The 52,415-nt window shown below is 70.7% G+C and carries 62 protein-coding genes, 1 tRNA gene, 1 pseudogene and 1 riboswitch (1 of these 65 running past the window's edge); of the genes and pseudogenes, 37 read left to right on the top strand and 27 right to left on the bottom strand.

The window, feature by feature from the left end:
* A protein-coding gene (locus ACGF0J_RS27395) for a VanW family protein (RefSeq protein WP_393150087.1) crosses the window boundary here: on the bottom strand, positions 1–1,432 show its 5' portion. It extends 248 nt beyond the left edge of the window; only the first 1,432 of its 1,680 coding nucleotides appear in the window; the start codon lies at positions 1,430–1,432; its stop codon lies off the left edge, out of view.
* Positions 1,433–1,760: 328 nt separating this feature from the next.
* A riboswitch (cyclic di-AMP (ydaO/yuaA leader) is annotated at positions 1,761–1,912 on the top strand.
* A 12-nt stretch (positions 1,913–1,924) separates the two neighbouring features.
* Here ACGF0J_RS27395 and ACGF0J_RS27390 point away from each other — a divergent pair.
* Positions 1,925–2,617: a CHAP domain-containing protein gene (locus ACGF0J_RS27390; protein WP_393150085.1), complete on the top strand. Its 693-nt coding sequence runs from the start codon at positions 1,925–1,927 to the stop codon at positions 2,615–2,617.
* 178 nt (positions 2,618–2,795) lie between these two features.
* Complete coding sequence (locus ACGF0J_RS27385) at positions 2,796–3,335, top strand: hypothetical protein (RefSeq protein ID WP_393150083.1); 540 nt, start codon at positions 2,796–2,798, stop codon at positions 3,333–3,335.
* Here ACGF0J_RS27385 and ACGF0J_RS27380 read toward each other — a convergent pair.
* Positions 3,302–4,651, bottom strand: coding sequence for a TrkH family potassium uptake protein (locus ACGF0J_RS27380; RefSeq protein ID WP_393150081.1), 1,350 nt, complete (start codon positions 4,649–4,651; stop codon positions 3,302–3,304). The genes ACGF0J_RS27385 and ACGF0J_RS27380 overlap by 34 nt on opposite strands.
* A 194-nt stretch (positions 4,652–4,845) precedes the next feature.
* On the opposite strand from ACGF0J_RS27380, the gene ACGF0J_RS27375 reads away from it, so the two are divergent.
* Genes ACGF0J_RS27375 through ACGF0J_RS27360 form a run of 4 tightly spaced genes read left to right on the top strand, consistent with a single transcriptional unit; the run spans position 4,846 to position 8,014 of the window.
* On the top strand, positions 4,846–5,271 hold the full coding sequence (locus tag ACGF0J_RS27375) for a fluoride efflux transporter FluC (RefSeq protein WP_393150079.1): 426 nt from the start codon (positions 4,846–4,848) through the stop codon (positions 5,269–5,271).
* Complete coding sequence (locus ACGF0J_RS27370; protein ID WP_393150077.1) at positions 5,268–5,630, top strand: fluoride efflux transporter FluC; 363 nt, start codon at positions 5,268–5,270, stop codon at positions 5,628–5,630. The genes ACGF0J_RS27375 and ACGF0J_RS27370 overlap by 4 nt, the downstream gene beginning before the upstream one ends.
* A 41-nt stretch (positions 5,631–5,671) precedes the next feature.
* Positions 5,672–6,388 carry a YqjF family protein gene (locus ACGF0J_RS27365; RefSeq protein WP_393150075.1) on the top strand — a complete coding sequence of 239 codons (717 nt, stop codon included), beginning with the start codon at positions 5,672–5,674 and terminating at the stop codon, positions 6,386–6,388.
* The gene (locus ACGF0J_RS27360) at positions 6,389–8,014 is read left to right on the top strand and encodes a RecQ family ATP-dependent DNA helicase (protein WP_393150073.1); all 1,626 of its coding nucleotides are present in this window, start codon (positions 6,389–6,391) and stop codon (positions 8,012–8,014) included.
* A 52-nt stretch (positions 8,015–8,066) separates the two neighbouring features.
* Here the strand turns inward: ACGF0J_RS27360 and ACGF0J_RS27355 are convergent, their stop codons facing one another.
* From ACGF0J_RS27355 to ACGF0J_RS27345, 3 genes are read right to left on the bottom strand one after another with little or no spacing between them, the layout of a single operon-like run.
* The gene (locus ACGF0J_RS27355; RefSeq protein WP_393150071.1) at positions 8,067–9,980 is read right to left on the bottom strand and encodes a S9 family peptidase; all 1,914 of its coding nucleotides are present in this window, start codon (positions 9,978–9,980) and stop codon (positions 8,067–8,069) included.
* Positions 9,980–11,767 (bottom strand): N-acetylglutaminylglutamine amidotransferase, encoded by a 1,788-nt coding sequence (locus ACGF0J_RS27350; RefSeq protein WP_393150069.1) that lies wholly within the window; start codon positions 11,765–11,767, stop codon positions 9,980–9,982. Before ACGF0J_RS27350 ends, ACGF0J_RS27355 begins: the two co-directional genes overlap by 1 nt.
* Before the next feature lie 30 nt (positions 11,768–11,797).
* Positions 11,798–12,928 carry a glutamate--cysteine ligase gene (locus ACGF0J_RS27345; protein ID WP_393150067.1) on the bottom strand — a complete coding sequence of 377 codons (1,131 nt, stop codon included), beginning with the start codon at positions 12,926–12,928 and terminating at the stop codon, positions 11,798–11,800.
* A gap of 171 nt (positions 12,929–13,099) precedes the next feature.
* Here ACGF0J_RS27345 and ACGF0J_RS27340 point away from each other — a divergent pair, with 171 nt between their 5' ends.
* On the top strand, positions 13,100–13,477 hold the full coding sequence (locus ACGF0J_RS27340) for an STAS domain-containing protein (RefSeq protein WP_393150065.1): 378 nt from the start codon (positions 13,100–13,102) through the stop codon (positions 13,475–13,477).
* Here ACGF0J_RS27340 and ACGF0J_RS27335 read toward each other — a convergent pair.
* Both ACGF0J_RS27335 and ACGF0J_RS27330 read right to left on the bottom strand, forming a co-directional pair.
* The gene (locus tag ACGF0J_RS27335; protein WP_393150063.1) at positions 13,474–15,600 is read right to left on the bottom strand and encodes a carbon starvation CstA family protein; all 2,127 of its coding nucleotides are present in this window, start codon (positions 15,598–15,600) and stop codon (positions 13,474–13,476) included. The two genes, ACGF0J_RS27340 and ACGF0J_RS27335, sit on opposite strands and share 4 nt — an antisense overlap.
* A gap of 3 nt (positions 15,601–15,603) precedes the next feature.
* A complete protein-coding gene (locus ACGF0J_RS27330) occupies positions 15,604–15,942 on the bottom strand; it encodes a hypothetical protein (RefSeq protein WP_393150061.1) in 339 nt (112 codons plus the stop codon).
* 206 nt (positions 15,943–16,148) lie between these two features.
* Between ACGF0J_RS27330 and ACGF0J_RS27325 the strand changes: the two genes are divergently transcribed.
* A complete protein-coding gene (locus tag ACGF0J_RS27325) occupies positions 16,149–16,523 on the top strand; it encodes a hypothetical protein (RefSeq protein WP_393150059.1) in 375 nt (124 codons plus the stop codon).
* Positions 16,524–16,526: 3 nt separating this feature from the next.
* On the opposite strand, the gene ACGF0J_RS27320 is transcribed toward ACGF0J_RS27325, so the two are convergent.
* Positions 16,527–16,889: a MerR family transcriptional regulator gene (locus ACGF0J_RS27320; protein ID WP_393150057.1), complete on the bottom strand. Its 363-nt coding sequence runs from the start codon at positions 16,887–16,889 to the stop codon at positions 16,527–16,529.
* A gap of 65 nt (positions 16,890–16,954) precedes the next feature.
* Here ACGF0J_RS27320 and ACGF0J_RS27315 point away from each other — a divergent pair, with 65 nt between their 5' ends.
* From ACGF0J_RS27315 to ACGF0J_RS27305, 3 genes are read left to right on the top strand one after another with little or no spacing between them, the layout of a single operon-like run.
* Entirely contained in the window at positions 16,955–18,160 is a 1,206-nt protein-coding gene (locus tag ACGF0J_RS27315) for an MFS transporter (RefSeq protein ID WP_393150055.1), read from the top strand.
* 35 nt (positions 18,161–18,195) lie between these two features.
* The gene (locus tag ACGF0J_RS27310) at positions 18,196–18,648 is read left to right on the top strand and encodes a hypothetical protein (RefSeq protein WP_393150053.1); all 453 of its coding nucleotides are present in this window, start codon (positions 18,196–18,198) and stop codon (positions 18,646–18,648) included.
* Between the two features lie 57 nt (positions 18,649–18,705).
* On the top strand, positions 18,706–19,038 hold the full coding sequence (locus ACGF0J_RS27305; protein ID WP_393150051.1) for a YnfA family protein: 333 nt from the start codon (positions 18,706–18,708) through the stop codon (positions 19,036–19,038).
* A gap of 78 nt (positions 19,039–19,116) precedes the next feature.
* On the opposite strand, the gene ACGF0J_RS27300 is transcribed toward ACGF0J_RS27305, so the two are convergent.
* On the bottom strand, positions 19,117–19,689 hold the full coding sequence (locus ACGF0J_RS27300; RefSeq protein WP_393150049.1) for a shikimate kinase: 573 nt from the start codon (positions 19,687–19,689) through the stop codon (positions 19,117–19,119).
* A gap of 49 nt (positions 19,690–19,738) precedes the next feature.
* On the opposite strand from ACGF0J_RS27300, the gene ACGF0J_RS27295 reads away from it, so the two are divergent.
* Positions 19,739–20,164, top strand: coding sequence for a MerR family transcriptional regulator (locus tag ACGF0J_RS27295; protein ID WP_393150047.1), 426 nt, complete (start codon positions 19,739–19,741; stop codon positions 20,162–20,164).
* Between the two features lie 15 nt (positions 20,165–20,179).
* Here ACGF0J_RS27295 and ACGF0J_RS27290 read toward each other — a convergent pair whose 3' ends face one another.
* Positions 20,180–20,437, bottom strand: a complete 258-nt coding sequence (locus ACGF0J_RS27290) for a hypothetical protein (protein ID WP_393150045.1) — start codon at positions 20,435–20,437, stop codon at positions 20,180–20,182.
* 181 nt (positions 20,438–20,618) lie between these two features.
* On the opposite strand from ACGF0J_RS27290, the gene ACGF0J_RS27285 reads away from it, so the two are divergent.
* On the top strand, positions 20,619–21,164 hold the full coding sequence (locus ACGF0J_RS27285; protein WP_393150043.1) for a dihydrofolate reductase family protein: 546 nt from the start codon (positions 20,619–20,621) through the stop codon (positions 21,162–21,164).
* Here ACGF0J_RS27285 and ACGF0J_RS27280 read toward each other — a convergent pair.
* The 3 genes from ACGF0J_RS27280 to ACGF0J_RS27270 all read right to left on the bottom strand — a co-directional run bounded on the left by ACGF0J_RS27280 (position 21,143) and on the right by ACGF0J_RS27270 (position 23,487).
* Positions 21,143–21,592, bottom strand: a complete 450-nt coding sequence (locus ACGF0J_RS27280) for a DNA-binding protein (protein ID WP_393150041.1) — start codon at positions 21,590–21,592, stop codon at positions 21,143–21,145. The two genes, ACGF0J_RS27285 and ACGF0J_RS27280, sit on opposite strands and share 22 nt — an antisense overlap.
* 199 nt (positions 21,593–21,791) lie before the next feature.
* Positions 21,792–22,019, bottom strand: a complete 228-nt coding sequence (locus tag ACGF0J_RS27275) for a hypothetical protein (RefSeq protein ID WP_393150039.1) — start codon at positions 22,017–22,019, stop codon at positions 21,792–21,794.
* A 58-nt stretch (positions 22,020–22,077) separates the two neighbouring features.
* Positions 22,078–23,487 carry an APC family permease gene (locus tag ACGF0J_RS27270; RefSeq protein ID WP_393150037.1) on the bottom strand — a complete coding sequence of 470 codons (1,410 nt, stop codon included), beginning with the start codon at positions 23,485–23,487 and terminating at the stop codon, positions 22,078–22,080.
* 163 nt (positions 23,488–23,650) lie between these two features.
* Here ACGF0J_RS27270 and ACGF0J_RS27265 point away from each other — a divergent pair, with 163 nt between their 5' ends.
* Together ACGF0J_RS27265 and ACGF0J_RS27260 are read left to right on the top strand one after the other, a co-directional pair.
* A complete protein-coding gene (locus ACGF0J_RS27265) occupies positions 23,651–24,193 on the top strand; it encodes a GNAT family N-acetyltransferase (RefSeq protein ID WP_393150035.1) in 543 nt (180 codons plus the stop codon).
* A gap of 112 nt (positions 24,194–24,305) precedes the next feature.
* Positions 24,306–24,929 carry a hypothetical protein gene (locus ACGF0J_RS27260; RefSeq protein ID WP_393150033.1) on the top strand — a complete coding sequence of 208 codons (624 nt, stop codon included), beginning with the start codon at positions 24,306–24,308 and terminating at the stop codon, positions 24,927–24,929.
* A gap of 42 nt (positions 24,930–24,971) precedes the next feature.
* Here the strand turns inward: ACGF0J_RS27260 and ACGF0J_RS27255 are convergent, their stop codons facing one another.
* On the bottom strand, positions 24,972–25,646 hold the full coding sequence (locus tag ACGF0J_RS27255; protein WP_393150031.1) for a hypothetical protein: 675 nt from the start codon (positions 25,644–25,646) through the stop codon (positions 24,972–24,974).
* Positions 25,647–26,019: 373 nt separating this feature from the next.
* Between ACGF0J_RS27255 and ACGF0J_RS27250 the strand changes: the two genes are divergently transcribed.
* The 4 genes from ACGF0J_RS27250 (at position 26,020) to ACGF0J_RS27235 (ending at position 27,815) form a co-directional block, all read left to right on the top strand.
* The gene (locus ACGF0J_RS27250) at positions 26,020–26,421 is read left to right on the top strand and encodes a hypothetical protein (RefSeq protein WP_393150029.1); all 402 of its coding nucleotides are present in this window, start codon (positions 26,020–26,022) and stop codon (positions 26,419–26,421) included.
* 178 nt (positions 26,422–26,599) lie between these two features.
* Positions 26,600–26,956, top strand: coding sequence for a DUF418 domain-containing protein (locus ACGF0J_RS27245; RefSeq protein ID WP_393150027.1), 357 nt, complete (start codon positions 26,600–26,602; stop codon positions 26,954–26,956).
* A gap of 188 nt (positions 26,957–27,144) precedes the next feature.
* A complete protein-coding gene (locus ACGF0J_RS27240; protein WP_393150025.1) occupies positions 27,145–27,405 on the top strand; it encodes a CopG family transcriptional regulator in 261 nt (86 codons plus the stop codon).
* Positions 27,402–27,815: a type II toxin-antitoxin system VapC family toxin gene (locus ACGF0J_RS27235; RefSeq protein WP_393150023.1), complete on the top strand. Its 414-nt coding sequence runs from the start codon at positions 27,402–27,404 to the stop codon at positions 27,813–27,815. Before ACGF0J_RS27240 ends, ACGF0J_RS27235 begins: the two co-directional genes overlap by 4 nt.
* A 398-nt stretch (positions 27,816–28,213) precedes the next feature.
* On the opposite strand, the gene ACGF0J_RS27230 is transcribed toward ACGF0J_RS27235, so the two are convergent.
* The 3 genes from ACGF0J_RS27230 to ACGF0J_RS27220 are packed head-to-tail and all read right to left on the bottom strand — an operon-like array spanning position 28,214 to position 28,892.
* Complete coding sequence (locus tag ACGF0J_RS27230; protein WP_393150021.1) at positions 28,214–28,543, bottom strand: helix-turn-helix domain-containing protein; 330 nt, start codon at positions 28,541–28,543, stop codon at positions 28,214–28,216.
* Positions 28,540–28,740 (bottom strand): type II toxin-antitoxin system RelE/ParE family toxin, encoded by a 201-nt coding sequence (locus tag ACGF0J_RS27225; RefSeq protein WP_393150019.1) that lies wholly within the window; start codon positions 28,738–28,740, stop codon positions 28,540–28,542. Before ACGF0J_RS27225 ends, ACGF0J_RS27230 begins: the two co-directional genes overlap by 4 nt.
* Positions 28,737–28,892, bottom strand: coding sequence for a hypothetical protein (locus tag ACGF0J_RS27220; protein WP_393150017.1), 156 nt, complete (start codon positions 28,890–28,892; stop codon positions 28,737–28,739). The genes ACGF0J_RS27225 and ACGF0J_RS27220 overlap by 4 nt, the downstream gene beginning before the upstream one ends.
* A 634-nt stretch (positions 28,893–29,526) precedes the next feature.
* On the opposite strand from ACGF0J_RS27220, the gene ACGF0J_RS27215 reads away from it, so the two are divergent.
* The gene (locus ACGF0J_RS27215) at positions 29,527–29,766 is read left to right on the top strand and encodes a hypothetical protein (protein ID WP_393150015.1); all 240 of its coding nucleotides are present in this window, start codon (positions 29,527–29,529) and stop codon (positions 29,764–29,766) included.
* A 402-nt stretch (positions 29,767–30,168) separates the two neighbouring features.
* On the opposite strand, the gene ACGF0J_RS27210 is transcribed toward ACGF0J_RS27215, so the two are convergent.
* The 3 genes from ACGF0J_RS27210 to ACGF0J_RS27200 all read right to left on the bottom strand — a co-directional run bounded on the left by ACGF0J_RS27210 (position 30,169) and on the right by ACGF0J_RS27200 (position 31,161).
* Entirely contained in the window at positions 30,169–30,501 is a 333-nt protein-coding gene (locus ACGF0J_RS27210) for a helix-turn-helix domain-containing protein (protein WP_393150013.1), read from the bottom strand.
* 4 nt (positions 30,502–30,505) lie between these two features.
* Positions 30,506–30,880 carry a type II toxin-antitoxin system RelE/ParE family toxin gene (locus ACGF0J_RS27205; protein ID WP_393150011.1) on the bottom strand — a complete coding sequence of 125 codons (375 nt, stop codon included), beginning with the start codon at positions 30,878–30,880 and terminating at the stop codon, positions 30,506–30,508.
* A gap of 207 nt (positions 30,881–31,087) precedes the next feature.
* Positions 31,088–31,161: transfer RNA gene (locus tag ACGF0J_RS27200), tRNA-Gly, on the bottom strand.
* 143 nt (positions 31,162–31,304) lie between these two features.
* Between ACGF0J_RS27200 and dcd the strand changes: the two genes are divergently transcribed.
* From dcd to ACGF0J_RS27185, 3 genes are all read left to right on the top strand, one after another.
* Positions 31,305–31,880 (top strand): dCTP deaminase, encoded by a 576-nt coding sequence (gene dcd, locus ACGF0J_RS27195; RefSeq protein ID WP_393150009.1) that lies wholly within the window; start codon positions 31,305–31,307, stop codon positions 31,878–31,880.
* Positions 31,881–32,051: 171 nt separating this feature from the next.
* Complete coding sequence (locus tag ACGF0J_RS27190) at positions 32,052–32,669, top strand: DUF47 domain-containing protein (protein ID WP_101785785.1); 618 nt, start codon at positions 32,052–32,054, stop codon at positions 32,667–32,669.
* A gap of 5 nt (positions 32,670–32,674) precedes the next feature.
* Positions 32,675–33,682, top strand: coding sequence for an anion permease (locus ACGF0J_RS27185; protein WP_393150007.1), 1,008 nt, complete (start codon positions 32,675–32,677; stop codon positions 33,680–33,682).
* Here ACGF0J_RS27185 and mshD read toward each other — a convergent pair.
* Positions 33,679–34,599 carry a mycothiol synthase gene (gene mshD / locus ACGF0J_RS27180; RefSeq protein WP_393150005.1) on the bottom strand — a complete coding sequence of 307 codons (921 nt, stop codon included), beginning with the start codon at positions 34,597–34,599 and terminating at the stop codon, positions 33,679–33,681. The two genes, ACGF0J_RS27185 and mshD, sit on opposite strands and share 4 nt — an antisense overlap.
* A gap of 108 nt (positions 34,600–34,707) precedes the next feature.
* On the opposite strand from mshD, the gene ACGF0J_RS27175 reads away from it, so the two are divergent.
* A complete protein-coding gene (locus ACGF0J_RS27175) occupies positions 34,708–36,489 on the top strand; it encodes a bifunctional metallophosphatase/5'-nucleotidase (RefSeq protein WP_393150003.1) in 1,782 nt (593 codons plus the stop codon).
* Positions 36,490–36,551: 62 nt separating this feature from the next.
* Here the strand turns inward: ACGF0J_RS27175 and ACGF0J_RS27170 are convergent, their stop codons facing one another.
* Positions 36,552–37,244: a winged-helix domain-containing protein gene (locus ACGF0J_RS27170; RefSeq protein WP_393150001.1), complete on the bottom strand. Its 693-nt coding sequence runs from the start codon at positions 37,242–37,244 to the stop codon at positions 36,552–36,554.
* A gap of 173 nt (positions 37,245–37,417) precedes the next feature.
* Here ACGF0J_RS27170 and ACGF0J_RS27165 point away from each other — a divergent pair, with 173 nt between their 5' ends.
* From ACGF0J_RS27165 to ACGF0J_RS27120, 10 genes and pseudogenes are all read left to right on the top strand, one after another.
* A complete protein-coding gene (locus ACGF0J_RS27165; protein ID WP_393150516.1) occupies positions 37,418–37,669 on the top strand; it encodes a MoaD/ThiS family protein in 252 nt (83 codons plus the stop codon).
* A 72-nt stretch (positions 37,670–37,741) separates the two neighbouring features.
* Positions 37,742–38,407 (top strand): DUF2993 domain-containing protein, encoded by a 666-nt coding sequence (locus ACGF0J_RS27160; protein ID WP_393149999.1) that lies wholly within the window; start codon positions 37,742–37,744, stop codon positions 38,405–38,407.
* A gap of 37 nt (positions 38,408–38,444) precedes the next feature.
* On the top strand, positions 38,445–38,957 hold the full coding sequence (locus ACGF0J_RS27155; RefSeq protein WP_185088056.1) for a sigma-70 family RNA polymerase sigma factor: 513 nt from the start codon (positions 38,445–38,447) through the stop codon (positions 38,955–38,957).
* Positions 38,954–39,826: an anti-sigma factor family protein gene (locus tag ACGF0J_RS27150; protein WP_393149997.1), complete on the top strand. Its 873-nt coding sequence runs from the start codon at positions 38,954–38,956 to the stop codon at positions 39,824–39,826. Before ACGF0J_RS27155 ends, ACGF0J_RS27150 begins: the two co-directional genes overlap by 4 nt.
* A gap of 147 nt (positions 39,827–39,973) precedes the next feature.
* Positions 39,974–40,294: pseudogene (locus ACGF0J_RS27145) on the top strand (thioredoxin family protein); the annotation flags it as partial.
* A 270-nt stretch (positions 40,295–40,564) separates the two neighbouring features.
* Positions 40,565–40,978 (top strand): DUF4395 domain-containing protein, encoded by a 414-nt coding sequence (locus ACGF0J_RS27140; protein WP_393149995.1) that lies wholly within the window; start codon positions 40,565–40,567, stop codon positions 40,976–40,978.
* The gene (locus ACGF0J_RS27135; protein ID WP_393149993.1) at positions 40,975–41,814 is read left to right on the top strand and encodes a sulfurtransferase; all 840 of its coding nucleotides are present in this window, start codon (positions 40,975–40,977) and stop codon (positions 41,812–41,814) included. Before ACGF0J_RS27140 ends, ACGF0J_RS27135 begins: the two co-directional genes overlap by 4 nt.
* Positions 41,814–42,113, top strand: coding sequence for a DUF1416 domain-containing protein (locus ACGF0J_RS27130; RefSeq protein ID WP_393149991.1), 300 nt, complete (start codon positions 41,814–41,816; stop codon positions 42,111–42,113). Before ACGF0J_RS27135 ends, ACGF0J_RS27130 begins: the two co-directional genes overlap by 1 nt.
* 122 nt (positions 42,114–42,235) lie before the next feature.
* The gene (locus tag ACGF0J_RS27125) at positions 42,236–42,796 is read left to right on the top strand and encodes an RNA polymerase sigma factor (RefSeq protein ID WP_393149989.1); all 561 of its coding nucleotides are present in this window, start codon (positions 42,236–42,238) and stop codon (positions 42,794–42,796) included.
* Positions 42,793–43,575 (top strand): methylated-DNA--[protein]-cysteine S-methyltransferase, encoded by a 783-nt coding sequence (locus tag ACGF0J_RS27120; RefSeq protein ID WP_393149987.1) that lies wholly within the window; start codon positions 42,793–42,795, stop codon positions 43,573–43,575. The genes ACGF0J_RS27125 and ACGF0J_RS27120 overlap by 4 nt, the downstream gene beginning before the upstream one ends.
* A gap of 49 nt (positions 43,576–43,624) precedes the next feature.
* Here ACGF0J_RS27120 and ACGF0J_RS27115 read toward each other — a convergent pair whose 3' ends face one another.
* Positions 43,625–44,173, bottom strand: a complete 549-nt coding sequence (locus ACGF0J_RS27115) for a helix-turn-helix domain-containing protein (protein ID WP_393149985.1) — start codon at positions 44,171–44,173, stop codon at positions 43,625–43,627.
* 207 nt (positions 44,174–44,380) lie between these two features.
* On the opposite strand from ACGF0J_RS27115, the gene ACGF0J_RS27110 reads away from it, so the two are divergent.
* Positions 44,381–45,259 carry an NAD(P)H-binding protein gene (locus ACGF0J_RS27110; protein ID WP_393149983.1) on the top strand — a complete coding sequence of 293 codons (879 nt, stop codon included), beginning with the start codon at positions 44,381–44,383 and terminating at the stop codon, positions 45,257–45,259.
* A 203-nt stretch (positions 45,260–45,462) separates the two neighbouring features.
* Here ACGF0J_RS27110 and ACGF0J_RS27105 read toward each other — a convergent pair whose 3' ends face one another.
* On the bottom strand, positions 45,463–45,720 hold the full coding sequence (locus ACGF0J_RS27105) for a GntR family transcriptional regulator (RefSeq protein ID WP_393149981.1): 258 nt from the start codon (positions 45,718–45,720) through the stop codon (positions 45,463–45,465).
* A 173-nt stretch (positions 45,721–45,893) separates the two neighbouring features.
* On the opposite strand from ACGF0J_RS27105, the gene ACGF0J_RS27100 reads away from it, so the two are divergent.
* Positions 45,894–46,073 (top strand): hypothetical protein, encoded by a 180-nt coding sequence (locus tag ACGF0J_RS27100; protein ID WP_393149979.1) that lies wholly within the window; start codon positions 45,894–45,896, stop codon positions 46,071–46,073.
* A 362-nt stretch (positions 46,074–46,435) separates the two neighbouring features.
* Here the strand turns inward: ACGF0J_RS27100 and ACGF0J_RS27095 are convergent, their stop codons facing one another.
* From ACGF0J_RS27095 to ACGF0J_RS27085, 3 genes are read right to left on the bottom strand one after another with little or no spacing between them, the layout of a single operon-like run.
* Complete coding sequence (locus ACGF0J_RS27095; RefSeq protein ID WP_393149977.1) at positions 46,436–47,020, bottom strand: hypothetical protein; 585 nt, start codon at positions 47,018–47,020, stop codon at positions 46,436–46,438.
* Complete coding sequence (locus ACGF0J_RS27090) at positions 47,013–49,106, bottom strand: hypothetical protein (protein WP_393149975.1); 2,094 nt, start codon at positions 49,104–49,106, stop codon at positions 47,013–47,015. Before ACGF0J_RS27090 ends, ACGF0J_RS27095 begins: the two co-directional genes overlap by 8 nt.
* The gene (locus tag ACGF0J_RS27085) at positions 49,103–49,354 is read right to left on the bottom strand and encodes a hypothetical protein (RefSeq protein ID WP_393149973.1); all 252 of its coding nucleotides are present in this window, start codon (positions 49,352–49,354) and stop codon (positions 49,103–49,105) included. The genes ACGF0J_RS27090 and ACGF0J_RS27085 overlap by 4 nt, the downstream gene beginning before the upstream one ends.
* Positions 49,355–49,778: 424 nt before the next feature.
* Here ACGF0J_RS27085 and ACGF0J_RS27080 point away from each other — a divergent pair, with 424 nt between their 5' ends.
* Positions 49,779–52,211, top strand: a complete 2,433-nt coding sequence (locus ACGF0J_RS27080; RefSeq protein ID WP_393149971.1) for an SCO7613 C-terminal domain-containing membrane protein — start codon at positions 49,779–49,781, stop codon at positions 52,209–52,211.
* Positions 52,212–52,415 lie beyond the last annotated feature (204 nt).

Below are 52,415 nucleotides of genomic sequence, written 5' to 3'. Positions count from 1 at the left end.
ACGTGTCGGTGTACGACGTCTTGATCAGCACTCCGTGCCGGGAGTCGTTGCGCCAGCGGAAGTCCGGCTGCGGGAAGGAGACCGTCGACTCGCGGCCCGCCGGGTAGCGGGAGATGTAGTACTGGTGCGGCGTGTGCTGCACGTCCTCGAACCCGCCGAAGAACACCGCGTTGAACATCGTGGTGGCGAACTGCGACACGCCGCCGCCGACGTCGTTGACGAACCGGCCGTTCATGATCATCGGTGCTTCGACGAAGCCGCGCGCCCGGTCGCGCCGGCCGACCAGCCCGTTCAGGGAGAAGGTCTCGCCCGGCATGACCAGGTGGCCGTCCACGATGTCGGCGATCCGGTGGATGTTGGTGACGCGCGGCGCGCAGCACGGGTGGTGGGTGGTGTAGGAGCCGACCTTCTGCCGCACGCCGAGCCGCTTGGCCTTGGCGGTGGTGAGGTCGGGCTGGGCCTGGACGACCGGCACCGTCACCGCGCGCTCGCCGCTCCCGAGGGCGGTGGCGACGGCCTTGGCCAGCCCGTCGGGGTCGATGTCGCGGCCGGCGCGGCTCGGCACCACCTGCGGCTTGCCCTGGGCGATCCGGAACGCGGCGTTCCTGGGGCGCTGCTCCTCGGCGACGAGGTCATCGCGCAGGTCGTCCGCCAGCGTGGAGGCGTCGAACGCGGGCCGCATCCCGCCCCGCCCGTCGGGGACGAACCGCAGGCGGGACGCGAGCTGGGTGCGTGACAGGCTGGCCCGCTCGTCGCCGGCCGTCAGCGTCAGCGGCGCGGCCACCGCGGTCCGTGCGGTGGCAGCGGCGATCTCGCGCACCTTCGCGGCGGGCACCGACGGCGGCGTCGTGCGGACCGGCAGCGTGACCTTGTCGCGGCGGGCGAGGAACGCCTCGCGGATCGCCTGCGCGGCCGCCGCCCGGTCGAGGGCGCGGCCGGCCCTCGGCAGCGTCACCTGCGGCTCCAGCCCGCGGTAGGCGATGGCGCCCTCTCTCGGCTCGCGGTCGATCTTCTTGGCGAGGGCGGCGATCCGCCTGCCCAGCAGGTCGCCGTCCACCTCGACCGCGGGCGGGACCGTGCGGGTACCGAACAGCGAGCGGGCGATCCCGGCCGGGGTGGTGTGGCCGTCCATGGCCCGGGCCACCGTCGCGCCCGCGTCGAGGGTCATGCCGAGGTCCTTGGGCTTCATGGTGACGGTGCGGCCGGCGGCCTCGACCTTCAGCGGCCCCGGCCGGCCGAACTCCTCCTCCAGCCTGGCGCGGGCGGCCTCGGGGGAGAGCCCGCTGATGTCGACGCCGCCCGCGTCGGTGCCGGGCGGCACCTCGCCGGCCAGGGCCAGCGTGGGCATGCCGTACGCCAGCAGGAGGACGGCGAGGATCGCGGCGGCCGCCGCGGCGACGCGGCCTCGGTTGGTGCTGAGGATGCGCTTCATCGTGGGGGCGACCTCGTTCGGGGAGTCGGACGTCCGGCCAGTGTGCCACGGTGCCGATCGGCTCCCGGGCGTCTTTACCCAACGGGGGGAACTGCACCTTCAAACCACTTTCGCCAGGGGAAGTAGGTAAAAACTTCCGCGCTGAACCGCAGGTGGAGCGGGGGGTTCCGAGGTGTGCACCCGGACTTCGCTTGCACCGCTCTATACGCTTCGCTTACGTTTGGGGACACCGAGGCACACGTCCGGCACGTCAGTACCTCCGCCGGGTGATGCCTCGTTCAAACGCCGAGACCGCGTACGCACCGCCTGCATGACAGATCCGCAGGGGGCGGCGCGGCCGCCGAATCCGCGACAGATCGCGGAACCGGGGACCCAATCTCTCATGGGGTGAATCGGCACGCCCGCCACGAGCGGCGTGCCGTAGGGCACTTCCAGGCCCGAATCCGTCAGCTAACCCGGTAGGCGGCATGGAAGCAAGGAGTAAACCCCAGTATGACCATGCGTGACCTCTCCCGTGCCATCGTGCCCACGGACCTCCCGCGGCTGGCCGTCGGCCTCACGATCGCGGCCGGTGCCGTGTTCGGCGCCGTCCCGGCCATGGCCGGCCAGCCGGCCGTCGCGGAGTCGGGCCAGCCGGCCGCCCCGCAGGCGCAGGAGCAGCCGAAGACGGTCGCCGCGGCCTACCACCGGCCGCTGACCGCCGATGCCCTGCTGAAGGTGGCGGAGTCGCAGGTCGGTGTCACGGAGAACGCCGCCGGCGGTGGCACCCCCTTCCACAGCTGGTACATGTCCTCGCCGCGGGCCGCCGAGACCGTCGCCCGTGACGGTGGCAACATCGGCGCCTACGCCAACGCGCCGTGGTGCGCGATGTTCGTCTCGTGGGTCGGCGAGAAGGCCGGCGCCCGCCCCTCGGTCGGCTGGGACGCCTACACGGTGACCTACGCCAAGTGGTTCAAGGCCAACAACCGCTGGGGCTCCACGCCCAAGCCGGGCGCGGTCGTCTTCTTCGACTGGGACGGCAGCAGGAGCATCACCGCGATCGACCACGTCGGCCTGGTCAAGAAGGACAACGGCGACGGCACGATCAGCACCATCGAGGGCAACACCGGCAACGGCAAGGTCGAGCGCCGGGTGCGGCCCACCTCGCAGGTGGCCGGGTACGGCTACCCCGTCCTGCAGGGCTGACAGCCCCCTCCCACCCCCCACCCCTCACGGACGAGGCCCCCGGGCCGAGCAGAGACGTGGACGGGCCGGCGCGTCCGGCCCGCGCGTCCGGCCCGCGCGTAAGGCCATGGTTGACATCTCCTTCAGATAGCTGCACTATCTAGTAACTAGATAGCTCAACTATCCATTAAGGAGCGTCATGCAGTTCCCCCTCGTCCTCCTGGTCGCCCTGCTCACCTTCCGCGGCCTCGGGGCGCTCGGCGTCACAAGGTTCGCCTCGTGGCCGGCCAGCGCCGCCCACGCGCTCGCCGTCATGCTCCTCATGACCGCGTCCGCGCACTTCGTCCCCGAGAGCGTCACGGTCATGCCCAACCACGCCGACCTCGTCCGGATGGTGCCGCCGTTCGTGCCCTTCCCCGGCGTCATGGTCTACCTGACCGGAGTGTTCGAACTGCTCGGCGCCGTCGGACTGGTCGTCGCGGGCACCCGCCGCCTCGCCGCGTTGGCCCTGGTGGCGCTGTTCGTCATGCTGCTCCCCGCCAACGTCTACGCGGCCCTCGCCGACGTGCCGTTCGCCGGCGGCGAGGTGACCCCGCTGTGGCTGCGCGTCCCCGAGCAGATCCTCTACATCGCCTTCGCCCTCTGGAGCGCCACCCGCGCCGCCGCCAAGGGGCGGCCCGCCCGTGACGCCGCGGGGCCCGCCCGTCAGCCGACGATGATCCGCTCCTCGGGAAGCTGATAGCGGCGCGTCCGGTCCTTCAACGCCAGCGCCGACCCCAACGTCAGCGGGCCGGTCCTGCCGATGAACATGAGCACCACGAGCAGCACGTGACCGGCCGGCCCCACACTGGCGGTGATGCCGGTCGACAGTCCCACCGTGCCGAACGCCGACACCACCTCGAACAGCACCTGGTCCAGCCCGTGCGGCGTGAGGACCATCAGCAGGTAGGTGGCGACCGCCACCATGGCCACGCTCAGCAGCGCGATGGCGATGGCCTGACGCTGCACGCCCTGCGGCAGGCGGCGGTGCCCGATGTTCACGTCCGACTCGCCGCGCATCTCCGCCCAGATGACGAACGCCAGCAGCCCGAACGTGGTGATCTTGATGCCGCCGGCGGTGCCCGCGCTGCCGCCGCCGACGAACATCAGCAGGTCGGTCACCAGCCAGCTCGACGGATACATGTCGGCGATGTTCAGGCTGTTGAATCCGCCCGAGCGCGGCATCACGGCGGTGACGAACGCCGCCAGCAGCTTGCCCGAGTCGTCCAGCGCCCCCAGCGTCTTCGGATTACGCCACTCCGTCAGCAGGAACACCAGCGTGCCCGCCACCAGCAGCAGCGCCGTCACGCCCAGCGTGATCCTGGTCAGCACCGACCAGTGGCTCGGCCGCCGCCACGACCTGAACAACTCGAACACCACCGGGAAGCCCAGCCCACCGACGATCACAGCCCCCGCGATCGGCAGGCAGACCCACGGGTCGGTGACGAACCCCATGAGGTTGTCGGACCACAGCACGAATCCGGCGTTGTTGAACGCCGACACCGCGTGGAAGGCGCCCAGGTACAGCGCCCGGCCGAACGGCTCGCCGTAGCCGACCAGGAAGCGCCCGGTGAGCAGGACCGCCGTGATCACCTCACACACCAGCGAGAAGAGCGCGACGTTGCGCACCACCCGGCGCAGGTCGCTGAGCGCCAGCGTCTTGGTCTCCGCCTGGGCGAACATCCTGGCGCGCAGCCCGAGCCGGCCCGACAGCAGGACCGTGAACAGCGTCGCCAGCGTCATGATTCCGAGCCCGCCGACCTGCGCCAGCGCCACGATCACCAGCTCGCCGAAGACCGACCAGTGGGTCTCGGTGTCCACCACCACCAGGCCGGTCACGCAGACGGCCGACGTGGCGGTGAACAGGGCGTTCACCCACCCCGCCGACTCACCCGACACCGTGGCGACGGGCAGGGTGAGCAAGGCCGTGCCGACCAGCGCCACGAACCCGAAACCGGTGACGATCACCTGCGCTGGGTGCTGGAAACGCTGGAGCAACGATGACGCGAACGTCACGGACTTCTCCTGATCGCGGAGACGGAGCGAGGAAGACGGGGTGACCGGCCGGGCGTCCCGGCGGACCGCGGGCCCTACCGTAACAGGAGCCCTGACACCTCCCGCGCGTGCGGGCCGCCCGGCCCGCACGGCAGCGGCCGTAACCTGGGCGTCAGGACCCGCCGCAGGCCAGGAGCGGCAGCCAGGAGGACTCCATGTCGCATCGATCCGACCTCCGTCCCGTCCCGCTCACGACGCTCGGGGTGATCTCGCTCGGCGGGGCCGCCGGAGCGCTCGCCCGCCACGGGCTCGGCGTCGCCTTCCCGCAGCCGCCCGCCGCGTTCCCGTGGACGACGCTCGGCGTCAACGCCGCCGGCTGCCTGCTGATCGGGGTGCTCATGGTGACCATCACCGAGCTGCGGGACGCGCCCGGCTGGGTACGGCCGCTGCTCGGGGTGGGAGTGCTGGGCGGGTTCACCACCTTCTCGACGTACGTCGTGGACACCGGCCGGCTGTTGCTGTCGGGCGCGACCCCGGCCGCGCTGGCGTACCTGGTCGCCACGCCGGTCGTGGCGCTCGCCGCCGTATGGGCGGGCGGCGCGCTCACCCGGGCCGCGGCCGGGGCGGGGAGGCCGCGGTGACCGTGCTGCTCGTCGCCCTCGGCGCCGCGATCGGCGCGCCCCTGCGCTACCTCGCCGACCGGCTCGTCCGGTCCCTTCACGACGGCGTCTTCCCCTGGGGCACCTTCGTGGTCAACGTCGCCGGGTCGGCACTGCTCGGCCTGCTGGCCGGGCTGCCCGCCGGTCCGGGCATGATGGCGTTCGCGGGCATCGGCTTCTGCGGGGCGCTGACGACGTACTCGACCTTCGGTTACGAGACGCTCGTGCTGCTCCAGGACGGGGCTCGGGGCGCCGCCCTGGCCAACGTGATCGCGAGCGTGGCGGCCGGGCTGGCCGCGGGCGGCTGCGGCCTGGCCCTGGCCCGCGCGATCACCGGCTGACGCCGCACGCATACCGCCCCGCACCGGGGTAGGGGCGGGCCATGCGTGTACGCCCCGCCCCGAAGGTCGCCGTGCCGGTCATGCACCACCGCTGGGCCCACATCACCTTCCTGCACTGGCGCTACCCCGCCGAGACGCTGCGCGCCATGCTGCCCGGCGGCCTGGAGGTGGAGACGTTCGACGGCGCGGCCTGGGTGGGCATGACCCCGTTCCGCATGGACGACGTCCGGCCGCCGGGCGTGCCCGCGCTGCCCTGGCTGTCGCGCTTCCCCGAGACGAACGTGCGCACCTACGTCCGCGATGGCCGGGGCCGCAGCGGCATCTGGTTCTTCTCCCTGGACGCGGGGCGGCTGGCGGCGGCGCTGGGCGGCCGGGCCGGCTACTGGCTGCCGTACTTCTGGTCGGACATGTCGGTGCACGTCGACGGCACCCGGTGGTGGTACCGGAGCCGCCGCCGGCTGCCCGGCCGGCCGGGGGCGCGCGGCGATGTCCGGATCGAGGTGGGGGCGGAGCTGACCGGGCCCGATCGGGACGACCTGGCGAGCTTCCTGACGGACCGCTACCGGCTGTTCACCGTGGTCGCCGGCCGGCTGGCCGCCGCCGAGGTGGAACACGCCCCCTGGCCCCTGCACGAGGCGCGGCTCTGCGGGCTCGACCAGACGCTGCTGCACGCCGCCGGCCTGCCCGGGCCCGGAGCGGACCCCGTCGTGCACGCCTCGCCGGGCGTGGACGTGCGGGTCGGAATGTGGAGCTGGTAGGTGACGGGCGAGAGCACCGCCGAGCGCTGCGAGCGGGTGGCCCGCCGCGCCCTCGGCCTGACGGAGTTGCGGCCGGGGCAACTGGAGGCGATGACGGCGCTGGCCGACGGCCGCGACACGCTGGCGGTCATGCCGACCGGCAGCGGCAAGTCGGCCGTCTACCAGGTGCCGGCCCTGCTCCGGCCGGGGCCGACGCTCGTGGTGTCGCCGCTGATCGCGCTGCAACGCGACCAGGTGGAGGCGCTGCACCGCAACGGTGAGGCCGCGGCCAGCGTGGACGCCGGCACCTCGGCGCGGGCGCGCGGGGAGACGTTCGAGTCGCTGCGCACCGGCGAGACGGAGTTCCTGTTCTGCGCGCCCGAGCAGCTCGCCCGCACCGACGTGGTGAGCGAGCTGGCGGCGGCCGGCATCTCGCTCATGGTGGTGGACGAGGCGCACTGCGTGTCGGCCTGGGGCCACGACTTCCGCCCCGACTACCTGCGACTGGGCGCGGTGGCGGAGGCACTGGGCCGCCCGGTGATCGCCGCGCTGACCGCGACGGCGGCGCCGCCGGTGCGGGAGGAGATCGTCTCCCGGCTGCACCTGCGGGACCCGGCGCAGGTGGTGCGGGGGTTCGACCGGCCCAACATCGCCCTGTCGGTGCGGCGGATGCTCGACGACCCCGCCGAGGCGCTGGTCGCCGCCGTCCGCGAGCAGCCGCTGCCCGGCATCGTCTACACCGCCACCCGCCGCAGGACCGCCGAGCTGGCCGGGCTGCTGGCCGGCGAAGGGCTGCGGGCGGCCGCCTACCACGGCGGCCTGCGACGGGCCGACCGGGACGCGGTGCACGGCGCCTTCATGGCGGGCGAGCTGGACGTCGTCGTCTCCACGAACGCGTTCGGCATGGGGATCGACAAGCCGGACGTCCGGTTCGTCCACCACGCCGAGATCCCCGGCTCCCTCGACTCCTACTACCAGGAGGTCGGCCGGGCCGGGCGGGACGGCGAGCCGGCCGAGGCGACCCTCTTCTACCGGCCCGAGGACCTGGGGCTGCAGCGCTACTTCACCGGGGCGGCCCCCGACGAGGAAACGCTGACGCGGGTGGCCGAGGCGGTCGCGGACGGCGGCGACGGCGGTCTCGACCGCCGGGGGCTGCGTGAGCGCACGGAGCTGTCGCCGCGCCGCCTCACCACCCTGCTCGACCTGCTGCGCCGGGCCGGAGCCGTCCGGCTGGGCCCGCGCCGGATCGCCCCGGTGCCGGGCGGGCCGGACCCGGAGCAGGCCGCCGCCACGGCGCGGGAGCTGGCCGAGCGCCACCGCGAGATCGAGCGCACCAGGCTGGAGATGATGCGCCGCTACGCCGAGACCGGCGACTGCCGGCGGCGCTTCCTGCTGGGCTACTTCGGCGAGGACCTGGGCGAGCCCTGCGGCAACTGCGACACGTGCCGGGCCGGCACCGCCCTGGCGCCGGTCGAGGCCGGCGGCCCCTTCGCGGTGCACGCCCGGGTGGAGCACGACAAGTGGGGTCCGGGGCAGGTGATCCGGCGCGACGAGGACCGGCTGACGGTGCTGTTCGAGGAGGCCGGCTACCGCGAGCTGCTGCTCGACGCGGTGCTCGGCCGGCGGATCCTGCGCGAGCGCGGCTGAGGAGCCGGGCCGGCGGCGGAGGTCCCGCCCCTCGCCCCTGCCCCGGCCCCGGTCAGGCCGCGGCCGGGGTGAGGAGGTGGCGGCCCAGCCAGCCGACGACCTTGTCCACGAAGGCCACCCGGTTGGCCAGCCGCCGGACCTCGTGCCCCTCGTCGGGGAAGAGCAGGTAGTCGCACGGCACCCCCAGCGCCCGCGCCGCCTCGACGGCCTGCTCGGCCTGGTGGACGGGCACGTTGGTGTCCTGGGCGCCGTGCACCACCAGCAGCGGGACGCTCAGCCGGTCGAAGCGCCGCAGTGGCGACAGCGCCCGCAGCAGGTCGCGGTCGGTCTCGGGGTGGCCGTACTCGCCGACGGCCGCCGCGGCGATCCACGGCTCGGTACGCGCATAGAAGCTCTCGAAATCGGATATGCCGCACACATCGATACCTGTGCGGAAAAGTCCGGGATGGTGGACGAGGGAGGCGAGGGTCAGGTAGCCCCCGTAGGACCACCCCATGCAGGCGAGCCGCCCCGGGTCCGCCACGCCCAGCCGTACCAGCTCGGCGGCGCAGTCCGCCACGTCCTCGACCGCCCGGAACCGCAGCCCGCGATCGTCCGCCTCCCGGAAGGCGCGGCCGAAGCCGCCCGAGCCGCGCACGTTGGGCGCGAGCACCCCGATCCCGGCGGCCAGCAGACTCTGGTAGAGCGGGTTGAACGTGGGCCGCTCCTGGTCCTCCGGCCCACCGTGCAGGTACACCAGGTAGGGGGCCGGCGCGACAGCGCCCGGCGGGCGGTAGAGCCAGGCCGACAGCTCCAGCCCGTCGCGGGCCCGCAGGCGCACCGGCTCCGCCCGTGCCGCGCCCGGCAGCGGCTCCATGCCCGCGACCCGCTCGTAGCGGCCGCTGCCGAGGTCGCACAGCAGGACGTGCGACGGGTGGGCGGGCGACTCGGCCGCGAGGGCGGCGACGCTGCCGTCCAGGCTCACCCGGATCGAGGTGACGACGTCGGCGGGCGGGGGCGGCAGCGGCGTGACGGCCCTCGTCGCCATGTCGAGCAGGTCCAGCTCGGAGCGGCCGGCCACGTTCCACAGCAGGACCGCGCGCCGCCCGTCCGCGGCCAGCGCGAACTGGTCCAGGTCGGCGTCCGCGCGCTCGGCGAGCACGGCCGGCGCGCCGTCCCGGGGCACGGCCACCAGCGCCGCGCGGTCGCGCCCCACGTCGGACAGCAGGTAGGCGGTCGCGCCGTCGGGAGACAGGATGCCGTAGTCGGTGGAGCCGGCCGGCCCCGCCAACAGCTCCCGCTCCCCGCTCGCGCCCCTGCCCGCCGCCTCGCTCGCGCCCCTGCCCGCCGCCTCGCTCGCGCCCCTGCCCGCTGTCCCGCTCACCGCCCTGCCCGCGGCACCGGGCGGGAGGCCGCCCGCCCGGCTGCGGGCCAGCGCCATCCGGCGGGCCCCGCGCGGTCCCCGGCGCAGCAGCAGGGTGGCGTGGTCCCGGCTGACGGCGACGGGCCGCAGCAGCTCGCCTCCCGCGACGACCTGGCGACCGCCCGTGGCCGCGTCGACCAGCACGGCGTCGGTCCATCCCGAAACGGACGTCTCGGCGACCAGCAGCGCCTCGCCGCGCCCCGTCCAGCGGACGAACACCGCCGACCCGCCCTCGGGCGCCGCCAGCGGGCGCAGCCCGCCGCCGTCGGCCTGGACGGTCCACACCTGCGTGTGCTCGCCCCCTCCCGGCGCGACCAGCACGGCCAGCCGCTCGCCGGTGGGCGCCCAGCTCACGTCGGCCACCGGCTCCGGCCCGGTGTCGAGCGGACGGGCCGGCGCGCCGCCGCGCAACGGCCGGATCCAGGCGCGGGGCGAGCCGTCCTGGTCGCCGACGAAGGCGACCGCCCCGAGATCCGGGGCGAGGGCGGGAGCCCGGCAGCTCCACGCGGTCAGCGCGGCGTCCGGCCGCGCCCGTACGAGGGGATCGGCGGGGGACGCGGCCATCAGACTCCCTGGGTCTGCAGCCACAGTTCGAGCAGCCCGAGCTGCCACAGGGTGTTGACGCCCGTCGTGGCCCGGTCGCGGTCGGGGTCGGCGAGCAGCCCGGCGACGTAGGAGGGCTGGAACAGGCCGCGCGAGCGGGCGGCCGAGCTGGCGAGCGCGTCGCGGACGAGGTCGAGGAACGGCCCGTCGAGGTGGCGGATGGCGGGCACCGGGAAGTAGCCCTTGGGCCGGTCGATCACCTCGGCCGGCAGCAGCTTGCGCGCGGCGTCCTTCAGCACGCCCTTGCCTCCGTCGGCCAGCTTCAGCCCGCTCGGGCAGGCGGCCGCCAGCTCCACGAGGTCGTGGTCGAGGAACGGCGTGCGCGCCTCCAGGCCGTGGGCCATGGTCATGTTGTCCACCCGCTTGACCGGGTCGTCCACGAGCATGGCCGTGGTCTCCAGCCGCAGCACGGCGTCCAGCGCGGTGTCCGCGCCGGGCCTGGCCAGGTGCGCGCGGACGAAGTCGCCGCTGGCGTCGTGGCCGAGCAGGTACTCGGGGCACAGGATGCCGGCCAGCTCGTGGTGCGGCCGGTCGGCGAACTCGGCCAGGTAGGTCTCGGCGGCCCGCTCGCGCGGCACGTCCGCCAGCGGCGGGAACCAGCGGTAACCGGCGAACACCTCGTCGGCGCCCTGCCCCGACTGCACCACCTTGACGTGGCGGGCCACCTCCCGCGACAGCAGGTGGAAGGCGACGCAGTCATGGCTGACCATGGGCTCGCTCATCGCGCGCACCGCGTCCTCCAGGCCGGACAGCAGGTGGGCGTCGGGGATGCGGATGCGGTGGTGGTCGGTGCCGTACGTGCGCGCCATCAGGTCCGAGTAGGCGAACTCGTCGCCGCGCTCCCCTCCGGCCGGCTCGAACCCGATGCTGAACGTGGCCAGCCCCTCCTGCCCCTCCTCGGCCAGCAGGGCGAGGATCAGGCTGGAGTCCAGCCCGCCCGACAGCAGCACGCCGACCGGCACGTCGGCCACCATGCGCCGGCGCACCGCCGCCCGCAGCCCGTCCAGGACGGCCTGCCGCCATTCGTCGTCGTCCAGCCCGGCGTGCCCGGGCAGGGCCGTGCGGGTGTGGGCCGGGTCCCAGTAGCGCCGTTCGGTGCTCGTCCCGTCCGGCTCCACGGTCCGTACGGTGGCCGCCGGCAGCCGGCGCACCCCGGCGAGGATGGTCCGCTCGCCCGGCACCAGGGAGTGGAAGGTCATGTAGTGGTGCAGCGCCACCCGGTCGATGCCGGTGTCCACCCCGCCGCCGGCCAGCAGCGCGGGCAGGGTGGAGGCGAACCGCAGCCGCCGCCCGTCCTCGTCCAGGTAGAGCGGCTTGATGCCGAGCCGGTCGCGGCCCAGCGTGAGCCGGCCGGTGCGCTGCTCGTACACCGCGAAGGCGAACATGCCCTTGAAGTGCTCGACGCACCCGTCGCCCCACCGGTGGAACGCCTTGACCAGCACCTCGGTGTCGGAGGTGGAGCGGAACCGGTAGCCGGCCCGCCGCAGCTCGGCGCGCAGCTCGCGGTAGTTGTACAGGCACCCGTTGAACACCACCGTCAGCCCCAGCTCCTCGTCCACCATGGGCTGGGCCGCCTTCTCCGACAGGTCGATGATCTTCAGTCGGCGGTGCCCCAGGGCGACGGGCCCGGCCGACCACAGTCCCGAGCCGTCCGGCCCTCGCTCACGCATCGCCTCGGTCATCCGGTCCACGGCCCCGACGTCCGCCGCGGTCCCGTCGAACCTGATCTCGCCGCTCAGCCCGCACATACCTCTCCTTCGATCCTGATCTGATCCGTGTCATGCCGCCGGTCGGCGCGAGGTGGGGAAACCGGAACGCGTCTCGGCGAGCAGCAGGTCCACCACGTCGGCCAGGCGGCCCCGCCGCGCGTACGCCACCCGCTGCCGGCGGGCCGAGCTGCCCCGGCGCAGCGCCTCACGGGCCAGGCCGGAGACGAGCGTCCAGTCGCCGGCCTGCTCCAGTTGGGGCCGCAGGGCGTCCACCATCCGTCCGATCACCCGGCCGGGCCGGCCGGGCACGCCGAGTACGGGGTCGACGAGGGTGCCCTCCAGGCCGGCTCGCGCCGCCTGCCAGGTCGCCGCCCGCACCGCCTCCAGGCTCACCTCGCGGGCCGCCGCGCCGCACCGCTCCCGCCGTACGCACTCCAGCTCGCGTGCCACCATCGCCCGGAACAGGCCCGCGACGAGCACGATGTCGGCCACGCGCGGGCAGGAGTCGCAGATCCGCAGCTCCACGGTCGGGACGTGGGCGGACGGCCGGATGTCGAAGTAGATCATCCCGGAGTCGCCGATCACGCCCGACCGGATCAGCCCGGCGATCATCCGCTCGTACGCGGCCGCGGAGTCGTACCCGGCCATCGGCCCGGCGGTGGGCCAGCGCCGCCACACCATCGTGCGGTAGCTGGCGTACCCGGTGTCGGCGCCCAGCCAGTACGGGGAGCTGGCGCTGAGGGCGAGCAGCGGCGGCGCCCACGGTGCGAGCCGGTGCGCGACCAGGGTGGCCAGGTCGCGGTCGGCCAGCTCGACGTGGACGTGCGTGCCGCAGATGAGCTGCTCGCGGGTGAGGTGCTGGTAGTCGCGCAGCATCCGCGCGTAGCGGGGGCCGGCCGAGATCCGCGCCTGCCCGACGTCGGCGAGCGGCACGCTGCCGGCGGCGACGACGCCGAGGCCGAGTCCGGCGGCCCCGCCGATCAGCGTCTCGCGCAGCGCGCCCAGCTCGCGCGCCAGCTCGTCCAGGCAGAGGCACGGCCTGCTGTTGGACTCGACCGTGGAGCAGTGCAGCTCCTCGGTGAAGCTGTCCTTCGGGAGCAGGTTCAGCAGCGGTTCCGAGCGTGGCACGAGACGCCGGGTCCGGGCGTCGACGAGGTGGAACTCCTCCTCGACGCCCAACGTGCTCGGGGGCCCGGTCATGAGGACCGTCCCCGTCCCCGGCTTGACGGCATTCCGGGGAGCTGCCCGAAAAAGGTGGTTTTGCACCTTGTGGTGTTCGGCAGGCGTTCATGACCTGGGAAAAAGCCGTACGCATCCCGTTTGGAACCACGGGTGAGGGGAGGGTGAGGACAGGGAGGTTCGGGCCGCATCATGACTTCACAGCCACAGCACGCGCCCACGTTCACCGTCTCGCTCGCGCTGGTCGACGGCGTGGCCGTCGTCCGGGCCGGCGGCGAGCTCGACCTGGTCGCCGCGCCGGCGCTGCGCGAGCACCTGCGGGCCGCCGCGCGGCTGCCGTCGCAGCGGGTCGTCGTGGACCTGGCCGGTGTCTCGTTCTGCGACTCGGTCGGGATGAGCGAACTGGTCGTGGCGCTGAACCGCAGCCAGAACAGCGGCGGACGGCTGGTGCTCAGCGGCGTCCAGGGCAGCCTGGAGCGCCTGCTGTACCGAGCCGGGCTGCACAACCTCTTCGAACGGCACGCCACCTGGCAGGACGCCGTCCGCCAGGTGACGGCCGAGCGACCCTAGGAGCCGCCGGAGGAGGCCCCGGCCATGGACCGCTTCTCCTCGCGGGTGGCGATGAGGCCTGACGGCGCGAGGATCCGCGACTCCTCGAACGGCGCCTCGGTGCTCGGCAGCGGCTCCCGCGACCGGATCGCCTTCGCCCACACCCGGAAGGCGTCCAGCAGCACAACGATGATCAGCACCGCGAACAGCGCCGCGAGCACGCCGTCCACCGTGGAGTTGAGCACGATCTGCCGCATCGCCGCCTCGCTTTTGGCCGGCGCCAGGACCTGCCCCTGCTCCAGAGCGGTCTGGAAGCGCTCGCGCTGGGCGAAGAAGCCGAGGCCGGGGTCGGCCGAGAAGACCTTCTGCCAGCTCGCGGTCAGCGTGACCGCGACGTCCCAGGCCAGCGGCACCGCCGTCACCCACGCCCACTTCAGCCGGCCGCTCTTGATGAGCAGCGTGGTGGCCACCGTGAGGGCCACCGCGGCGAGGAGCTGGTTGGCGATGCCGAACAGCGGGAAGAGCTGGTTGATGCCGCCGAGCGGGTCGTTGACGCCCTGGTAGAGGAAGTAGCCCCAGGCCGCCACGACCACCGCGCTGGTCGCCACCAGGCCGGGCCACCAGCTCACCCGCCCGATCGGCTTCCACAGGTTGCCCAGCGTGTCCTGCAGCATGAACCGGCCGACCCGGGTGCCCGCGTCCACCGTGGTGAGGATGAACAGCGCCTCGAACATGATCGCGAAGTGGTACCAGAACGCCTGCAGCGCCGCCCCGCCGAGGAAGCCCGAGAAGATCTGCGAGATCCCCACGGCCAGCGTCGGCGCGCCGCCGGTGCGCGCCACCAGCGTCTCCTCCTGCACGGACCGGGCCGCCGCCTGGAGCTGCTCGGGGGTGATGACGAAGCCCATGTTGGTGACCGCCTCGGAGGCGGACTGCACGGTCGCCCCGACCACCCCCGCGGGGGAGTTCATCGCGAAGTAGAGGCCCGGGCTCAGCACCGACGCGGCGGTGATGGCCATCACGGCCACGAACGACTCCATCAGCATGGAGCCGTAGCCGATCAGCCGGACCTGCCGCTCCTTCTGGATCATCTTCGGGGTCGTGCCCGACGAGATCAGCGCGTGGAAGCCCGACAGCGCCCCGCACGCGATGATGATGAACACGAACGGGAACAGCGACCCCGCGAAGACCGGCCCGTCACCGCTGAAGGCGTACTTGGTGAAGGCGGTGGTCCGCAGCGGCGGCATCGTGACGAGCACGCCGACCGCGATCAGCGCGATCGTGCCGATCTTCATGAACGTGGACAGGTAGTCGCGCGGCGCCAGCAGCATCCACACGGGCAGCACCGCCGCGACGAACCCGTACGCGATGAGCCACAGCGCCAGCGCCGACGGGCTCAGCGTGAACACCGGCGCCCAGCTCGACTCCTGCACCCATCCGCCTGCCATGATCGCCAGGATCAGCAGCGCGACCCCGATCACGGTCGTCTCGACGACCCGGCCGGGCCGCAGTATCCGCAGGTAGAACCCCATGAACAGGGCGATCGGGATGGTCATCGCGATGGAGAAGACGCCCCACGGCGACTTGGCCAGGGCGCCCACGACGACCAGTGCCAGCACGGCCAGGAGGATGATCATGATGGCGAAGACGGCGATGAGCGCCGCCGCCCCGCCCACCGGCCCGATCTCCTCGCGGGCCATCTGGCCGAGGCTCCGGCCGTTGCGCCGCATGGAGAAGAACAGGATGACCATGTCCTGCACGGCCCCCGCGAAGATCACCCCGGCGACGATCCAGATGGTGCCGGGCAGGTAGCCCATCTGCGCCGCCAGCACCGGCCCGACCAGCGGCCCGGCCCCGGCGATGGCCGCGAAATGGTGGCCGAACAGGATGCGCCGGTCCGTCGGGTGGTAGTCGATGCCGTTGTTCAGCCGCTCGGCGGGGGTGGCGCGGCGGTCGTCGGCGCCCAGCACCCTGTGCAGGATGAACCGGGCGTAGAAGCGGTAGGCGATGGCGTACGAGCCGAGAGCGGCGGCGAGCAGCCACACCGCGTTGACGTTCTCGCCTCTCGACAGAGCGAGGACCGCCCACCCCGCCGCGCCGACGAGGGCGACAGCCGTCCAGATGATGATCGATCGGACGTTCACCGGTTACCTCCCGGGGTCTCCTCGCGCGACGGGACGGCCCAGGCAGCACCGCAGCCCGGCGTCCGGCGGCAGGTCGGTGGTGAACCGCCGCCAGCGCCACAGCGGGCGGCAGTCGACCGTGACCGGAAGCTCGACGAGGTGCACCCAGGCGACCGGGTGGGCGAACACCGGCTCCACGCCGAGGCGGCGGGCCCGCCGGGGCAGCCGAGACCGGCGCAGCGGCCTGACCGAGAACTCGCCGGCGTCGGCACAGCACAGGCCGGTGACGTGCCAGTCGAAGAAGACCACTTCGTCAGGGCGGAGCGCGGCGCGTGCGGCGCTCGTCAGTGTGATCCGGGACATCTGGCGCCCCTGGTCATCGGTCATCTTTCGGCTACTCGGCAGCTACCGGCGGCCGTACCCGCTGTCACGCCAGTGAAACGCCCTGTATGTCAATGAAAGTGGCATCGAACACATCAAGCTTGATCATCCAGACATGCGCGGCGCGTCCCTGGTACTTCTGGAGAGATCTTGCTCGCATCGATCACCACACGGGGAACCTCATGACCATGACGAAGCGCGGTATCCGCGCACTGACGCTCGCCACCGCGGTCGCCGCCGGCGCCTTCTCGTTCGCCGCCCCTGCCGCGGCGGCGCCCGCCGCGGCAGCCGCGCAGCCGACCGCGGCCGTCGCCGACGCGCAGGGGTACTGCCCGTTCGGCAGCGACGCCATCGCCAAGGAGAACATCAAGATCCGGACCGCGCCGAGGGTGGACGCCACGGCGCTCGGCCTCGTCCTGAGAAACCAGCACTTCACATGCCACCGCGGCCTGGACGGCGAGCGCTACACCCTCTGCTCCCAGACCTCCAAGGTGTGGCAGTACATCACCTACAACGGCATGACCGGCTACATCCCCAGCAGCTGCACCAGGCCCAGCCAGTAGGGCTCACCCGTCGCCGCGTACCTGCTCCAGGTACGCGGCGATGGCGTCGCGGTTGCGGGTCAGGCACGAGATGCGCTGCGTCATCCGGTCACGCTGGACCTCCAACGTGGCGATCATCTCCGGCGTCGCGTCGGAGAAGTGGATCACCCGCGGGCCGTCCAGGCAGGGCAGGATCTGTTTGATGATCCGCGTCGGCAGCCCGGCGTCCAGCAGGCCCCTGATCTGCAGCACCCGGTCCACCATGCGATCGTCGTACTCGCGGTAGCCGTTCGCGGCCCGGCAGGCGGCGATCAGCCCCTGCTCCTCGTAGTAGCGCAGCAGCCGCCGCGCCGTGCCGGTGCGCTCCGCCAGCTCGCCGATCCGCATGTGGCCCACCTCACTCCCTGCCGGGTTGACCTTCACATCGATGTGAAGGTTCGAGCATACGCGGCATGAGCAACGACACCCTCTCCGCCCCCGGCACCCGGGAGCTGCCCCTGGCCGCGCTGGCCGCGCTGACCACGGCCGCCTTCGTCACCGTCCTCACCGAGGCGCTGCCCGCCGGCGTCCTGCCCGCCATGAGCGGCGGCCTCGGCGTCAGCGAGTCCGCCACCGGCCAGCTCGTCACCGTCTACGCCGTCGGCACGGCGGTCTCGGCCATCCCGCTCACCGCCGCCACGGCCGGGTGGCCGCGCAAACGCCTCCTGCTCACCGGCGTGGCCGGGTTCGCCGTCGCCAACACGGTCACGGCCGTCTCGGCGCACTTCCCCCTGACGCTGGCCGCCAGGTTCGTCGCCGGCGTGGCCGCCGGCGTGATCTGGGCGCTGCTGGCCGGATACGCCCGCCGGCTGGCACCCGCCCACCTGCAGGGCAAGGCGATGGCGATCGTCATGGCGGGCATCCCGGCCGCCCTGTCGCTCGGCGTGCCGGCCGGCACCTACCTCGGCGGGGCGCTCGGCTGGCGCACGACCTTCTGGGTGATGACCGCCCTGGCCGTCGTCCTGCTCGGCTGGATCGCCGCACTCGTACCCGACCGGCCGGGCCTGCCGCGCGGCGAGCGGCCCGCGATCCTGCGCACCCTCGCCGTCCCCGGCGTGGCGGCCATCCTGCTCGTCACCTTCGTCTTCGTGCTGGCCCACACCGTCCTCTACACCTACATCGCCACGTTCCTCGACCACCTCGGCCTGGCCGCCGCCGTGGACCTCGTGCTCCTCGTCTTCGGCGTGGCCTCGCTGGCGAGCATCTGGATCACCGGCGCCCACATCGACCGGCGGCTGCGCGCCCTCACCATCGCCGGCACGCTCCTGGTCGGCGCGGCGGCCACGCTGCTCGCCCTCCCGACCGGCAACCTCGCGCTCGTCTGCGTCGCGGCCGCCCTCTGGGGCCTCGGCTGGGGCGGCATCCCCACCCTCCTGCAGACCGCCGCCGGCCACGCGGGCGGCTCCGCCGCCGACAGCGCCCAGGCCATGCTCGTCACGCTGTGGAACGCCGCCATGGCGGGCGGCGGAGTCGCCGGGGGTCTCCTCCTCGACCTGCACGGCCCCACGGCCTTCCCCTGGACCGTCCTGGTGCTCCTCCTCCCCGTCCTCGCCACGGTGGTCCTCGCCCGCACCCACGCGTTCCCCGCCGCGGTTGATCACCAGGCGCGCCGGCCGTAGAGTCCGGACGCACCCCCGTTCGGAGGCTGATACGCATGCGGAGAACCACCGTCGCCCTTGTCGCGGCGGCACTCGTGGCCGGTGGACTCGGCTGGACGGTCGCCGGACCGCCGGCCGCGTCCGGCTGCGACACGGCTGAGGAGGAACTCGTGCCGGTGCTCGCCGCCGAGCCCGTCCTCGCCGCCCACCTCACCGGCGCCGTCGAGCGCTCCCGCCACGGCGGCTGCCTCGCCGACGACCCCTTCCCGTACGCGGGCCGGTTCTACGAGTCCGGTGGCGACTACGCCGCCTTCTACGCGCGGGCGGCCGTACAGGAGGGCTGGCGGCCGTTCACCGCCGCACAGCGCACCTGCTACACCAAGATCGTCGGCGGCGTGACGGCGTTCCTGTCGGTGGCGGCGCACGAGGTGGACGGCGTACGCGGTTACGGCATCGACATCGCAGCCACCCACGAACCGCCCCCGGAGGACGGCGGACTCCTCTGCTGAGCCGGCATCGCAGCCGCCACCCGGGTCCGGGTGCCCGTTGCCGCTAGAGTCGCAGCCGTGACCGTCGCGCGATCCCTGCTGCTGTTCCTGGCCGCCGCGCTCGCCGAGATCGGCGGAGCCTGGCTGGTGTGGCAGGGGGTGAGAGAGCAGCGGGGGCTCGTGTGGATCGGAGCCGGCGTCATCGCGCTCGGCCTGTACGGGTTCGTCGCCACCTTCCAGCCAGACCCGCACTTCGGTCGCGTCCTGGCCGCCTACGGCGGGGTGTTCGTCGCCGGCTCCCTGCTGTGGGGCGTGCTGGTGGACGGGTTCCGGCCCGACCGCTGGGACGTCATCGGCGCGGTCGTCTGCATCCTCGGCGTCCTCGTCATCATGTACGCCCCGCGCGGGTAGGAGCCGGACCCCTGCCCGCGGCGGCGGCACGTGCCCGTCCGGCGGACCCGACCGGCGCCGCCCCCGCGCGCACGGGACTCAGGGGCACCTGCCCAGAAGACGCTCGGCGCTCTCGCCGGGCGTCTCTCCCTCCGTGTGGAGCACCGTGGTGACCAGCGTGCGCACCCCCGGATCATGCACCCACTCCCGCAGGAAGTCGTGCCCGTCACCGCTGACCCAGTCGGTCCCCTTGGCGGCGAGGCTGCGCCGACGCAGGATCTCGACGGACCGCTCCGGGTCGGCGCACGGCATCACCAGCACCACGTGCCGGGCGGGCCGCAGCGCCTCCCGTACCCGCCGGAGCAGCGCCGGCCGGGTGTAGTGGCTGTGTCCGGCTCCCAGGGCGACGACCGCGCCCGCGTGATCGGCCACCACGCGTGCCACGGCATGGGCCCGCGCCGGCTCCCACTCCCGCTCGGCCGCGACGCGGCCCACGGCCCCGATGCGGGCGCGCAGCCGTTCCATGCTCCAGCCCACCTCGCGGTAGTAGGGCTCGCCGAGCGCGTCCACGTCGGCGAAGTCCCGCCCGGTCGCCGCGGCCAGGCGCGCGCCGAGAGTGCTCTTCCCCGCCCCGGCGGGACCGACGAGGACCATCCACGCAGCCGCGTTCATCGGAAGAACGGTAGAACGCCGCGTCCGGCACGATCAAGAAGCCGAAGAAATGTTCACGACCGGCGTGACGTTGTCGGTGAGGAAGGCCGACGTGGATGGGACGGGCCACATGCTGATCGGAGAGTTGTCCCGGCGTACGGGCGTCAGCACGCGCTTGCTGCGTTACTACGAGGCGCAGGGACTGCTGGAGTCCAGCCGCGACACGAACGGATACCGCACCTACGACGAGGACGCCGTGGTGACGGTACGGAAGGTTCGCGCCCTGCTGAACGCGGGCCTGACCACCGAGGTGATCCGTGTGGTGCTGCCGTGCACGGTGGGCGACCAGCCCGAGTTCGACTGGTGCGCGGACCTGCGAGCCCTCATGGACCGGGAGCTGGAGGTCATGGACGAGCGCATCGACGGCCTCCGGCGTAGCCGCGGCACCCTGGCGGCCTACCTGGCACAGCCCGGAAACCACCCGTCCGGCAGGTGACCTGGCGGCGCCGGATCACGGCGACACGTCCGGCGCCTCCGCCGCCCGCCGCCGCCCTGCTGAGGCTCGGGCCAGCCATCTCGCCCCCCGGAGGCCGGCCCGCACCATGCCGAGGAGGAAGGCCACCTCGAACAGCGCCACGCACATGAGCACGGTGTCGTCGAGCACCTGCCCGCCGACCCACCCACTCGCCCATCCGCCCACGACAGGTGTGACGGCGCCGCCCAGGACGTACCCCACCAACGTCAGCGCCTCGCTGAACCCGGCTCGCATGACGTGATCGTAGGGCGCAGCCGCACCTAGCGCGGTCGCTGACCCGCTACGTCGGGCGGACCGCGACGCAGCTCATCCACCCGGACCCGCCGGAGCCGCTGTCGCTTCTGTACAAGACCTGAACGCCCGGTCCCGCGTAACCTCCCTTTCGCAGTCATCGGGCAAGTCAGGGAGCAGCACCATGGCGAAGATCATCGCGAACTTCTTCATCTCCGTGGACGGCGTGGTCGAATCGCCGGACCAGTGGCACTTTCCGTACTGGAACGACGAGATGGGCGCCGTGGTCGAGGCGGGCATGCGGAGCGCGGCGGCGATGCTGATGGGCCGCAAGCTGTACGACGAGTGGTCCGCGTACTGGACGACGACGGACGCCGACCAGGACATCGCCAGGTCCTTCAACGAGATCCGCAAGTACGTCGTCTCCAACACCCTGGAGAAGGCGGACTGGACCAACACCACCGTCATCTCCGGCGACGTCGCGGCCGGCGTGCGCGAACTCAAGGAGCGGATTGACGGCGACATCCAGATGTCCGGTTCCGCCACGACCGTGCGATGGCTGCTGGCCGACGGTCTCCTCGACGAGCTGAACCTGCTCGTCCACCCGATCGCCGTCGGGCACGGCCAACGGCTGTTCGAGGACACCCCGACCCATCCGCTGAAGCTGGTCAGGTCCGAGACGTTCCGGACCGGCGTGCTCAACCTGACCTACGTACCCGCGACCGCCTGACCAGGCTCCGGCTGGCTCGCCTCCACGCGGCCGGCCAGCCGCTCATAGCGTTGCCGCGCCGCCTGGGCGGTGCCGAGTCCCAGCCCGAAGGCGATCTCCTGCCAGGTGAGGCCACGGCCGCGCGCCATGAGCAGCAGCGAGGTCTCCACCTGCTCCATCTCGGCCCGCGCGAGCGGGACGAGGGTCAGCGCGGCGGTGATGTCGGCCTGGTCGACCTTCGGCTCGTCGTCCTCGTGCCGCGCCGTCCCGGCCGCGAGGAACGACACGAGCCGCACGGCCTCGTGCGCGCCGAGGACCTGGGGGTGGATCTGGCGGTCGCGCTGGTCCCGCGTCGCCGCGTGCCGCTCGGCGATGCGGGTGAGGGCCGCGTACGCGCGGTGCGCCCGCAGCTCGTCGGGGCTCGGCGGAACGAACGGATCTTCTGGCATGAAGTCCATCCTGGGCGTTTGAACGATCCGTTGTCAACGGATCGTTCAAATCGCTCGTATGGTCGCGCAGGTCCGCACAGGCGGCCGCGCCACCACAGGCGACATGAACCGACCTGCGGGGAAGCGGCGAAGCCGGAGGACGGATCGACCACCGGCGGACACGTCTCCGCGCCGCGTGCTTCCCCGCGGCGCGGCGGGCTCAGAGTTTGTACAGCTTCTTGAAGGGAGTCGGGATGCGTTCCTGCCGCGATCCGAAATCGACGACCACGGCCGCATCGTCCTCCACGACGGTGACGACTCCGAGGCCATACCGATCATGGGTCACCCGGTCGTTCACGCTGAACTGCTCGACGGGCGGCGCCGGAGGCGGCGGGCTGAAGGGACTGGTGGGCATGTGGCGGCGGGACGCGCCGCTAGCTGGCTTCATCCCCTCCAGTATGTGCCGCCCATGAGAACAGTCGCAACGGAGGGTCGGCAGAGCCACGTCACGAGTCTGATTGCGCACGGCTCTCCTCGCCCCTCCTTCGCCGGACCAACCAGGTGACCACCCACAGGGCCACGCCGATCGCCAGCAGCACGCCCGCGATCTCGTACTGGCCCGCCGGGCGCCCCGAGGACCAGGGCAGGACGAGATACAGGCAGGTGATCGCCCCGACCACGGGCAGGGCGCGGCCAGCCTGGAAGTGCCGCACCGCCACCTTGTCCTTGCGCAGGACGAGCACGGACACGTTGACGAACGCGAAGACAGCCAGCAGGAGCAGCGACGTCGTCCCGCCCAGCAACGCCACGACCGGGCTGTCGGGATTCATCGACAGCAGGGCGATCAGGCCGATGGCCAGGGCGGTGGTGAACAGGATCGACGTCCACGGCGTCCGCCGAGCAGGGTGGACCCTCGACAGGAAGTGCGGCAGCACCCCCTGCTTGCTCATCCCGTAGAGCAGCCGGCTCGCCATCAGCATGTTGATCAGCGCGGAGTTGCCGACGGCGAACATCGAGATGAACGGCAGGAGGTTCGTGATCGGGAAGTCGGGAGCCGCGGTCCGCACCACCTCGACGAGCGGCGTCTCGCTCGCGGAGAGCCGGCCGACCGGGACGACGGCGACGGCGCAGATGGACACGAGCACGTAGATCAGCCCCGTGATGCCGAGCCCGGTGAACATCATGCGCGGAAAGATCCGCACCGGATCCTTGGTCTCCTCGGCCATGTTGACCGAGTCCTCGAACCCGACCATCGCGAAGAAGGCCAGCGACGTGGCCGTGCTGACCGCCAGGAACACGCTCTTGTCCGCGGAGCTCTCGAAGGCGACGACCCGGGAGAAGTCCGCCTGCCCGCCGGCCATGAAGTACAGGCTGAACAGGATGACGAGCAGCAACCCCGAAAGCTCCACCACGGTGAGCACGACGTTGACCTTGACGCCCTCGCTGACGCCGCGCAGGTTGACGGCCAGGACCAGCAGCATGAACCCCACGGCGATCAGCAGGACCACGCCGTTCCCCGCGTCGAGGCCGAAGCCGGTGACGAGGTTCGCGGCGAAGGCCCGCGACGCCGCCGACGCCGAGGTGATCCCCGAGCACATGACGGCGAAGCACACGAGGAAGGTCAGGACATGCACCTGAAAGGCCTTGTGCACGTAGAGCGCGGCGCCGGCGGCCTGCGGATACTTGGTGACCAGTTCGAGGTACGAGCATGCCGTGATCAAGGCGACGACGAACGCCACGGCGAACGGCAGCCAGGCCGCGCCGCCGACCTCACCGGCGACCTCGCCGGTGAGGGCGTAGACCCCGGTGCCGAGAATGTCGCCGATGATGAACAGCAGCAGCAAACCCGGGCCCATCACCTGCTTCAGAGCGGGCTGCCCGCTGCCGGGCGCCTCGGATGGTCTGGTCTGGGTCATGGTCGTCCTCTCCTGAGATCGACCGGCGAGAGCCGGCGGGAGCAACCGCACTCGCTCCCGGACCGCCCGTCACGGTGCGGTGCGCCCGCCCCGCCGCACGCCATGGCTTCACCGTACGCCTGCACGGACCCGCTGTGACGGTGGCGTCTGCCAGGCTCTGCCCATGACGCACGACGGGCCTCCTGAGCTCACGCAGATCACCAGCCACGACGAGATGCCGCCCGAGCTGAGACGGGAGCTGATCGAGTGCTGGGTCACGGTGACCAACGCCGGAGGCGCGGCCGGCTTCCCCTTCCCGCCGGTCGACTTCGACCAGGTCGCCGTGGTGGCTGATCAGCTCATCGCCGACCTCACACCCCAACGCAGCCACCTCCTCCTGGCCCGCGTCGATGGGACGCTCGCCGGGTGGCTGAACGTGCGTAGCGACGCCAACCCGTTGATCGCTCATTGGGGCACGGTCCACCACGTCCAGACGCATCCCGGCTTCCGCGGCAAAGGCATCGGGGCCGCGCTGATGCGTCGTCTGCACCGCCTCGCACGCGAAGAGATGGGCCTCGAACAACTCCACCTCGCCGCCCGGGGCGGGTTGGGGCTCGAAAAGTTCTACGGGCGGCTGGGCTGGAAGGAGATCGGCCGGTGGCCTGGCGCGCTCCGGTTCGGACCAGGTGACGATCGCGACGAGATCCTGCTGGTGCTCGATCTCTGACTGCGTGGGCGGCGCGGACTGCAACGCAAATGCGGCCGAATACCGAAAGCTTCCGATCAGAGCCCGGGAAGGTATCGCTTGCCTGGGTTCAGGCGGTGGGCAACACTGCAGCGTGCATTCCGAAGAGCAACTGAAACAGGTGGAAGACGAGTTGCTGGGCCGTATCTACAGGGCATTACGCGACGGCGGCCTCGACGCCGAACCCGTCCTCGAACTGGCGTCCTTGCTGGAGGAGTGGGGGGAAAGCACTCCCACAACGCTAGAGATCATTGAACGCTCCGGTACCCATCTGACCATGGCCGACCTGACCCGCCTCGGCGAAAGTCTTCTCCGCGACGCTCACTTCGAGCCGAGCTTCGCCCTCGAACCCCGTCTCTGGACGACGCTGGAGCACGCATTGGAGGTCGTGAAGCGCGACGTTCGCGCCGGGGGGATCACCGTTACGCTTCGCTTGGTCACCCACGACTGGGACAGCAGAGGTCGCGCCTGGGTGGACTTTCAGGGTGGCTGTCACGGCAACGGCATCGACCCCATCGCGGGCAGCAGCGCTCAAGGTGCGCTCGGGGAAGTCGCTGATGCCGTGCAAGAAACGATCATGGGAATGATCTTGAAGGTCTGGCCCGTCTGCGCGATGCACAATCGCGGCCTGCACGCCGGATACGAGCATCAGATAGCCGTTTGGTGGTGCACCGGCGATGGGGCGCATACTGTTGCGCCAGTCGGTGAGCTGCCTTGATCACACACGGTGAATCACGTCACCTCGGCAGGAGATCTCCTCTCACCAGCTCAGCATCTTCGAACGACCGGTTGGGGCAGGCAACCGGTCCAGCAGGACCCGCGCGCCCAGCGGGACCAGGGCCACGCAGAGCAGGCCGGTGACCAGCACGTCCGGGATGGATGCGCCTTTCAGTACGCCCATCCAGGTGCCTCCTGCCAGCAGCAGCATCACGGCGCGGCCGGTGCCGAAGAGGCCTGAGCGCCAGCCGGCGACGGCCAGCAGGAGCGAGCCCGCGTACTGGCCGACCGAGGCCCAGACCGGGACCCGCCACGGCCCGTAGGAGATGTCGACGTACTCCTTCATGAGCGCATTCGTCGCCTGGTCCAGTCCGAGGACCTCGGTGAGCTGGAAGGCGGTCTGGTCGGCGCCGGCGAAGTACAGGCGGGAGGTAAGCCCCGCGACCAGCAGGGTGGCGCCCCAGAAGGCGAGGCCGCTCCCGACCCGCTGAGCCAGGGTGACGAAAGCGGGGAAGAGCAGCAGCGCCCCCAGGGCGAAGACCGCGTAGGCGAGGGTGAGGAGGGCGGGTTCTGAGGTGTATGCGAGGAGTTGGCCGTAGGCGGCGAAGGGCTGCGCCTCGGCCCATGCGTGCTGCTGAGGGGTGAGGGCGGTGGCTGTGCTCAGGTAGCGCAGCAGATATCCGGCGCACATGACCACCGGCCCCAAGATGAGCGTCACGCCGCCGATCCACCGTCCGGGAAAATATGTGTTCACGGGAGCGAGCCTGGCAAAGGCGAGCCGGGCAGATCATCTGCCGATCGTCAACCGGCATCCCTGCCGAAAGTCAGGTCACACATCTCGCCGGTGGCCGAGCGCCTTGGGAGATCACCTCTTCGTCCGCGGCCGCAAGCTCGGGTCGCGCGGCGGCCTGAACCGCCGCCCCCGACCCATTCAATAACAGTTCAGAATTGCTCACGCCGAGTCGCAGCTGTGCCGTCATGAGCGGGACACCCGGGTGCTTCCGCGGGTGCGTGGCGTATTCGAGTCTGCGATGGCTTTGCGCGAAAGGAACGCTTATATCAATGGCTCGGTCGCATGCTACCGTCGCAATGTGGCAGATCGGCTCCCCGTCTCCTCGGACACCGCACGTAATCGCCGTAGGGTCCTGTACGCGGACATCGTTGCCGTGTTCTTGCTTGTCGCGACCGGGGCTTTGTTTTTCGCAAGTCGGGAGCTGGCGACCTCCGGCCGCCTGTCAACACTGATGAACATGGTCTCGCAAGCATGTGCCGGCGGAGCGGCGCTTCTGTTGCTTGCCGGGCTTTCGCGCAGGTCGGGTTCTGGGTCGTCTTTGCTGAGGCCTGTCATCAGCGCACAGGAGACCTCTGAGCGGTTGACCGCGCAGCGCGTAGGAGAAACGCTCTACTGGAAGCTGTTGCTCCTCAGGCCGGCCGTCGGGATCATTGTTTTGCAGGCTGCTCTGATGGCCATATCCGCCGTCCTTCACCTCTGATCTCGCTTCCGGTCGACGTGGCTCGCTCGACGCCGCCTGCGCCGCACGGTCGCTTGGAATCCTTCGAGATCACGGCCTCTGAGCAGGGGACTCCGGCCTGTTCGGGATCTGGGCGGCTCGCCGCCGTCTGCTGGAGGATCCTCTCTCCCACCGGGACCTGTTCTCCAGGGTCGCCGTCGTGGGCACAGGGCTGGCCGTCGTCGGCGGGCTCGCGTATGCGGCGATCATCGGTCTGGTCGTCAGCCGGATGAGGCCTGGGTATCCCGGCCCGGTCGTCAGGGCCCTCGCCGCGTGCGGCCAGTGGTCGCTGACCTGCTATCTCCTCCAGTCAGTGATCTTCGTGGCGGTGTTCGCGCCGTACGCGGGAGGGCTCGGCGCACGTGTCGGCAACGCTGCGGCGTCCGGCATCGCCGTGGTCACCTGGCTGACCACCGTGGTGCTCGCCGCGCTTCTGTCGCCTGGCGGGCGACGGGGACCGGCCGAGGCGGCGCTGCGGCGGTTGACGTACGGTCGCTGCTGGCTCACGTGGTTCTGACGCCGTTCTGACGCCGCGGCCTGCGGGCCGACATCCGCCAACGTCGAAGATCTCTAACCAAACCAGCGACCCTCGGTCACAAGGAGACTCGCTGAGCTCTCGTCAGCGCGCAACTGATCGACGCGGTCCTCCCAACGCCAGTAGAGCGGTCGCGCAACCGCAGGAGGATGAGAGGTAGGATAGAGGGCATGAATGAGCCTACCGGCAAATATTCGATCACCATGCCGCGTGACATCGCTGAAGCAGCTCGGTCCCGGAGTGGCCCTTCCGGCCTGTCCGCCTACGTCGCCGCCGCCGTCGCCCGCCAGATCGAGCGCGACAACCTCAGCGAACTTATCCAGGTCGCCGAGGCCGAGCACGGCCCCATCACCGACGACGAGGTCCAGGCACTACGCGATCAACTCCACCAGGCCCGGCAGAGACAGGCCAATGGTGGGGCGGCTGCGTGACCCGTTCTCCCGCTACTCCGGGCGGCACCCTTGTCCTCGACAGCGAGGGACTGGCCAAGGCCGTCCTGCGCGACCGTACGGTCACCGCATGGCTTGCTCTCGCCCGTGCCGACGACCTCCGCGTCATCACCTCCGCCGCCACCCTCGTCGAGGTGGTCCACCCGCGCGTCAATCGGCCAGCCCTGGAGTGGACGCTGTCCCGCCTTGTCGTCGAGCCGGTTACCGAGCCAATCGCTCGCCACGCCGCAGCGCTCTTGTCCGACGCCAGTCTGCACGGGCACAAGTACGCCATCGATGCCATGCTCAGCGCCACCGCCCTCGCTGCCCCAGGGCCTGTCACGGTCCTCACCTCCGACCCCGAGGACCTCGCCGCCCTGTGCGGCGTACGCGTCACTGTCATCAAGGTCTGAGGTTATGCTCTGGCCGGTGTCTCTGACAGGGTGATCACCCGCCCTAATGGCACGCAGAGATCAACAACCCAGGACAGCATCAACGCCCAGGTGCCAGAAAACCGGCCTACCTGGGCTTTCACACTTGGAGCGGGTGACGGGAATCGAACCCGCGCTGTCAGCTTGGGAACTGCACCGAGCACCGCACGTGAGGGCTTTGAGCTGGGCGGAAACCCGGTCGCAAGTGACCGTGGTTGGCCCCTGATTCCCGTGGCCAATTGCACGCTAATTGCACGACGACCACGCCACCTGGTGGCTGCCATGGCCACGGGCGCTGGATGAAGCGGTGAAGCGCCCAACCGAACGACGATGGCTCGGCCTCCTGAAGGCCGGGCGCCGCACGTGATCACTGAGTGAGGCTATGCCACCTTGACCGAGTGGGGTCCGACACTGATGGTGATGTCGAGATGGCCGCCCAACGCGACCGCATAGGCGCGAAGGGTCTCCAGCTCCATGGCCTCGATGTTGCCGTTCTCGATCTGAGAGATCCGGGATTGGGACACACCGAGAATTTGGGCGACCTCGGCTTGTGTCTTTCCGATGGCCTTGCGGAGCTCTCTGAGGTGGTGGCCGGCGACGTAGGCGTCGAGTTCAGCGCGAGCCTTGGCCTGACGTCCTGGATCCGTCAACTCGGGGTGACGGCGGTGCGCCTCGGCCTTGACATCCTGCCACCGGCGGGCGGTACTCATCGATCGGCCTCCTTGTCTTGCTCCGCTCGGTAATCGGAGTAGCGGGCTTCGGCTAGCGGTATGGCTTCGTCATACCACCGGGACCATTGTCCTGCTTTATCACCTGCGACCAAGAAGATCGCTGCCCTGTCGGGGTCGAAGACGAAGAGCATCCGGATCTCTGATCGCTTACGCGAGCCCGGCCGGAGTTCCTTCAAGTTCTTGAGGTTGCTGCGCTCAAGAGTGTGGGTCCCACCTCGGCGAGGCGGTCGATGGCCTGTTCGATCAGCGCCGCCGTGTCCAGGTCGGACTCACAGAGCTTCATGAACCACATCTCCACCGGTTCCAGGAGGATGATATCCCACGCCATGCAGCGAATATAACCCAGGGCTCATGCCATGTCTTCGGTTCGGGGCACCACCCATCCCGACGACCGTGGCGTCTGAATGAGGCGCCCCAGCGCATACGTGCGGCACGGGATTCCGCAGGCTACGACGGGTGTCATCCACCTGTGATCGCCGCCACTTCGTGTGCGCACAGAATCGGGACACGGCCTGCACTGGCGTGCGGCAGCCCAGACAAGACGGCGGATGCAACAGCAACCGCGCTCTGCGACGAGAAGCCGAGAGAAGAGGGTGGCACGCGGGGGGCCCGGGGGGTCGTCCCCCTGACCAGCACAAAAGCCCCGCCGAAGCCGACCCCGAAGGGGACGGCGAGCAGGGCTCGCCGAGAGTGGGTGACGGGAATCGAACCCGCGCTGTCAGCTTGGGAACCGGCTACTGATCATCCACCCTGAGATGGGGAAATGGAGGTGCAGGTCAAGGCGGGCCGGTTGACCGTGAGTGTCCGCGAGTGACCGCGGCTCCTCGGCTGTTCTGGCACGGATCTGGCACGCGGTCGGTCGCTGTGCTTACGTGTTCGGCGTGACTTCTGATTCGGATACAGACACGCCTCCCGGACCTGTTCCGGCGAAGACGGAGCCAGCGGCAGGGAAGGCGTCGTACATGACGCCGGCCCTTGCCTTGGGCGCGATCCCACTTCTGATCCTCAACTGGTTCGTTACTGCCGCAACCTTAGGGCGCGACTGCGCCGTGTACGAGGGCGGCAACATAACAGAATGCACTTTGGGGCTTTCCGAGGAAGAGGTATCCGCTGCGTCAGGACTGATCGCGCTGGTGATGCTCGCCATCCAGATAGTGCTGATCGTCTTGATGAGACGGCGCATCCGTTCCGGCCTGCAGTGAGGTTGCATGACCAGTGACGGGCCGTCCTCCGCCAGAGCCTCGATCATCGGTCTGGCGCGTGAGTAGGAACAGACTCAGAAAAGCCGAGGCCCAGGTCGGGATTCACATCCCGACCTGGGCTCACACACGTGGAGCGGGTGACGGGAATCGAACCCGCGCTGTCAGCTTGGGAAGCCTTTCAGGATCATGACATCTGAGCAGAGGAAACGCCGACCTGGGCATATGCCGGTCGAGTGACCGTGAGTCCCCCGACCCCCTGTTGATCGCCGTCCGAACGGGCACGCAGCGGGCACGGCCTGGCGGGCGCTGAGGGGGCAAGAAGATCTCGGCATGGGAACCGAGATCCATGGGTTCGTCGAGTGCCGCACGTGCTTCCGCCCGGTGTCACGGCACCTCCGTTTCTCATGCGGCGGTGATGGCCCGAAACTCCACCGGCACGGAGACGTCACCGTGCATCACCACATCGATCTCCAACGCCGCCGCCAACCGCACCATCAGTGGAATCGTCGGCATGTGCGCTCCACCCTCCAAGCGGGAGACTTGCGGCTGCGTCATGCCCGCCCGCTCGGCCAGCTCCGTCTGCGACAAGCCCAGCTCGATCCGGCGGCGGTAGACGGCCGCGCCGAGGTCCTGCCCCAGCCGTGCCTCCTCCACCATCGCGGCGTACTCGGGACTCACCTCCTCACCGGCAATTCGCTTGGCCTTGATCGTCTTCCACTTGTTATGCCCGGCCATCCCTTCAGCTCCTTCCCTCGTAGATCTGATGCGCGACGCCGTGCTCCGAGCCGCCGGCCATGCATTCGACCATTGCCTTGCGGGCGCGCTCCACATCGCGCGGCTGCCTGTCTCGCGTCTTGTAGAAGGCAGTCAGCAACACTGCCCGGCGATCCTCGGCCAGCCAGTAGGTGAGGCGCACCGAGTGGTGTGCGATATCAAAACGCAACTCCCACAACCCGTCACCTAAGTCGCGGGCATGACCGTACGGCATCCGGTCGCCGAACTGAGCGAGCCGTTCGACGGCGGCCTCGACAGCGGCGTGATCCCGGTCGGACAGAGTGTCCAACCAAGCCTCCACCGCTGGCTCCAGCTCGATGTCGTACAGCTCTTCACTCATGCAACACAGTGTATATGCCAAGCTTTGCATAGCCCGACTCGTGCAGGGCGCGACTGTGGGCAATCTGATGTTGCGATGGCTAGACTCAGAGGTCTAGATCAATTTGGCCGCCCCGCGACGAAGATCGTGGTACGGCCGAGTGGAATTCGGGATATACAAGATCAAAGCCCAGGGTCTCGCAAACCTTCCAACCTGGGCCTTCGCATGTGGAGCGGGTGACGGGAATCGAACCCGCGCTGTCAGCTTGGGAAGCTGATGTTCTGCCATTGAACTACACCCGCATCGGCCGAGGCCGCGACAACCACTGTAGCGGAAACCTGGCCGAGTTCAGCACCGTCCCGCCGAACTCCGATGACCTTCTCGCGGGTGGTCCGGTTCACGGGTCGGCGAGCCTGCCGGCCGGGTACGCGGTAGGTTCGTCCACGTGCTGCTCTCCGACCGTGACATCCTCGCCGAGATCGACTCCGGGCGGCTGGCGCTCGATCCGTTCGATCGGGAGATGCTCCAGCCGTCCAGCATCGACGTACGGCTCGACCGCTACTTCCGGGTCTTCGAGAACCACCGGTATCCGCACATCGACCCGGCGGTGGAGCAACCGGACCTGACCCGCATGGTGGAGCCCGAGGGGGACGAGCCGTTCATCCTGCATCCGGGGGAGTTCGTGCTGGCCTCGACGTACGAGGTGATCACGTTGCCCGCGGATCTGGCGTCGCGGTTGGAGGGGAAGAGTTCGCTGGGGCGGCTCGGGCTGCTCACGCATTCCACGGCGGGGTTCATCGATCCGGGGTTCAGCGGGCACGTCACGTTGGAGCTGTCGAACGTGGCCACGTTGCCGATCAAGCTGTGGCCGGGGATGAAGATCGGGCAGTTGTGTGTGTTCAAGCTCAGTTCGCCGGCCGAGCATCCGTACGGTTCGGCCAGGTATGGGTCCCGCTACCAGGGGCAGCGCGGTCCGACGCCGTCCCGGTCGTTCAAGGATTTCCACCGCACCGTAATCTGAGGGCGGAACGGGTGGCCCGGCTGCGGGCGGAATGGAGCCGAAACTACCCGTCAGCCTCGTGTCACGCGGCGTACGGAGGGTAGCCAGTAGGCGAAGGGGACACGAAGTTCGCATTTCTCCTGGTAACCCGTACTCTTTCCACGGACCATCCCCGCACATCTGGAGAACGACGTGCGCCTGCGTCTCACGCCACGTGAGGACAGCTACTACGACCTGTTCGCCGACTCGGCGAACAACCTGGTCACGGCATCCCGTCTGCTGGTCGAGATCATCAGTGACGGGTCGGACAGGGAAGCCCTGGCCGAGAAGATGCGCGCCTGCGAGCACGCCGGTGACGAACGCACCCACGCGATCATGAACCGGCTCAATGAGAGCTTCATCACGCCGTTCGACCGCGAGGACATCTACCGTCTCGCGTCCAACCTCGACGACGTGATGGACGCCATGGAGGCCGCCTCCGACCTCATCGTCCTGTACCAGCTCGACCACCTCCCCAAGGACGTCGTGCGGCAGGTCGAGGTGCTGGAGCGGGCCGCCGAGCTGACGGCCGAGGCGATGCCGCGGCTGCGGTCGATGAAGAACCTCAACGAGTACTGGATCGAGGTCAACCGTCTGGAGAACCAGGGCGACCAGGTCTACCGGCGGCTGCTGGCCAAGCTGTTCAGCGGTGAGTACGACGCGTTGACGGTCATGAAGATGAAGGAGGTCATCGACGCTCTCGAAGAGGCGGCCGACGCCTTCGAGCACGTGGCCAACACCGTCGAGTCGATCGCGGTCAAGGAAAGCTAGGCCCCGTGGACCTCACGCTCGCCCTCGTCATCGGCGTGGTCGTCGTGGCGCTCGTCTTCGACTACACCAACGGCTTCCACGACGCGGCGAACGCCATCGCCACCTCGGTCTCGACGCGTGCCCTCACCCCGAGAGCGGCGCTGTTCATGGCCGCGGCGATGAACTTCATCGGCGCCCACCTCGGCACCCAGGTCGCCCAGACCGTCGGAAAGGGGATCATCGACGCCCCGCAGGGCAGCCACGGCCTGGTCATCGTGGCGTCGGCGCTCATCGGCGCGATCGTCTGGAACATCATCACCTGGTACTTCGGGCTGCCGTCCTCATCCAGTCACGCGCTGATCGGCGGCCTGGTCGGCTCCGCGCTGGCGTCGTCCAGCCTCGTCCACTGGGACGGCGTGGTGGAGAAGGTCGTCATCCCCATGATCCTGTCGCCGCTGACGGGTTTCCTGCTGGGCGCCGGGATCATGATCGCAATCTACTGGATCTTCCGCAACGCGCAACCGGGCAAGACCAACCGCGGTTTCCGCTACGCGCAGACCGTCTCGGCCGCCGCCATGGCGCTCGGGCACGGCCTGCAGGACGCCCAGAAGACGATGGGTGTCATCTTCCTCGCCCTCGTGGTCGGCGGCTACGCCGGCGAGCAGGACCCGATCCCGCAGTGGGTCATCCTGGCCGCCGCGACGGCGATCTCGCTCGGCACGTACGCGGGCGGCTGGCGGATCATGCGGACGCTGGGCCGCCGGATCATCGCGCTCGACCCGCCGCAGGGGTTCGCCGCCGAGAGCGCGGCGGCGATCGTCCTGTACGGGGCGGCGATCGGGTTCGGCGCGCCCATCTCCACCACCCACACCATCACCAGCGCGATCATGGGCGTGGGCTCCACCAAGCGGCTCTCGGCGGTGCGGTGGGGCGTGGCGGGCAACATCGTCACGGCCTGGGTCCTGACGATCCCGGCCGCCGCCCTGGTGGCGGCGCTGTCCTACTTCGCCCTGCACTGGATGATCGAGAGCTAGGCTCCCGCGGGTGGGACGGCGGCGTACATCACGTCGACGTCCCACCGGCTGAAGCCCAGCGACTCGTACAGCCTGATGGCCGCCGTGTTGGCCTCGTCCACGTACAGCATCGCGTGTGCGAGGCCGCGCGAGCGCAGATGGTTCAGGCCGGCCAGGGTGAGCGCCCGGCCGAGGCCGTTGCCCTGCTGGGAGGGGTCGATCCCGACGACGTAAACCTCGCCGAGCGGTTCGTGTCCGTGCTCGGACGACCCGTGGATCTTCGTCCAGTGGAAGCCGACGATCCGTTCGCCGCGCACGGCGAGGAAGAACCCGGCCGGGTCGAACCACGGCTCGGTCTCGCGCCGGCGCAGGTCGTCGAGCGTCCAGGCGCCCTGCTCCGGGTGGTGGGCGAAGGCGGCGGCGTTCACCTTGAGCCACGCCTCCTCGTCCTGGCCGGGTGTGAACGCGCGCAGCCGCACCCCGTCGGGCAGCGTGCAGGGCGGCAGGGGCGCGAACAGCGACCGGCGCATCTGCCACAGCGAGCGCACCCGGCGCAGCCCTTGCGAGGCGGCCAGCGCGCCGGCGGCCTCGTGGTCGCCGTGGGCCCACAGCCGCAGCCTGCCGCCGGCCTGGTCGAGCATGGCGCGCAGCAGTCGCCCGCCGTGCCCGCGCCGCCGGAACGAGGGGTGCACGACGAGTTCGCCGCTGGGCCCCTCGACCTCGTCGGTGGGGTCCACGTGCGCGTAGCCGGCCAGGGACTCCCCGTCGCGGAGGAGGACGGAGCGGGCGCGCGGGTCGCCGCCGTAGCGCAGGTGGAGCATCACATGCTCGTTCAGCGGGCGGACGCCGTCGGCCTCCGTCGCCGCGTCGACGAGCTGCAGCACCTCGGCGATTTCCTGGTCATCGAGCCGTTGTTCGATCTTCACGTGCGCTGTCACAGCTCGAACTCTAGGCGTACGACTGGCAAATAACGCCATGGGGTCGGCGGACGAATCGTTACCTTTGCGACATTGGCTGCCAAGCTTGCCGCCGTAACGTCTTGGGCCATGACCTCTCGCTTCCTGCTCCGGCTCACGCTGACCGGAGTCGTCGCCACGGGCACGGCCTTACTCGCCGCGTTGCCGGCGGACGCCGGCAACGCGCCCAGGACGGTGCCCGTCCGCCTGCTCTCGCTCAACGACTTCCACGGTCACCTGGAGCCCCCGACCGGGTCCTCCGGGCGGATGGTCGACGAGCACGGCCAGACGGTCGACGCGGGCGGAGCCGCCTACGTGGCCGCCCACATGAAGGCCCACGCCGACCGCGACACCATCGCCGTCGCCCAGGGCGACCTCATCGGCGCCACCCCGCTGATCTCCGCCGCCTACCACGACGAACCGTCGGTCGAGTTCCTCGGCAAGATCGGACTCAAGGTGGCCGCGGTCGGCAACCACGAGTTCGACGAGGGTTACGACGAGCTGCGCCGCATCATGAAGGGCGGCTGCCACCCGGTCGACGGGTGCTCGCCCGCCGGCGAGTGGAAGGGCGCCCGCTTCGACTACGTCGGCGCGAACGTCCTGTTCAAGAACCGGAACGCGAAGACCGACGCGCTCGCCGCGCTGGGGAACCAGCCGGCGGTCACGAAGCTGATGTCCGACTGGGGCGTCCCCGCGCTGCCACCGGTCAGCGTCAAGTGGATGAACGGCGTGCCGATCGGCTTCATCGGCCTGGTCACCACCACCACCCCGAACATCGTCACGGCCGAGGGCATCAAGAACCTCACCTTCGCGGACGAGGTCAAGGCCGCGAACCTCGCCTCCAGGGTGCTGACGCTGGTGGGCGTGCGGGCCCAGGTCGTGCTGGTGCACGAGGGCGACCAGGTCACCGCGGGCCAGTCGCCCGACGCGTGCAGCGCCGTCCCCGGCGCGGGCAACCGGATCGCCACCCAGGTCGCCCCCGAGATCGACATGGTGCTCAGCGGCCACTCGCACCAGGCCTACCTGTGCACGGTCAAGGACCCGTCGGGCCGCGACCGCCTCTACTCGCAGGGCGGCTCGTTCGGCCGGGTCATCACGCAGGTGGACATGCAGGTGGACGTGCGGTCCCGCGACATCGTCCGCTCGTCGGTCGTGGCCGACAACCACGTCGTGACGCGGACCGTCACCCCGGATCCCGAGATCTCCGCCTTCGTGGACCTGTGGAAGGAGCGTGTCGCCGGGGTCGCCAACAAGCCGGTCGGCCGGATCACCGCCGACATCGTCAACACCGCCGCCCCCAGCGGGGAGACGCCGCTCGGCGACCTCATCGCCGACGCCCAGCTCGCCGCCACCAGGACCGGCGGCAACGCCCAGATCGCCCTGATGAACCCCGGCGGCGTCCGCGCCCCCCTCACCCACGCCGGCTCACCGGCGGGCGAGGGCGACGGCGTCGTCACCTACGGCGAGGCGTTCACCGTCCAGCCGTTCAACAACCTCATGCAGGTGGTCACCCTGACCGGCGCCCAGCTCAGGACGGTGCTGGAACAGCAGTTCACCGGAGGCCCCAACAACCAGGCGTTCACCAAGATCCTGCAGCCCTCGGCGAACCTGACCTACACCTACAGCCGCTCCGCCGCCTGGGGCTCCAAGGTCTTTGACATCCGGATCGACGGCACCCCCGTCACCGACACCCAGACGATCCGTGTCGCGGCCAACAACTTCCTGGTCGGCGGCGGTGACGCGTTCCTCGCCTTCCGGGACGGCACGGACATGTGGAGCGGGCCGCTGGACATCGACGCCTTCGTCGCCTACCTGGGCGAGCACAGCCCGGCCGCCCCGCCCGCCACGAACCGCATCACCGTGGTGGACTGACCGGATCCCGTCGTACGGCAGGGCCCGGCCGCCGAGCCTGGCCGGCCCCTGTCAGGTGGGTCTCACACGTGCGCCTGGTCGGCGCGGTCGGGGACGAAGCGGTAGCCGACGTTGCGGACCGTGCCGATCAGCGACTCGTACTCGGTGCCGAGCTTGGCGCGCAGCCGCCGCACGTGCACGTCCACGGTGCGCGTGCCGCCGAAGTAGTCGTAGCCCCACACCTCCTGCAGCAGCTGGGCGCGGGTGAAGACCCGCCCCGGGTGCTGCGCGAGGTACTTCAGCAGCTCGAACTCCTTGAACGTCAGGTCGAGCACCCGGCCGCGCAGCCGTGCCGTGTAGGTGGCCTCGTCGATCGACAGGTCGCCGCTGCGGATCTCGTCGGGCACGTCCTCCCCGGCGGCCTGCGACATGCGGCCGACGGCGATGCGCAGGCGCGCCTCCACCTCGGCCGGACCGGCGCTGTCGAGCAGCACGTCGTCCACACCCCATTCGGCGGTCATCGCGGCCAGCCCGCCCTCGGTGACGATCACCAGCAGGGGGCAGTCGACGCCCGTCGTGCGGATCAGCCGGCACAGGCTCTTGGCGTGCGCTAGCTCCTTGCGGGCGTCGACGAGCACGGCGTCGGCCGGTGGCGTGTCGATGAGCGCGGAGGCCTCCGCCGGGGAGACTCGGACCGAGTGGAGCAGCAGCCCCAGCGCCGGCAGCACCTCGGACGACGGCTCGAGGGCATTGGTCAGCAGGAGCAGGTTGCTCATTCGGCCTCCTCGAACACGCAAGGACCCGGGGGCTACATCGCCCAGGTCCTGTAGGCGAGGATATATCAAGGGAAAGCGCGTCCATGGGACGTCCGGCAGGTGAACAGCCGGTCACCTGCGACGACTGTGTTAACGATGTCGCACAACGGCGTGCGGCCGAGTTTGAAGGAGCCATGGCTACAGGAAAAGTCAGGTATTGGGCCGCGGCGAAGGAAGCGGCCGGCACGGCCGAGGAAACATTCGAGGCGGCCACGCTGGGCGAACTCATGACGAAAATCACACGTGATCGCGCCGAACTCGCGCGTGTCGTGAGCCGTTCCTCCTTTCTCGTCGACGGCACTCCGGTGGGCAGACGCCCGCATGACGAGGTGGTGCTCGGCGACGGTGTGACGGTCGAGGTGCTGCCGCCTTTCGCCGGCGGGTGATCGGCGGCTTCGCCGGGGAATGAGCCGTATCAGTCGATAAGCTCGTCAACCCGCCCGAGTCCAGGGAGCCCGATGCGCAAGCTGATCGTTTTCCTGTTCCTCCTGGTCGTCCTCCTGGTCGCCGTGGACCGCGTGGCGGTCGCGGGCGTGGAGCGCGACCTGGCCAACAGGATCGCGGCCGCCGCCGACCTGAACGGGAAGCCGACGGTGACGATCGAGGGCGTCCCGTTCCTGACTCAGGCCGTGTCGGGGCACTACGCGGAGGTCCGGTTCGACCTGGGCACCTTGACCTACGGGGGCGTGCCGGTGAAGAACCTCCGGGGCGCCGCCTACGACGTGACCGCGCCGCTGGCCGACGTCCTGCAGACCCGGGCCGACGTCAGAGCCGGGCGGCTGACCGTGCGCGGCACCCTGACCAGGGCGACGATCGACAGGTTCGCCCCCGACGGGGTCCGGATCAGCGGCAACGGCCGGCGGCTCGTCGCCTCCGGCGAGGTCAGGGTGGGGGCCAACCCGGTGAAGTTCGACGCCGAGCTGCGGGTGGACGTCGCCGACGGCGGCATCAGGCTCCAGGCGGAGCGGATCGAAGGGGTGCCCGACTCACTGGCGGGCCTGGTCAACTACACCATCCCGTTCAAGGGCGGACTGCCCTTCGACGTCAAGGTGACGGGGGTGAGGAACGTGGCCGACGGCCTGGAGTTCACGGCCGAAGCGACCGACGTGCCGTTCCGTGGATGACGGTGAACCACTCCGCCCCGCCGTACGTGATGAGGGTGTGAGTCCAGCAGGAACCGCCGACGAGGAGCTCGTGCGGACCCTTTTCGACGAGCACGCCGGGCCACTCTACGGGTACGTGCTGCGGCTGACCGGTGATTCCGGACGGGCGGAGGATGTGGTGCAGGAGACGCTGCTGAGGGCGTGGCGGCATCCCGAGGCGCTCGCCGACCGCCCCATCCGCGCCTGGCTGTTCACCGTGGCCCGCAACCTCGTCGTCGACCAGCACCGGGCGCGCAGGTCGCGCCCGCAGGAGACCGGCGACGAGGCGCTGGCCGTTGTCCCCGCCGACGACGAGCTGGAGCGGGCCGTCGAGTCGTGGGCGGTGGCCGAGGCGCTGGCCGCGCTGCGGCCGGAGCACCGCGAGGTGCTGTTGGAGGTCTACTACCGGGGGCGATCGGTGAAGGAGGCGGCGGCCACGCTCGGCATCCCGCCCGGCACGGTCAAGTCACGCACCTACTACGCGCTGCGGGCGCTCAAGCTCGCGCTGCAGGAGCGGGGACTGGCGCCATGACGACGTGCGAGGAGGTACGGCTCGCGCTGGGCGCCCACGCGCTGGGCGCGCTCGACCCGGACGAGGCGCTGGAGATCGACCTGCACCTGGCCACGTGCGAGGCGTGCGGGGCCGAGCTGCTGGAGCTGGAGGGGGTCTCGGCGTTCCTCGGCAAAGTGTCCGAGCACGACGTGGCGCTCGTGGCCGGGCCGCCTCCCCAGGTGCTCGACCGGCTGCTGAGCGAGGCGCGGGCCAAGAAGCGCAGAACGCGGCACGTCCTGCAGGCCGTGGCCGCCTCGGCGGCGGTGCTCGCCGTCGGGGGCACGATCTGGACGGCCGTCGGGGCGCCGGCGCGGCAGGAGAGTTCCACGGCCTCCGCTCCCCGGCCCGCCGCGACCAGCGCGCCGCAGGACACCCGCACGGACGCGTCGCGGGAAGCCGGCACGGGCGCGCCGGAGGAAGCCAACCCGCTCATCGCCTCGGACGCTCCCGACCGGCAGCTCAAGAGCGAGCCCCGGCCGAGTCCCAGCAAGTCGCCCACGCAGCAGAAGGCGGCCGGACGCACGTTCACGGGCGAGCGCGGCGACGGCCGGACCACGGTGCGGGCCACGGTGCGGGCCACGACGCCGGGCGCGCCTGGCGGCGCCGGGGCCGAGCTGTCGGTGCGGGTCTCGGGGGTTCCGGCCGGGACGGTGTGCCGGTTGGTCGTCGTCGGGCGGGACGGCGAGCGTGACGTCACCGAGAGCTGGACCGTCACGCGCCAGGGCTACGCCGACGCCAAGGGACCCGTGCTCGACACGTCGGTGCCGCTGTCCGCCGTCAGGCACTTCGACGTCGTGGACGCCTCCGACCGGCTGCTCGTCCGCGTCCCGGCGACCGGCCGCGACTGAGGCGCGCCCCCCGACGCCGCCCCGCACGGGAAGGAATCCGGGCCGGCCGCGGTTGCACCTGACGCGATGACGGGCGTGTGGGTGGTGCTGGCGACGCTGGCACTCGGAACGGTGATCGGGGTGGTACGACTGCGCCGCGACGGACGCATGCGCGAGCAGACGGGAGACCGTCTCACCGAGACGGTGCTCGGCGCGCCGCTGGGCGAGCGGGCCACGCTCGTGCAGTTCTCCACCGCCTTCTGCCAACCGTGCCGGGCCACCCGGCGCGTCCTGGCCGACGTCAGCACGCTCGTCCCCGGCGTCGCGCACGTCGAGATCGACGCCGAGTCGCGGCTGGACCTGGTGCGCGGGCTCGACATCACCCGCACCCCGACCGTCCTCGTGCTCGACGCGGCCGGGCGCGTCGTCAAGCGGGCCTCGGGACAGCCGCGCAAGGCGGAGGTCCTCGCCGCCCTCGCGGCCGCCGTCCCCGCCGCCGTCCCCGCCGCCGACGCGGCGCCCGACCAGGGGCCGTCTCACGATCCGTCTCATGCACCGTCTCACCAACCGGACGAGATGTGACAGATGGCGAGACGGCGAGTAGTGTCATCGCCATGAACCCATCGACAGAGCTGCTGACGAAGCGGCGCGCGGTTGATTTCTGCCGCGTGGCCACCGCGCTCTGTCGCGCTGCCTGAGGACGGTCTCGCGCGGACCTTCGATCCGCCCCAAACCCGACCCCTTCAGGAGCATCCCACGATGCGTGCCGACCCGAGAGCGCTGCGCTTCGCCGCGGCCGTCACCACCCTGGTCCTGGCCCTCGTCCTCGTGACGGGCAGCGCCTGGCTGCTGGCCGCCCAGGCCGTGGTGTTCGCGCTCGGACTGGCCGGCCGCTCACCGTACGTGATGCTCTTCAAGGCGCTCGTCACGAGCGCCCCGAAGGAGACCGAGGACGCCCGCCCGCCGCGCTTCGCGCAGGGAGTGGGGCTCGTCTTCGCGGTCGCGGGGCTGGCCGGACTCCTCGCCGGGATCACGCTGCCGGCTCTCGTGGCCACGGCCGGGGCTCTCCTCGCCGCCTTCCTCAACGCAGCCTTCGGATTCTGCCTTGGCTGCGAAACGTACCTGCTTCTTCGCCGTCTACTGCCCGCCGCCAAATTGGAGGTTCACCAATGAGCCGCTCCGCCGCCCTGGTGGATGCCGACTGGGTCGAGGCCAACCTCGACACGCCCGGTGTCGTTCTCGTCGAGGTCGACGAGGACACCAGCGCCTACGACAAGGGCCACATCCGTGGCGCCGTGAAGATCGACTGGAGGCAGGACCTCCAGGACCCGGTGCGCCGCGACTTCGTGGACAAGACCGGTTTCGAGACGCTGCTGTCCGAGCGCGGCATCTCCAACGACGACACCGTCGTGCTCTACGGCGGCAACAACAACTGGTTCGCCGCCTACGCCTACTGGTACTTCAAGCTCTACGGCCACGACAACGTGAAGCTGCTCGACGGCGGCCGCAAGAAGTGGGAGCTCGACTCGCGCGAGCTCGTCAAGGACGTGGCCGAGCGCCCGAAGACGCAGTACGTCGCCCAGGAGCAGGACGTCGCGATCCGCGCCTTCCGCGACGAGGTCGTGCAGGCCATCGGCAAGCTCAACCTGGTGGACGTCCGCTCGCCCGACGAGTTCACCGGCAAGCTGCTCGCCCCCGCCCACGTCCCGCAGGAGGCGGCGCAGCGCGGCGGCCACGTGCCGACCGCCCGCAACATCCCGTGGTCCAAGGCGGCCAACGACGACGGCACCTTCAAGACCGACGACGACCTGCGCGCCCTCTACGGCGCCGCCGGCGTCGACTTCGGCAAGGACACCATCGCCTACTGCCGCATCGGCGAGCGTTCGGCGCACACGTGGTTCGTGCTGCACGAGCTGCTCGACCAGGCGAACGTGAAGAACTATGACGGTTCGTGGACCGAGTACGGCTCGCTCGTGGGCGTGCCGATCGAGCTGGGGGAGGCCCGCTGATGACCGCTCAGGGATGCGCAGCGCCGGAGCAGACGATCACGCTGCCGGCCGGGATCGACCTGTCCAACCAGGCGGTCATCCAGGGTGTGGTGACCGGGGCCGACACGGCCTACGCCCGCCTGCTCGACCACTCCGGGGAGTTCACGGGCGAGGTCGTGGTGTCCGACGAGGGCATCTTCCGTTTCTTCGCCGCTCCCGGTGACTGGACCGTCCGCATCATCGCGGGCGGCGGCGTCACCAAGGACGTCCAGGTCGAGGCCAAGCTGGGCGAGGTGTCCCAGCTCGCGGTCGCCGTCTGACGGCACCGCCACAGGCACGTGACGGGCCCGCGCCGGCGACGGCGCGGGCCTTCCGCGTCGCCGGGCAGGATCCGGAAGGGCAGAGGTGCAACCGGACCCGCTCCGGCGGTGTTACCCAGGACGTGAGTGAGATCGACTGTCTCGACCCGGTGCGCAAGGCACTGCTCGACGACCTCGATGAGGGGTTCGCCGAGCTGTACGGCGCGCACCGCGGCGTGGTGTTCTCGGCCGCGCTGCGGTTGAGCGGCCGCTGGGCGGACGCCGAAGACCTGACGGCCGAGACGTTCCTGCGCGCCTACCGCGCGGTGGCCGGCTACGACGCCGGCCGCATCGCCGCGCTGCGGCCCCGGGCGTGGCTGCTGACGATCCTCATGAACATCTGGCGCAACTGCGCGCGGGCCAAGGCGCGCAAGCCGCCGCCCGACCTGCGCGACGAGCCCGTCGACACCCCCGATCCGCGCGAGGGCGTCGAGGATACGGCCGCACGCCACGAGACCGGCGACGAACTGGCCGGGATGCTCGCCCTGCTGCCTGACGAGCAGCGGGCGGCCGTGGTGCTCAGGCACGTCGTCGACCTGCCGGTCAGCGAGATCGCCGAGGTGCTGAAGTTGCCCCAGGGCACGGTCAAGTCGCACGTTTCGCGCGGGCTGAAGCGGCTGCGCTCGCTAGGAGGTGCCCGATGACCCACGATCCGCTGCTCGCCGGACTCGCCGCCCTGGCCGCCGACGCGCCCGACGGGCTGCTCGACCGCATCGCGGCCCGCTGGGTGCGGGTCGCCGGACCGATCGGCGAGGTGTTCGTCGCCTTCACCGACGAGGGAGTCGCCTACGTCCGCGCGGCCGACGACCTCACCCACGCCGAGCCGGACGATGGTGCGAGGCGGCGGTTCGCGGCGGGCTTCAGGCGGCGTTCCGGCCGCCCGCTGCTGGCCGCCGCCCGGCCGCCCGCCGGGCTGCTGCCCGCCCTGCGCACCGGTCGCCTCGCGGGCCTCCGTCTTGACCTGCGCGGCACCACCGACTTCCAGCGGGAGGTGCTGGACGCCGTCCGGGGCATCCCGCGCGGCGAGGTCCGGCCGTACTCGTGGGTCGCCGCCCGCGTCGGCCGGCCTGGCGCGGTGCGCGCGGTGGGGTCGGCGCTGGCCGGCAACCCCGTGCCGCTGCTCGTGCCATGCCATCGGGTGACGCGCGCCGACGGGCAGGCGGGGGAGTACGTCTTCGGCGCGGCGGCCAAGGAACGGCTGCTGCGCGCCGAGGGCGTGGACCTGGACCGGCTGCGGCGGCTGGCCGGGGAGCGGGTGTTCTACCTGGCCAGCGACACGACCGGGGTGGTGTGCCTGCCCACCTGCCACAACGCGCGACGGATCACGCCGGCGCACCGGCACGGCTTCCGCACCCTCGCCGAGGCCGGCGAGGCCGGGTACCGCCCCTGCCGCACCTGCCGTCCCACCGGCCTGGCGGCGTAGGGCGGGCCGGGGTAGGGCCGGTCAGCGCGGGGCGGGCCGGCGCGGGGAGTCAGTGCGGGGCGGGCCGGCGCAGCAGCAGGCAGGCGTGGACGTCGTCGGGGCCGAGCGTCCGGTAGCAGTGCGGCACGTCCGCGCCCCACCAGACGTGATCGCCGGGGCCGGCCGTCAGCGGCGCGTCCACCGGCCCGGCGGTCAGCCGCCCGCTGAAGACCGTGACGTGCTCGCTGACCCCTCTCGGGTGGCCGGGCGCGGTCCGGCCGGGGCCGGGCGGCACACGCAGCCGGTAGAGCTCGTAGGTGACCGTCTCGTCCTCGAACGACTGGAGCAGCACCATCTCCACCGCCGAGCCGCGGACGCGGGGTGCCTGCGCGGGCGCATCGAGGATCGCCCCGATGGGCACGCCGAGCTGGGCCGTGACGGCCCACAGCGTCTCCAGGCCCGGCTCGCCCGCGCCGGCCTCCACTCCGGCCAGCACGGCCTCCCCGATGCCGGCCCGCCGGGCGAGCTCGGCCAGTGACACCCCATGCGACTGGCGCAGCCGCCGCAGCCGCTCACCGACCGCGCGCAGGTCGGCGCCGAGTGCCGGCCGTGGTTCCATGCCGCCATCGTCGCGCAACCGACGGCCGGTGTGTGCGTCAGGCGCACCTTTGTCACCGCGGGGAAAAGGCTTCGTGGCCCGCCGGGAACGTCTCCCGAAAAATTGTTTTCCAGGGCCCCACAAAGAGGTGTCGTGCCTGGTAAGAGGCGCTATGTGAATACGATGTTCGCGTTTGCCGTCCGATATCGGGCCGCCGATGATGGGGCGATGCGCATTTTGCTGACCGGAGCAACCGGAAATGTCGGCCGGATCGTCGTCGAGCGGCTCGTGCGGGCCGGAGCCGACGTGCGGGCCGTCACCCGCGACCCGCGCCGGGCGGGCTTCGACGGGCCCGTGGAGACCGTCCAGGGCGACCTGCACGACCCGTCGAGCCTGCGGCGGGCCCTCGAAGGCGTCGAGCGGATGTACCTCTTCCCCGTGGCCGCCACCGCCAAGGAGGTCGTCGCACTGGCCAAGGAAGCAGGCGTGCGCCGGGTCGTGGTGCTGTCGTCGGGCGCCGTGACCGGCGGCTACGACACGGACTTCCACCTGCCTGTGGAACGGGCCGTGGAGGAGTCGGGGATGGAGTGGACCCACGTGCGGCCCGGCGAGTTCATGCTCAACCGGCTGTGGATCTGGGGACCGTCCATCCGGGCCGGGCGGGTCGTCCGCGACCTCGGCCCTGATCAGGCCTCGTGCCCCGTCCACGAGGCGGACATCGCCGACGTGGCCGCCGCGGCGCTCCTGGAGGACGGCCACGCCGGCGCCGCCTACGACCTCAACGGACCCGAGACGATCAGCCGCCGTGACCAGGTGAACGCCATCGCCGAGGCCATCGGGGAGGACATCCGCTTCGAGGCCGTGACGCCCGCCGAGGCGAGGAAGCTGTATCTCGCGCAGGGCGGCTTCGCGGCGGACAACGCCGACTTCCTCACCGGGTTCGCCGACTACTCGGGGGAGGAGGCCGACCCGGCGGCGCTGGAGGACCTCGACCTCGCCGCGTACGGCCCGCTGCCGACCGCGGAGGCGGTCACCGGCAGGCCCGCGCGCACGTTCGCCGAGTGGGCCCGCGACCACGCCGCCGACTTCACCCGCCGCGACCCCTGAGCAGCGGGACATGCCGGGTGAGACCGGTGTGACACCAGGCCCTGGCCTGACACCGCTAACACCAGCCCTTGGTCACGGAGCAGTGCCAGAGCGCCTAACGGTGGCCTTTGGCCACGTCGTGGTGCTGCGCGAGCTGCGTCGCGGACGGCAGCGGCACATCCCACCCGAAGTCGCCGACCCAGGACTGCGCGGCCAAATCAGTCCTATTGATGGTCGGTCTCCCGACTCTCGCGAGCGGCTACGAAGGTTCCTCGGCCCCGGATCGCGATGACCAACCCCTCCTGGCGGAGGATGGCGATGGCTTTCCTGACGGTGTCGCGCCCCAATTCGTGCTCATGCATCAGCCGCTGCTCGGTCGGAATAGGCCGATTGGGCGGGAGCGTACCGTTCACGATCTGGGTCCGCAGCAGCTCAGCGAGCTGACGATAGAGCGGCGTGGGCCCTTCATGGTCGATCGTCATGGCAATGGACCGTAAATGTCCGTCTCTGTGGTCCGTCAGTCGCCCCTGTCTGCAAACAGGGGCAGACGTTTGCGTACCTTTCCGCTACGCTGCATGCAAGCCCTCACGGAGCCGACTACGCCCAGCGACGCTCCACCGGGCGAGCCCTCAGCCGGACGATGGAGGTACCGCCCATGGCCACCCCAACCGCAGACCTGAGATTCGAGTTGCTGGCAGCGAGGATCCGGCCATTGCTCGAAGAGCAGGGATACCGGCTTCCACCAGGCGGTGATCACATTCGTGAACTCGTCCTGGCTCGTGTCGACATCGCGCTCAAGAACCTCGTGGAGATCTTCGAGGGAAGGACGTGGTGACGCGGCATGGAGGGGGAGATCTCCGACTTTCACGGGCCGCACGTGGGGCCGCTTCTCCCGGGCCACCGTGTGCTGGCTTGGTACGAGCCGACGCAGCGGGTGTCGCGCATCCGTGTGGTCTCGTGGACGTGCGCATGCCTGCCGACGACGTACGAACTATGCGGCGCCGCCGGCCAAGGCTTCGTCCGTCGAACCGACCACGACAAGGGGAGCGTCCACGAAACCGCGTGGACGTTGACCGCGACCGCCAGGCGCACCTTCGAGCAGATCTTGCGTGGTGGGGCCCGATGAAAGCGACATGGCCGGTTCGGGCGACATTCAGGATTTCGTTCGAGCCGGGTGACCAACGTCACCGTGACGCGCTAGCCCTGTGGTGGGCCGCCAGGCGTGCAATTGAACATCTCGGCGAACCTTCGCTGAGCTATTCGCATGAGCTGGATGAGGTCGTGGTCCTGGTCTCGGGCAGGATTTCGTTTGACGGTGAGGGCGATGAGCGAGTTGTTGGGTCCGCAACGGAACCAGGCTTCCACCGTCCGGTAAGGATTGAGCCTGATGTCGAAGTCGGCGATCAATCCCTCGCCCAGTTCCTTCGGGAGTTCGGCCGGGTTGCTCTTCTGTGCCCATTCAAGGTATTGCTCGATCGTCCTCCGGGCACCCGAAACGTCGTAACTTGTGATGAAGAGGCTCTGCTGCTCGTTCGAGATAACGCAGCTATCCCCGATGGCGCTGCGCTTGTTGTCGCCGGCATCGTAGGGGCCCGTATAACCCGTCAGATCAGCAACCGCTGCTTGAGGGATGAAGTAGCAGAGGTAAGGGGGGCGGTCGGCAACGGAACTCCGTATGGGCGAGGGATCGGGGGTCGGAGCAGTCGTGGGCTTGTCTGGCGTGCATGCTGCAATCATCGTGACCGCGGCGGTCGCGCAGATCCATCCTCCGAACCTACTCATTTCTGGGCGCAGTCTTGAGGTTGTCATGGAATTCCTTGGCCCCCGCTGCGGCACTTTGTTGTGCTTCCTTGAAATCGCTCGGTACCGTGGTGTTCTCAGCTATCCAGCGCATGAAGCTTTCGTACTCGTCTCTGTTCATGGTGCGCGGATCCTTCACCCGCGGTGGGTGGTCGCCTGTCAGGAAATCCTGCTTATCGAGACTGGTGTGCCGATAGGTTTCGTGGACCACAGCGGACGATGCGAGCATCTGTTTCACCAACTCCTGAGCGGCCAGGTCGTTCGACGCGGCATCGCTGAATGCCTTGGCCGCCTTTCCGCCGGCGTGGCCGGTCTGCTTGACGAGCCAGTCCCCGGCCTTCGTGTAACCGCCCCTCACGAAGTTCTCGTAGATGCTGCTGGCCGCTTCGAGTCCCGCCTTGCCGACCTGGCCGGCGAACGGAACGGGAACAAGGCCGATCCCTTCCTGGACCAGTTTCCGCAACCCCTCGTCCGCCGCGTCCGTCTCCTTGCCCCGGCCGACGAGAGCCATCCGGCGTGCCTCCATCAGGTGCCCGAGCGCTGTGGAGTTGAGTGCGATCACGTTGTTCAGCAGCTTCTCGTTGCCGGTAGCCAGCCCTTGGTCGATCTTGCCGCGCATGTCCGCGATCTCCCCGCGAAGCAAGGCCTGGTAAGCCTGGTCGTCGACAGCAATCTCAAGCATGACGAGGTCGAGGTCGGTCGGGTTGAAGCGAGCAGTGTTCTTCCCGTCCACGTTTCCGGTGAGCTCGCCGTCCTCCGCTCGCGGCTGGTTCCAGAAGTAGGAGAACGCGACGTCGTCGGAGTGTTCGGCGAGGATGCGGCCCATGCTTTCGCGGATGCCGGAGAGCCGATCGAGTTCGGAGGGGTTCTTGAACTCGACCTGCCCGGCGTCGTTGAACGACACGTGCGGCTTCACCTCGTCGGCGAGGAGTTGCGTGGCCATGACCGCCAGCCGCTTGGAGTCGGCGTCGGCGCCCTTCATGGCGGCCTCCATGGCCTGGCCCAGCGACTCGCCGCGATCGCCCATCGCCCACTGCGGTCGCCGGTCCTTCATCAGGTACGTCAGCAGATCGCGGCTGTCGAGCAGTGCCTGGGCGCGCTGTGGCGAGGTGCCGGCGACGGTCATCAGCGCGGCGATCGGGTCGGCGGTGCCGATGGCGTCGGAGCCCTGGAACGGTCGCGTGTCGATGGGCGCGGGCAGGTTGTAGACGTCGGTGTCCTTCGGCAGGAACCGCACGCGATGCTGCTTCAGGTAGTCGCGGTCCCAGCGGATCATGTCCTGGCCGATGGTCTGCATGAACCACTCGCTGTACGCCTCCTTCGGCGCGGCTGCGAGGATCTGACCGAGCGACCAGTATCCGGCGTTCGTCAGCCCGCCCATGTCCGGAGCCGGGATCTCCGCGCGTCCTTGCCGTTTCAGCTCCTCCAGGAACGTCCGGCCGAGACGGGCGTTGTCGGCCGGGTCGGTGGCCGTGGCGAGTGCCTTGCTCAGCATGGACAGGACGTCGCGATTGTGCCGCCGGACGGCCGCCGCCGCATCGTCGTCGGCGTCGAGCGACTTGCGTACCCGTGTCCCCATGGCGGCGGGGATCGCGAGCAGGCCTTGTGGGCCGAGTCGCTCGATGAGGGCGGTGGCGAACTGCGGGTCGGACAGTCGTTCCGTAAAGGCGGCGAGCTTGTCCAGCGCGTCGGCGTCCCCGCGGGCGGCGGCCGTCAACAGCGGGGCCGCTTGCGCCGCCTCGGCACGGACCGTGGCCGGGATGAGTCTGGTCTCGTCGATCCGCGTCATCCCGGTCGGGACGACCGCGCCGGGCAACGGGTTGCCAAAGACGTCCACGTCAACCTTGTCGGCCTCGTACGCCAGGTCGCGCCGCCGGTAGAGGTCGGGGGCCTGGTCGGTCAACCACTGCCCTATCCGGTCGATCGCCGCCACTCCGGGGTGGGTGAGCTGAACCTCGTTCAGAATCGCCCGGAGCTGCGCCGCGCATTCGGTCAGGCTTTTTCCCGCATTCTGCACGCCGTATCCGAGCTGGTGCATTTCTCCGGCGTTGATCGAGGAGAAAGTCATTCGTCTCGTGGCCCCATCGTGGTGAGGTGCGAGATGGTCTCGTGGAGGTGGTCGATGACTCCACGCAGCCCGCGCCACAGCTCGGCGCGCTGGTGCGTCAGGTCGCCGGCGAACCTGTCGGCGGTCGGCCCCGTCCACGTCCGACCGCTCGCCATCTGCAGCAGCGGCCGGTCCAGGGAATGCCAGTGCTGGTCCGACAACTCCTGGGCGCGGCGCAGCGCGTCCACCAACTCGGCACGAGTAGCCATGCTGACCTCCCACCGAAGTTGTACGCCGTCCGCACCCAGACAGTCTCACTTTCGTTCCGATCCACTTTGCCATGCCGCCATTCCTCCGTCATGCCGCCGGACGAAATCGGTATTTTCACCAGTCGGGCACCATTCATCGGGAATTTTCCATTTTGCGATCTTGATGATGCTCCCGTGAGGCAGGTTCGACGGTGAGTGCGGGGAGCGGTCGCAGGTGGTGGGCGGCGGCCGACAAGGTCGTGACCGGTCCCCGTGATTCGGGATGACAGTGGTTCGCAAGTGGGTCGCGGTGAAGTATGGGGGTCTCGACGGGTTAAGGCGGGTATCGGTGCACCGAAGCGTGAAATGTCCTGATTGTGGGGCGTTGTTGGCCAGCGCGGGGACCGGGGCTCCGGAGCCGGTGGCCAGGTGCCCGAGGTGCGCGTTGCCCCTGCGGGGACCCGCCGCGCAGGAGCTCTGGCAGGTGGACCAGGCCCTCGCCGGGCTGAGGGATCAGCAGGCGCGGCTGCATGCCCGCCGCACGGAACTGCTCGGCGTCCTGCGCGCCGGCGCGACGACTCGGATGGCGGCAGGCACGGCCGCGGCTGGTCCGGGACCTGCGGGTGCGGGCGCGATGGGTCAGGGGCCCGCGGGTGCGCTGCCGCCGTACCCGGCGATGGCGGCCGGAGCCACGGGGCCCGGCGCCCCGACGCGGGAGGTCTCCACCGGCGCCGCGAGGAACGTCCTGCTCATCCTCGGTGGCCTGCTGCTGACGGTGGCAGCGGTGACGTTCACCGTGGTGAGCTGGGGACTGCTGGGCATCGGCGGGCGCGCTGCCGTGCTGGCCGTCGTCACCGTACTGGTCATGCTGGCACCGGTCGTGCTGATCCGGCGCATGCTCACCGCGTCGGCCGAGACCATGGCCGGGTTCGCGGTCGCGCTGCTGCTGCTGGACGGCTACGCGGCCAGGCGGGTGGGACTGCTCGGGGTCGACGCCCTCGACGCGTTGCACTACACGGCCGGGATGCTCGGGCTCACCGCCCTCGTCCTGGCGGCCTATGCGCGGGTGACCCGGCTTCGCGGACCCGCTCCGGTCGCCGTGGTGCTGGCGCAGCCGGTCCTGCCCCTGCTGACCGGCGACTGGTCGGCGACCTGGCTGGTGGCCATGCTGGTGGCCACGGCGGCGCTGGACGTCGCCCTGGTCCGCCATGGCCGGGGAGCGGTGCGGGTGACGTCCGCCCTGGCGGGCAGCGGGGTCGCGACGCTCGCCCTGCTGGGCGGCGCGGTGCACGCGCTCGGGTCCCAGTCCGTCGGTGAGGCCCTGGTCAGATCGGCGCCGCTGGTCGCGCTGGCTCTGCTCGGCGGGTTCGTGACGTGGCTGCTGGCCCGTCCGGGCAAGGCCGAGGGGCAGATCTGGGCCGCCGCCGTCACCGTCGGAACCGCGCTCACCCTGATCGCCGTGCCGGCCGCGCTGACGCAGCCCGCGCTGAACGGCGCCGGCACGGACTGGCGTCCGCTGGCGTACCTCGTCCCCGCGCTCGCCGTCGGGCTCGCGGCCACCTGGCTGCCCTGGCGGAAGGTACAGCTGGCGGGCATGGCCACCGGGGGGCTGGTGGCGCTGCTGACCACGCTGACGCTGCTGCCCCGGCTCGTGGTCACGCTGGTGGCGCCGCTCGCCTGGCTGGACATGCTCTGGACGGGCACGTGGCACGGGCGGATGTGGCAGCCGTTCGAGCTGGTCTCGCCGGCGGACGTGGTGGCGCTGGGCGCGGTGGCAGCCGGCCTCCTGGCGGCGGCCGCGCGTGGCACCGGCGGGCGGCCGACGAAGACGGCGGCTGCCAGCGGCGCCGGCGCACGGCCGATGAAGGCGGCGGCGTCCGGTGCGCTGGCGTCGCGGGCGCTGGTGTCCGGGGCGCTGGTGTGCGGGGCCCTCATGGTCGCGGTGGCCCCACAAGCCTTCGGGATGCCCTATCCGGCCGCGGTGGCGGTGCAGGCGGTGCTGGCCGTCACGCTCGCGGTGGCCGCCGCACTGGGCCGGGCGCCCTGGTGGGCGACGGCATGCGCGCTCGTCGCCGGTCCGTTCTCGGTACGGGCGGCGGCGTACGCGTTCGGCAGCGAACCCGCGACGCTGACAGTGCTGCCGATCCTGGCGTCGGCCGCGGCCGCCATGGCGCTGCTGGCCAGGATGAAAGGGCTCCGTATCTGGGGACTGGGCTTCGCCGCGCTGTTCCTCGGGCTGGAGGCCGTGGCGGTGGGGTTCTCCCTGGGCCTGCGCGTCCTGGTCGCGGCGAGCCTGGGATTCGCCGTGGCCGGGGTGCTGGTGCTGCTCACGTCGCTGTGGGCCGATCCGGCCGGCCGAGGCGGCGCGAACGGCCTCAGGTACGCCGGCGCGACGCTGCTGTTGCTGGCCTCGTGGCTGCGGCTGGCGGTGGACGAGGTCACCGTCGTGGAGGCGTACACGGCGCCGTGCTCGCTGGTCCTGCTGGGCTCCGGCTGGTGGCGACGGCGGCGCGGCGCGCCGCTCTCGTCCTGGGCGGCCTACGGCGCCGGCCTGTCCTTCACGATGCTGCCCAGCCTGGTGGCGGTGTACGCGGACACGGAATGGCGGCGGTCGCTGGCGCTCGGCCTGCTGGCGCTGGCGGTGCTGCTCGCCGGGGCCCGGCTCCGGCTCCAGGCCCCCACCGTGATGGGAGCCGTCGCGGTCGCCGGGGTCGCGGTGCGGGAACTGGCCCCGTACGTGTCCGAGCTGCTCCTCACGGTGCCGAACTGGGTGCCGATCGCGCTGGGTGGGCTGCTGCTCGTGGTGGTCGGGGCGACGTACGAGGCCCGCATGCGGGACCTGCGCCGGTTGCGTGACACGCTGACGGCGATGGGCTGACGTTCCGCCGCCGGAAGACGACCAGCCACAGTCGCTCTGAAGACATGGGGAGCCCCACGGCGCCTTCGCGGAGGTCCGGGAAGGGCTCGACCCCTGGGAGGGGCCCGTCTAAGACGTCGTCTCATTTGGCGAGTCGGCGGTAGCAAATGAGCGCTGCGGCGATGGCGACGAAGGACGCGAAGTGGTCGGCGCGGCGCTCGTAGC

The organism is Nonomuraea sp. NPDC047897 (genome assembly GCF_043204415.1).
Classification (GTDB): Bacteria; Actinomycetota; Actinomycetes; order Streptosporangiales; family Streptosporangiaceae; genus Nonomuraea.
This window is presented reverse-complemented; position numbering and strand designations above follow the sequence as displayed.

Bases quoted from the DNA above. Each gene is read 5' to 3' on its own strand.
- ACGF0J_RS27100 (WP_393149979.1), top strand. From the start codon at position 45,894: ATGGCCACCCCAACCGCAGACCTGAGATTCGAGTTGCTGGCAGCGAGG.
- ACGF0J_RS27165 (WP_393150516.1), top strand. From the start codon at position 37,418: ATGGCTACAGGAAAAGTCAGGTATTGGGCCGCGGCGAAGGAAGCGGCC.
- ACGF0J_RS27390 (WP_393150085.1), top strand. From the start codon at position 1,925: ATGACCATGCGTGACCTCTCCCGTGCCATCGTGCCCACGGACCTCCCG.
- ACGF0J_RS27285 (WP_393150043.1), top strand. From the start codon at position 20,619: ATGGCGAAGATCATCGCGAACTTCTTCATCTCCGTGGACGGCGTGGTC.
- ACGF0J_RS27270 (WP_393150037.1), bottom strand. From the start codon at position 23,487: ATGACCCAGACCAGACCATCCGAGGCGCCCGGCAGCGGGCAGCCCGCT.
- ACGF0J_RS27150 (WP_393149997.1), top strand. From the start codon at position 38,954: ATGACGACGTGCGAGGAGGTACGGCTCGCGCTGGGCGCCCACGCGCTG.
- ACGF0J_RS27275 (WP_393150039.1), bottom strand. From the start codon at position 22,019: ATGAAGCCAGCTAGCGGCGCGTCCCGCCGCCACATGCCCACCAGTCCC.
- ACGF0J_RS27140 (WP_393149995.1), top strand. From the start codon at position 40,565: ATGCGTGCCGACCCGAGAGCGCTGCGCTTCGCCGCGGCCGTCACCACC.
- ACGF0J_RS27315 (WP_393150055.1), top strand. From the start codon at position 16,955: ATGAGCAACGACACCCTCTCCGCCCCCGGCACCCGGGAGCTGCCCCTG.
- ACGF0J_RS27340 (WP_393150065.1), top strand. From the start codon at position 13,100: ATGACTTCACAGCCACAGCACGCGCCCACGTTCACCGTCTCGCTCGCG.
- ACGF0J_RS27330 (WP_393150061.1), bottom strand. From the start codon at position 15,942: ATGTCCCGGATCACACTGACGAGCGCCGCACGCGCCGCGCTCCGCCCT.
- ACGF0J_RS27350 (WP_393150069.1), bottom strand. From the start codon at position 11,767: ATGTGCGGGCTGAGCGGCGAGATCAGGTTCGACGGGACCGCGGCGGAC.
- ACGF0J_RS27295 (WP_393150047.1), top strand. From the start codon at position 19,739: ATGTTCACGACCGGCGTGACGTTGTCGGTGAGGAAGGCCGACGTGGAT.
- ACGF0J_RS27290 (WP_393150045.1), bottom strand. From the start codon at position 20,437: ATGCGAGCCGGGTTCAGCGAGGCGCTGACGTTGGTGGGGTACGTCCTG.
- ACGF0J_RS27105 (WP_393149981.1), bottom strand. From the start codon at position 45,720: ATGACGATCGACCATGAAGGGCCCACGCCGCTCTATCGTCAGCTCGCT.
- ACGF0J_RS27205 (WP_393150011.1), bottom strand. From the start codon at position 30,880: ATGAGTGAAGAGCTGTACGACATCGAGCTGGAGCCAGCGGTGGAGGCT.
- ACGF0J_RS27345 (WP_393150067.1), bottom strand. From the start codon at position 12,928: ATGACCGGGCCCCCGAGCACGTTGGGCGTCGAGGAGGAGTTCCACCTC.
- ACGF0J_RS27115 (WP_393149985.1), bottom strand. From the start codon at position 44,173: ATGGAACCACGGCCGGCACTCGGCGCCGACCTGCGCGCGGTCGGTGAG.
- ACGF0J_RS27095 (WP_393149977.1), bottom strand. From the start codon at position 47,020: ATGAGTAGGTTCGGAGGATGGATCTGCGCGACCGCCGCGGTCACGATG.
- ACGF0J_RS27240 (WP_393150025.1), top strand. From the start codon at position 27,145: ATGAATGAGCCTACCGGCAAATATTCGATCACCATGCCGCGTGACATC.
- ACGF0J_RS27220 (WP_393150017.1), bottom strand. From the start codon at position 28,892: ATGGCGTGGGATATCATCCTCCTGGAACCGGTGGAGATGTGGTTCATG.
- ACGF0J_RS27365 (WP_393150075.1), top strand. From the start codon at position 5,672: ATGCGTGTACGCCCCGCCCCGAAGGTCGCCGTGCCGGTCATGCACCAC.
- ACGF0J_RS27130 (WP_393149991.1), top strand. From the start codon at position 41,814: ATGACCGCTCAGGGATGCGCAGCGCCGGAGCAGACGATCACGCTGCCG.
- ACGF0J_RS27085 (WP_393149973.1), bottom strand. From the start codon at position 49,354: ATGGCTACTCGTGCCGAGTTGGTGGACGCGCTGCGCCGCGCCCAGGAG.
- ACGF0J_RS27310 (WP_393150053.1), top strand. From the start codon at position 18,196: ATGCGGAGAACCACCGTCGCCCTTGTCGCGGCGGCACTCGTGGCCGGT.
- ACGF0J_RS27280 (WP_393150041.1), bottom strand. From the start codon at position 21,592: ATGCCAGAAGATCCGTTCGTTCCGCCGAGCCCCGACGAGCTGCGGGCG.
- ACGF0J_RS27120 (WP_393149987.1), top strand. From the start codon at position 42,793: ATGACCCACGATCCGCTGCTCGCCGGACTCGCCGCCCTGGCCGCCGAC.
- ACGF0J_RS27135 (WP_393149993.1), top strand. From the start codon at position 40,975: ATGAGCCGCTCCGCCGCCCTGGTGGATGCCGACTGGGTCGAGGCCAAC.
- ACGF0J_RS27355 (WP_393150071.1), bottom strand. From the start codon at position 9,980: ATGGCCGCGTCCCCCGCCGATCCCCTCGTACGGGCGCGGCCGGACGCC.
- ACGF0J_RS27175 (WP_393150003.1), top strand. From the start codon at position 34,708: ATGACCTCTCGCTTCCTGCTCCGGCTCACGCTGACCGGAGTCGTCGCC.
- ACGF0J_RS27265 (WP_393150035.1), top strand. From the start codon at position 23,651: ATGACGCACGACGGGCCTCCTGAGCTCACGCAGATCACCAGCCACGAC.
- ACGF0J_RS27215 (WP_393150015.1), top strand. From the start codon at position 29,527: ATGACGCCGGCCCTTGCCTTGGGCGCGATCCCACTTCTGATCCTCAAC.
- ACGF0J_RS27170 (WP_393150001.1), bottom strand. From the start codon at position 37,244: ATGAGCAACCTGCTCCTGCTGACCAATGCCCTCGAGCCGTCGTCCGAG.
- ACGF0J_RS27320 (WP_393150057.1), bottom strand. From the start codon at position 16,889: ATGCGGATCGGCGAGCTGGCGGAGCGCACCGGCACGGCGCGGCGGCTG.
- ACGF0J_RS27230 (WP_393150021.1), bottom strand. From the start codon at position 28,543: ATGAGTACCGCCCGCCGGTGGCAGGATGTCAAGGCCGAGGCGCACCGC.
- ACGF0J_RS27375 (WP_393150079.1), top strand. From the start codon at position 4,846: ATGTCGCATCGATCCGACCTCCGTCCCGTCCCGCTCACGACGCTCGGG.
- ACGF0J_RS27160 (WP_393149999.1), top strand. From the start codon at position 37,742: ATGCGCAAGCTGATCGTTTTCCTGTTCCTCCTGGTCGTCCTCCTGGTC.
- ACGF0J_RS27385 (WP_393150083.1), top strand. From the start codon at position 2,796: ATGCAGTTCCCCCTCGTCCTCCTGGTCGCCCTGCTCACCTTCCGCGGC.
- ACGF0J_RS27110 (WP_393149983.1), top strand. From the start codon at position 44,381: ATGCGCATTTTGCTGACCGGAGCAACCGGAAATGTCGGCCGGATCGTC.
- ACGF0J_RS27300 (WP_393150049.1), bottom strand. From the start codon at position 19,689: ATGAACGCGGCTGCGTGGATGGTCCTCGTCGGTCCCGCCGGGGCGGGG.
- ACGF0J_RS27325 (WP_393150059.1), top strand. From the start codon at position 16,149: ATGACGAAGCGCGGTATCCGCGCACTGACGCTCGCCACCGCGGTCGCC.
- ACGF0J_RS27090 (WP_393149975.1), bottom strand. From the start codon at position 49,106: ATGACTTTCTCCTCGATCAACGCCGGAGAAATGCACCAGCTCGGATAC.
- ACGF0J_RS27210 (WP_393150013.1), bottom strand. From the start codon at position 30,501: ATGGCCGGGCATAACAAGTGGAAGACGATCAAGGCCAAGCGAATTGCC.